At 68.0% G+C, this 54155-nt stretch carries 56 protein-coding genes, 3 tRNA genes and 2 pseudogenes (1 of these 61 running past the window's edge); 38 read left to right on the forward strand and 23 right to left on the reverse strand.

Features of this window, described 5'->3' with window-relative positions:
• Positions 1-39: 39 nt before the first annotated feature.
• Positions 40-261: pseudogene (locus AC25Y0_RS11525) on the reverse strand (tyrosine-type recombinase/integrase); the annotation flags it as partial.
• Between the two features lie 153 nt (positions 262-414).
• A pseudogene (locus AC25Y0_RS11530) lies at positions 415-576 on the reverse strand (IS110-like element IS110 family transposase); the annotation flags it as partial.
• 515 nt (positions 577-1091) lie between these two features.
• Here AC25Y0_RS11530 and AC25Y0_RS11535 point away from each other — a divergent pair.
• Positions 1092-2390: a cation:proton antiporter gene (locus AC25Y0_RS11535; protein ID WP_488123417.1), complete on the forward strand. Its 1299-nt coding sequence runs from the start codon at positions 1092-1094 to the stop codon at positions 2388-2390.
• Positions 2391-2463: 73 nt separating this feature from the next.
• Here the strand turns inward: AC25Y0_RS11535 and AC25Y0_RS11540 are convergent, their stop codons facing one another.
• Positions 2464-3255 (reverse strand): ZIP family metal transporter, encoded by a 792-nt coding sequence (locus AC25Y0_RS11540; protein WP_488134696.1) that lies wholly within the window; start codon positions 3253-3255, stop codon positions 2464-2466.
• Between the two features lie 959 nt (positions 3256-4214).
• A complete protein-coding gene (locus AC25Y0_RS11545; protein WP_488123415.1) occupies positions 4215-4484 on the reverse strand; it encodes a hypothetical protein in 270 nt (89 codons plus the stop codon).
• Between AC25Y0_RS11545 and AC25Y0_RS11550 the strand changes: the two genes are divergently transcribed.
• Positions 4474-4836, forward strand: a complete 363-nt coding sequence (locus tag AC25Y0_RS11550) for a cyclase family protein (RefSeq protein WP_488123414.1) — start codon at positions 4474-4476, stop codon at positions 4834-4836. The genes AC25Y0_RS11545 and AC25Y0_RS11550 overlap by 11 nt on opposite strands.
• A 183-nt stretch (positions 4837-5019) precedes the next feature.
• Here AC25Y0_RS11550 and AC25Y0_RS11555 read toward each other — a convergent pair whose 3' ends face one another.
• Together AC25Y0_RS11555 and AC25Y0_RS11560 are read right to left on the reverse strand one after the other, a co-directional pair.
• Positions 5020-6009, reverse strand: coding sequence for a hypothetical protein (locus AC25Y0_RS11555; protein WP_488123413.1), 990 nt, complete (start codon positions 6007-6009; stop codon positions 5020-5022).
• 383 nt (positions 6010-6392) lie between these two features.
• Positions 6393-7106 carry a hypothetical protein gene (locus tag AC25Y0_RS11560; protein WP_488123412.1) on the reverse strand — a complete coding sequence of 238 codons (714 nt, stop codon included), beginning with the start codon at positions 7104-7106 and terminating at the stop codon, positions 6393-6395.
• 282 nt (positions 7107-7388) lie between these two features.
• Between AC25Y0_RS11560 and AC25Y0_RS11565 the strand changes: the two genes are divergently transcribed.
• From AC25Y0_RS11565 to AC25Y0_RS11575, 3 genes are all read left to right on the forward strand, one after another.
• Entirely contained in the window at positions 7389-7868 is a 480-nt protein-coding gene (locus tag AC25Y0_RS11565) for a hypothetical protein (protein WP_488123411.1), read from the forward strand.
• Positions 7868-8068: a helix-turn-helix transcriptional regulator gene (locus tag AC25Y0_RS11570; RefSeq protein WP_129393106.1), complete on the forward strand. Its 201-nt coding sequence runs from the start codon at positions 7868-7870 to the stop codon at positions 8066-8068. The genes AC25Y0_RS11565 and AC25Y0_RS11570 overlap by 1 nt, the downstream gene beginning before the upstream one ends.
• Before the next feature lie 904 nt (positions 8069-8972).
• Positions 8973-9182 carry a hypothetical protein gene (locus AC25Y0_RS11575; RefSeq protein ID WP_488123410.1) on the forward strand — a complete coding sequence of 70 codons (210 nt, stop codon included), beginning with the start codon at positions 8973-8975 and terminating at the stop codon, positions 9180-9182.
• Positions 9183-9229: 47 nt separating this feature from the next.
• Here AC25Y0_RS11575 and AC25Y0_RS11580 read toward each other — a convergent pair whose 3' ends face one another.
• Both AC25Y0_RS11580 and AC25Y0_RS11585 read right to left on the reverse strand, forming a co-directional pair.
• The gene (locus AC25Y0_RS11580; protein ID WP_488134697.1) at positions 9230-9427 is read right to left on the reverse strand and encodes a helix-hairpin-helix domain-containing protein; all 198 of its coding nucleotides are present in this window, start codon (positions 9425-9427) and stop codon (positions 9230-9232) included.
• Positions 9428-9484: 57 nt separating this feature from the next.
• Complete coding sequence (locus AC25Y0_RS11585) at positions 9485-9940, reverse strand: ASCH domain-containing protein (protein ID WP_488123443.1); 456 nt, start codon at positions 9938-9940, stop codon at positions 9485-9487.
• 138 nt (positions 9941-10078) lie between these two features.
• Here AC25Y0_RS11585 and AC25Y0_RS11590 point away from each other — a divergent pair, with 138 nt between their 5' ends.
• A complete protein-coding gene (locus AC25Y0_RS11590; protein ID WP_488123409.1) occupies positions 10079-10306 on the forward strand; it encodes an RNA-binding S4 domain-containing protein in 228 nt (75 codons plus the stop codon).
• Positions 10307-10397: 91 nt separating this feature from the next.
• Here the strand turns inward: AC25Y0_RS11590 and AC25Y0_RS11595 are convergent, their stop codons facing one another.
• Entirely contained in the window at positions 10398-10916 is a 519-nt protein-coding gene (locus AC25Y0_RS11595) for a hypothetical protein (protein WP_488123408.1), read from the reverse strand.
• Between the two features lie 46 nt (positions 10917-10962).
• A complete protein-coding gene (locus AC25Y0_RS11600) occupies positions 10963-12276 on the reverse strand; it encodes an APC family permease (RefSeq protein WP_488123407.1) in 1314 nt (437 codons plus the stop codon).
• A 184-nt stretch (positions 12277-12460) separates the two neighbouring features.
• Between AC25Y0_RS11600 and AC25Y0_RS11605 the strand changes: the two genes are divergently transcribed.
• The gene (locus AC25Y0_RS11605; protein WP_488134698.1) at positions 12461-14599 is read left to right on the forward strand and encodes a catalase; all 2139 of its coding nucleotides are present in this window, start codon (positions 12461-12463) and stop codon (positions 14597-14599) included.
• 1 nt (position 14600) lies between these two features.
• Here AC25Y0_RS11605 and AC25Y0_RS11610 read toward each other — a convergent pair whose 3' ends face one another.
• Complete coding sequence (locus AC25Y0_RS11610) at positions 14601-14753, reverse strand: hypothetical protein (protein WP_488123405.1); 153 nt, start codon at positions 14751-14753, stop codon at positions 14601-14603.
• Between the two features lie 48 nt (positions 14754-14801).
• On the opposite strand from AC25Y0_RS11610, the gene AC25Y0_RS11615 reads away from it, so the two are divergent.
• Positions 14802-15149 carry a DUF427 domain-containing protein gene (locus AC25Y0_RS11615; RefSeq protein ID WP_488123442.1) on the forward strand — a complete coding sequence of 116 codons (348 nt, stop codon included), beginning with the start codon at positions 14802-14804 and terminating at the stop codon, positions 15147-15149.
• A 71-nt stretch (positions 15150-15220) separates the two neighbouring features.
• On the opposite strand, the gene AC25Y0_RS11620 is transcribed toward AC25Y0_RS11615, so the two are convergent.
• Complete coding sequence (locus tag AC25Y0_RS11620; protein ID WP_488123404.1) at positions 15221-15379, reverse strand: hypothetical protein; 159 nt, start codon at positions 15377-15379, stop codon at positions 15221-15223.
• Between the two features lie 95 nt (positions 15380-15474).
• Here AC25Y0_RS11620 and AC25Y0_RS11625 point away from each other — a divergent pair, with 95 nt between their 5' ends.
• On the forward strand, positions 15475-16923 hold the full coding sequence (locus AC25Y0_RS11625; protein ID WP_488123403.1) for a phytoene desaturase family protein: 1449 nt from the start codon (positions 15475-15477) through the stop codon (positions 16921-16923).
• Here the strand turns inward: AC25Y0_RS11625 and AC25Y0_RS11630 are convergent, their stop codons facing one another.
• The 3 genes from AC25Y0_RS11630 to AC25Y0_RS11640 form a co-directional block, all read right to left on the reverse strand.
• Positions 16924-17163 (reverse strand): hypothetical protein, encoded by a 240-nt coding sequence (locus tag AC25Y0_RS11630; protein WP_488123402.1) that lies wholly within the window; start codon positions 17161-17163, stop codon positions 16924-16926.
• Between the two features lie 82 nt (positions 17164-17245).
• Positions 17246-17827, reverse strand: a complete 582-nt coding sequence (locus AC25Y0_RS11635; protein WP_488123401.1) for a hypothetical protein — start codon at positions 17825-17827, stop codon at positions 17246-17248.
• Between the two features lie 17 nt (positions 17828-17844).
• A complete protein-coding gene (locus AC25Y0_RS11640; RefSeq protein ID WP_488123400.1) occupies positions 17845-18672 on the reverse strand; it encodes an inositol monophosphatase family protein in 828 nt (275 codons plus the stop codon).
• A 95-nt stretch (positions 18673-18767) separates the two neighbouring features.
• On the opposite strand from AC25Y0_RS11640, the gene AC25Y0_RS11645 reads away from it, so the two are divergent.
• Positions 18768-18840 (forward strand) — tRNA-Lys (locus AC25Y0_RS11645).
• A 149-nt stretch (positions 18841-18989) separates the two neighbouring features.
• Here AC25Y0_RS11645 and AC25Y0_RS11650 read toward each other — a convergent pair.
• On the reverse strand, positions 18990-19244 hold the full coding sequence (locus AC25Y0_RS11650) for a hypothetical protein (RefSeq protein WP_488123399.1): 255 nt from the start codon (positions 19242-19244) through the stop codon (positions 18990-18992).
• Between the two features lie 129 nt (positions 19245-19373).
• Here AC25Y0_RS11650 and AC25Y0_RS11655 point away from each other — a divergent pair, with 129 nt between their 5' ends.
• The 9 genes from AC25Y0_RS11655 (at position 19374) to serA (ending at position 29409) form a co-directional block, all read left to right on the forward strand.
• Positions 19374-20789 (forward strand): alpha,alpha-trehalose-phosphate synthase (UDP-forming), encoded by a 1416-nt coding sequence (locus AC25Y0_RS11655; protein ID WP_488123398.1) that lies wholly within the window; start codon positions 19374-19376, stop codon positions 20787-20789.
• The gene (gene otsB, locus AC25Y0_RS11660; RefSeq protein WP_488134699.1) at positions 20786-21586 is read left to right on the forward strand and encodes a trehalose-phosphatase; all 801 of its coding nucleotides are present in this window, start codon (positions 20786-20788) and stop codon (positions 21584-21586) included. Before AC25Y0_RS11655 ends, otsB begins: the two co-directional genes overlap by 4 nt.
• 9 nt (positions 21587-21595) lie before the next feature.
• Positions 21596-23302 carry a dihydroxy-acid dehydratase gene (gene ilvD / locus AC25Y0_RS11665; protein WP_488123396.1) on the forward strand — a complete coding sequence of 569 codons (1707 nt, stop codon included), beginning with the start codon at positions 21596-21598 and terminating at the stop codon, positions 23300-23302.
• 46 nt (positions 23303-23348) lie between these two features.
• Positions 23349-25151: an acetolactate synthase large subunit gene (locus tag AC25Y0_RS11670; RefSeq protein ID WP_488134700.1), complete on the forward strand. Its 1803-nt coding sequence runs from the start codon at positions 23349-23351 to the stop codon at positions 25149-25151.
• 1 nt (position 25152) lies between these two features.
• Positions 25153-25662, forward strand: a complete 510-nt coding sequence (ilvN, locus tag AC25Y0_RS11675; protein WP_488123394.1) for an acetolactate synthase small subunit — start codon at positions 25153-25155, stop codon at positions 25660-25662.
• Positions 25663-25752: 90 nt separating this feature from the next.
• Positions 25753-26778, forward strand: coding sequence for a ketol-acid reductoisomerase (gene ilvC, locus AC25Y0_RS11680; protein WP_488123393.1), 1026 nt, complete (start codon positions 25753-25755; stop codon positions 26776-26778).
• 92 nt (positions 26779-26870) lie between these two features.
• A complete protein-coding gene (locus AC25Y0_RS11685) occupies positions 26871-27350 on the forward strand; it encodes a hypothetical protein (RefSeq protein ID WP_488134701.1) in 480 nt (159 codons plus the stop codon).
• Positions 27347-27682 carry a bacitracin resistance protein gene (locus AC25Y0_RS11690; RefSeq protein WP_488123391.1) on the forward strand — a complete coding sequence of 112 codons (336 nt, stop codon included), beginning with the start codon at positions 27347-27349 and terminating at the stop codon, positions 27680-27682. Before AC25Y0_RS11685 ends, AC25Y0_RS11690 begins: the two co-directional genes overlap by 4 nt.
• A 122-nt stretch (positions 27683-27804) precedes the next feature.
• A complete protein-coding gene (serA, locus tag AC25Y0_RS11695) occupies positions 27805-29409 on the forward strand; it encodes a phosphoglycerate dehydrogenase (protein WP_488123390.1) in 1605 nt (534 codons plus the stop codon).
• An 18-nt stretch (positions 29410-29427) separates the two neighbouring features.
• Here serA and AC25Y0_RS11700 read toward each other — a convergent pair whose 3' ends face one another.
• Positions 29428-29973: a TetR/AcrR family transcriptional regulator gene (locus tag AC25Y0_RS11700; protein ID WP_488123389.1), complete on the reverse strand. Its 546-nt coding sequence runs from the start codon at positions 29971-29973 to the stop codon at positions 29428-29430.
• 66 nt (positions 29974-30039) lie between these two features.
• On the opposite strand from AC25Y0_RS11700, the gene AC25Y0_RS11705 reads away from it, so the two are divergent.
• Genes AC25Y0_RS11705 through AC25Y0_RS11725 form a run of 5 tightly spaced genes read left to right on the forward strand, consistent with a single transcriptional unit; the run spans position 30040 to position 35797 of the window.
• Complete coding sequence (locus tag AC25Y0_RS11705; protein WP_488123388.1) at positions 30040-31572, forward strand: MFS transporter; 1533 nt, start codon at positions 30040-30042, stop codon at positions 31570-31572.
• A 9-nt stretch (positions 31573-31581) separates the two neighbouring features.
• Positions 31582-32634 (forward strand): 3-isopropylmalate dehydrogenase, encoded by a 1053-nt coding sequence (locus tag AC25Y0_RS11710; protein WP_488123387.1) that lies wholly within the window; start codon positions 31582-31584, stop codon positions 32632-32634.
• A 45-nt stretch (positions 32635-32679) separates the two neighbouring features.
• Positions 32680-33786, forward strand: a complete 1107-nt coding sequence (locus tag AC25Y0_RS11715) for a branched-chain amino acid aminotransferase (protein WP_488123386.1) — start codon at positions 32680-32682, stop codon at positions 33784-33786.
• Between the two features lie 3 nt (positions 33787-33789).
• On the forward strand, positions 33790-34563 hold the full coding sequence (locus AC25Y0_RS11720) for a fumarylacetoacetate hydrolase family protein (protein WP_488123385.1): 774 nt from the start codon (positions 33790-33792) through the stop codon (positions 34561-34563).
• Complete coding sequence (locus tag AC25Y0_RS11725) at positions 34556-35797, forward strand: MFS transporter (protein ID WP_488123384.1); 1242 nt, start codon at positions 34556-34558, stop codon at positions 35795-35797. Before AC25Y0_RS11720 ends, AC25Y0_RS11725 begins: the two co-directional genes overlap by 8 nt.
• On the opposite strand, the gene AC25Y0_RS11730 is transcribed toward AC25Y0_RS11725, so the two are convergent.
• Entirely contained in the window at positions 35794-36843 is a 1050-nt protein-coding gene (locus AC25Y0_RS11730; protein ID WP_488134702.1) for an aminotransferase class V-fold PLP-dependent enzyme, read from the reverse strand. The genes AC25Y0_RS11725 and AC25Y0_RS11730 overlap by 4 nt on opposite strands.
• A gap of 73 nt (positions 36844-36916) precedes the next feature.
• Positions 36917-37507, reverse strand: coding sequence for a hypothetical protein (locus AC25Y0_RS11735; protein ID WP_488123382.1), 591 nt, complete (start codon positions 37505-37507; stop codon positions 36917-36919).
• A gap of 100 nt (positions 37508-37607) precedes the next feature.
• Between AC25Y0_RS11735 and AC25Y0_RS11740 the strand changes: the two genes are divergently transcribed.
• From AC25Y0_RS11740 to AC25Y0_RS11750, 3 genes are all read left to right on the forward strand, one after another.
• Complete coding sequence (locus AC25Y0_RS11740; RefSeq protein WP_488123441.1) at positions 37608-38552, forward strand: LysR family transcriptional regulator; 945 nt, start codon at positions 37608-37610, stop codon at positions 38550-38552.
• An 11-nt stretch (positions 38553-38563) separates the two neighbouring features.
• Positions 38564-40078 (forward strand): glutamate--tRNA ligase, encoded by a 1515-nt coding sequence (gene gltX, locus AC25Y0_RS11745; RefSeq protein WP_488123381.1) that lies wholly within the window; start codon positions 38564-38566, stop codon positions 40076-40078.
• A gap of 72 nt (positions 40079-40150) precedes the next feature.
• Positions 40151-40222: transfer RNA gene (locus AC25Y0_RS11750), tRNA-Gln, on the forward strand.
• A gap of 42 nt (positions 40223-40264) precedes the next feature.
• On the opposite strand, the gene AC25Y0_RS11755 is transcribed toward AC25Y0_RS11750, so the two are convergent.
• Complete coding sequence (locus AC25Y0_RS11755; RefSeq protein ID WP_488123380.1) at positions 40265-40693, reverse strand: hypothetical protein; 429 nt, start codon at positions 40691-40693, stop codon at positions 40265-40267.
• A 172-nt stretch (positions 40694-40865) separates the two neighbouring features.
• Between AC25Y0_RS11755 and AC25Y0_RS11760 the strand changes: the two genes are divergently transcribed.
• The 5 genes from AC25Y0_RS11760 to AC25Y0_RS11780 all read left to right on the forward strand — a co-directional run bounded on the left by AC25Y0_RS11760 (position 40866) and on the right by AC25Y0_RS11780 (position 46234).
• Positions 40866-42020, forward strand: coding sequence for a calcium:cation antiporter (locus AC25Y0_RS11760; RefSeq protein WP_488134703.1), 1155 nt, complete (start codon positions 40866-40868; stop codon positions 42018-42020).
• Between the two features lie 79 nt (positions 42021-42099).
• Positions 42100-42879 (forward strand): DeoR/GlpR family DNA-binding transcription regulator, encoded by a 780-nt coding sequence (locus tag AC25Y0_RS11765; protein WP_488123378.1) that lies wholly within the window; start codon positions 42100-42102, stop codon positions 42877-42879.
• Positions 42876-43820 carry a 1-phosphofructokinase gene (gene pfkB / locus AC25Y0_RS11770; RefSeq protein ID WP_488134704.1) on the forward strand — a complete coding sequence of 315 codons (945 nt, stop codon included), beginning with the start codon at positions 42876-42878 and terminating at the stop codon, positions 43818-43820. The genes AC25Y0_RS11765 and pfkB overlap by 4 nt, the downstream gene beginning before the upstream one ends.
• A 24-nt stretch (positions 43821-43844) precedes the next feature.
• Complete coding sequence (locus AC25Y0_RS11775; RefSeq protein ID WP_488123376.1) at positions 43845-45944, forward strand: PTS fructose transporter subunit IIABC; 2100 nt, start codon at positions 43845-43847, stop codon at positions 45942-45944.
• A 20-nt stretch (positions 45945-45964) separates the two neighbouring features.
• The gene (locus AC25Y0_RS11780; protein WP_488123440.1) at positions 45965-46234 is read left to right on the forward strand and encodes an HPr family phosphocarrier protein; all 270 of its coding nucleotides are present in this window, start codon (positions 45965-45967) and stop codon (positions 46232-46234) included.
• 91 nt (positions 46235-46325) lie between these two features.
• On the opposite strand, the gene AC25Y0_RS11785 is transcribed toward AC25Y0_RS11780, so the two are convergent.
• Positions 46326-46964, reverse strand: coding sequence for an MBL fold metallo-hydrolase (locus AC25Y0_RS11785; RefSeq protein ID WP_488123375.1), 639 nt, complete (start codon positions 46962-46964; stop codon positions 46326-46328).
• A gap of 108 nt (positions 46965-47072) precedes the next feature.
• Here AC25Y0_RS11785 and AC25Y0_RS11790 point away from each other — a divergent pair.
• A tRNA-Glu gene (locus AC25Y0_RS11790) sits at positions 47073-47145 on the forward strand.
• An 84-nt stretch (positions 47146-47229) separates the two neighbouring features.
• On the opposite strand, the gene AC25Y0_RS11795 is transcribed toward AC25Y0_RS11790, so the two are convergent.
• Together AC25Y0_RS11795 and AC25Y0_RS11800 are read right to left on the reverse strand one after the other, a co-directional pair.
• The gene (locus AC25Y0_RS11795; RefSeq protein WP_488134705.1) at positions 47230-48342 is read right to left on the reverse strand and encodes a DUF4349 domain-containing protein; all 1113 of its coding nucleotides are present in this window, start codon (positions 48340-48342) and stop codon (positions 47230-47232) included.
• Positions 48339-48935 (reverse strand): RNA polymerase sigma factor, encoded by a 597-nt coding sequence (locus AC25Y0_RS11800; protein WP_488123373.1) that lies wholly within the window; start codon positions 48933-48935, stop codon positions 48339-48341. Before AC25Y0_RS11800 ends, AC25Y0_RS11795 begins: the two co-directional genes overlap by 4 nt.
• A gap of 213 nt (positions 48936-49148) precedes the next feature.
• On the opposite strand from AC25Y0_RS11800, the gene AC25Y0_RS11805 reads away from it, so the two are divergent.
• The 5 genes from AC25Y0_RS11805 to AC25Y0_RS11825 all read left to right on the forward strand — a co-directional run.
• Complete coding sequence (locus AC25Y0_RS11805; protein ID WP_488134706.1) at positions 49149-50234, forward strand: TerC family protein; 1086 nt, start codon at positions 49149-49151, stop codon at positions 50232-50234.
• Between the two features lie 160 nt (positions 50235-50394).
• Positions 50395-51855, forward strand: coding sequence for a 3-isopropylmalate dehydratase large subunit (gene leuC, locus AC25Y0_RS11810; RefSeq protein WP_488134707.1), 1461 nt, complete (start codon positions 50395-50397; stop codon positions 51853-51855).
• Between the two features lies 1 nt (position 51856).
• The gene (gene leuD / locus AC25Y0_RS11815) at positions 51857-52453 is read left to right on the forward strand and encodes a 3-isopropylmalate dehydratase small subunit (RefSeq protein WP_488123370.1); all 597 of its coding nucleotides are present in this window, start codon (positions 51857-51859) and stop codon (positions 52451-52453) included.
• Between the two features lie 78 nt (positions 52454-52531).
• The gene (murA, locus tag AC25Y0_RS11820) at positions 52532-53896 is read left to right on the forward strand and encodes a UDP-N-acetylglucosamine 1-carboxyvinyltransferase (RefSeq protein WP_488123369.1); all 1365 of its coding nucleotides are present in this window, start codon (positions 52532-52534) and stop codon (positions 53894-53896) included.
• Positions 53862-54155 carry the 5' end (the start) of a lysophospholipid acyltransferase family protein gene (locus AC25Y0_RS11825; protein ID WP_488123368.1) on the forward strand. 510 nt of this gene lie beyond the right edge of the window, so 294 of the gene's 804 nt are visible here — the first part of the coding sequence; the start codon lies at positions 53862-53864; the stop codon falls past the right edge of the window. Before murA ends, AC25Y0_RS11825 begins: the two co-directional genes overlap by 35 nt.

The raw sequence follows: 54155 nt of genomic DNA on the forward strand, positions 1-54155 counted from the left end.
CAGACGTCAACCAAACTCGGGGCAGTCCCAAACTCGCAATCAGTTCGCCCAGAGGCGGCCGACATCCGCGTTCAGCCCGCCCTGATTCATCCGTTCGGCGACATCCGCGAGGTCGTCGTCGAACAGATCGGCGTACGTGTCGAGTGTCATCGCGGCAGACTGGTGTCCCAGCATTCGCTGCACTGCCTTGACGTTTGCACCCGACGAGATCGCCAGGCTTGCAGCCGTGTGGCGCAGGTCGTGGGGCGTCAGGCGCTCGATGTCGGCGAGGTCGAGCGCGGTCGTGAACCAGCTGGCGATCGCGTCGAACAGCTTCTGGCCGCTGATTGCGTTCGCAGGCTTGGCTATCCCGATGTTCCCGATCGGAACGCGTCGAGCTTCGGGTTCCGGGTCCGCTCGAGTTTGAGCGCGCCATCAGGCGGCCAGTTCGCCGCCTGCGGTTCCGTGGGACCGCTCGTAGGGAGTGCCGTCGCGGAGCATTGCGATTAGCACGTCAGACCGGCGTCCTGCGAGACCAAGGAGTGCCTGGTTGTGGCGCTTGCCTTGGCTGATCTTGCGGTCGTAGTAGGTGCGGGAGTCGCGGGCTGGTCATCTGCCACTCCGTCGCTGAAGGGGTCTGGCCTTGTTCGAGTGTTGCTCACGGGTCAACCGCTACGGCACGCCTGCACCCGCCGTCGGCCGACTTCATTGAGGGTTCGCTCAGTGTTGCGTCAGAAAGTCAACCGTCAACTCAGCGGACGCTTCTCGACATATGGTCTCCCCATGAAGCACATCGCCTAGACAAGCGGGTCCCTCCTCGCCGGGGACGACGACGCAAACATTCTGCCCACGCGCAGTACTCTCGGACATCGATCATTCCGACACCGTCATGTTGCAGCCGAAGCTGTCGACTGCAACGCGGGCGAGTGGCGGCTTCGACGTCAGGTCCCCGGGTGCATTCTCGTCGGCGTGCGCGGTGATCATCACGCCTCCATCCGACTCGGCTGATCGGCGGGCGTACACCTCAACCTGCACACACGGGAGGCCTGCCAGTTGGACCACACCATGGTCCACCCCGGCGATAGCCCTCCTCACCCCCCGGGGGCACACAAATGACGTTGGATCCTGTCGGGCTGGTATACCTTTCGGCTGGCATTGCGACCTTGTTCGCTGCGTTGCTGCCGCGGCTGCTCGGCAAAGCACCGGTGTCCATGCCCATGGTCTTCGTTGGTGCAGGCATCGTTGCGTTCACCATCGTCCCCGGATTGCCAGATCCCAATCCGACGGAGCATCCCGTCATCGCCGTCCACCTCACCGAGCTCTGCGTCATCGTCTCTCTGATGGGCGCTGGGCTTGCGATCAACAGGGTCTTTAGCTGGCGCACTTGGTCCACCACGTGGCGGCTGCTGGGCATCACGATGCCCTTGTCGATCGTCGCGGTTGCGCTGCTGGGCTGGTGGGGACTCGGGCTTGGTGCCGCCAGCGCGATCCTGCTTGCGGCGGCTCTGGCACCCACCGACCCTGTGCTGGCCAGCGAAGTGCAGGTCACCGAACCGCTCACCGAAGATGACCACGGCGACGACGACGAGGCTCGCTTCGCGATCACCTCCGAAGCCGGCCTCAACGACGGCCTCGCGTTCCCGTTCACATACGCCGCCATCGCGATCAGTACCGTCGGTCTGGCCCCATCGGGGTGGCTCAGTGAGTGGTTGCTGATCGACGTCGGGTGGCGTCTGGCTCTCGGCATGCTCCTCGGCCTCGGTGTGGGGTGGCTGTTACGCCGCCTGTTCTTCTCCGGACTCTCGCAACGGTTGGGATTCACCGACAAAGCCGACGGGTTCATCGCCCTGGCGGCGACTTTCCTCGCCTATGGAGCAGCGGAAGTCGCTGAAGGATACGGATTCCTCGCGGTCTTCGTCTGTGCCTGCACCATCAGAGCGGCAGAACGAGCCCATGGACTCCACTCGGTCCTGCACACCTTCGTCGAGCAAGTGGAACGGCTCCTCACTGTGGCTGTGCTCATTCTCCTCGGCGGGGCTGTTGCCCGTGGACTGCTTCAGTCGCTGACATTGCCGGACATTCTCTTTGCTGCGGCGGTCCTACTGGTCATCCGACCCCTCAGCGGCTGGATTGGTCTTACGCCGGGGAAGACAGGTCCCCGAGAACGAGGGGTGATCGCGTTCTTCGGCGTTCGAGGGGTCGGTTCCCTGTTCTACATCGCCTATGCACTCGAGAACGGCGACTTTCCCGGCGGTGAACGGCTTTGGGCGATCGCGTCCGTCGTGGTTCTCGGCTCCATCCTGATTCATGGGGCGGCAGCAACTCCCACCATGACGCTCCTCGACCGAGCGCGGCGGCGCCGCGCGCAACGACCGGAGAACGACGCGGGAGCGACCAACACACCCGTCTGAAACCCGACGCGAAGCGATGAGCGGGAGAGCTGGGGACCGCCGGCACCGCAAGAAGCACCAGGGGTCTCATCGGCTACGCGAGCGACAGTGCGAAAGACACCGAGAACCCGGCGGCCGTGCTCAACGCGACCGCCGGGCCACCGTGCTCGTACGCCTCCGGCATGAGGGTGTCTGCCAAGGAGGCGATCACGGCTCCGGCCGCGAACGCCAACGGCAAGGAAACCACTGCCGGGTCGCTCTGAGAAAGGAATACCGCTCCAGCCACAACCGCACCGGTGAGGAGGACAGCACACGCCGTCCACAACCACATGATCTGCGAGAGAGGCCGTCCCTGGTCCCGCATCGAGGCAGCGCCGACAAGCGCCTCCGGAAGGTTGGATGCAAAGATCGCCGCGAGCAGCGCGATGCTGCCGGTGCCTTCAGCCAGCGAGATGCCCAGTGCCAGATTCTCTGGGACGCCGTCCAGCGTCACAGCGGCCAGAAGCGCCACCCCGGCAGTTCCTCGGGTTGTCGCCGAGCTGGCGCTCCGGCCCGCTGCGGCGGCGTCTGTGTCCAGCTTGACGCTTCCCTTGACCTCGTCCGCAGGCCTCGAACGCGATCCGGCTTGAGCCCAGCGGTCCAGAAGCGCGCTGAGAATCGTGAACACTACCGCGCCGGCGAACAAGCCGACCACCGCAAGCCAGATCCCACCGCGCTCATAGGAGTCCTCGAACAACTCGAACGAAAGGGCCGTGATCAACGCTCCGGCCGCGAAAGACAAGAGAATCGCGAGCAGACGTTTGGGCAGCTCCAGCCGGGCACCCACCGCAGCGCCGATCACGAGCGCGACGGATGCGACGGCTCCGAACAACAAAATCATCCACATGCGTCCGACTCCCAACGGTGGACCGCGTGTAACGTCCGCCGGGCGATCAACTATGACACCGCTGACCAGCACCTTCAAGGCATCGCACCGACGCGGTGAAGGCGGACGAGTCGTTGCCTGATCTGTGTGCCCCGTCCTGTCTCGCTCAGTGGCACTTCTCGTGCTGACCGGCGAATATCCATCTCGAGACGGAGGCCACGCGGCATCCGCGCGCGTAGCGTCGACCTTGGAGGGAGGAGCAACCATGACTACACGGCACGACAGGACTGAAACACCTCAGATCGCGACCTGGTACTTCGTGGGCGCGACGTTCATCTTCGCCAGCCCGGCGCTCTTCATCCCGGATGCGGAGCTCTGGGTCCGCATCGTCCTCTTCGTAGCGGGATTTGTCGCAGTGGTGGGGGGCGGCGTACAGCTGGGACGAGAGATCAAGCAGAAGCGTTCGAGACGCGTAGAACCATCCACGCCGGACTCCGATACAGCAACGTGACGCGTCATCGAGGGCCGCTCCGCATGGCGAGCGCTTGTCACCGGATCGTTCGGGTGTCCGGGCCGCGAGCGGGCATCCGGGAGGTGTGAAGCCTCCGGCACACCCCGGCGCAAGTACGCCGCGCCCGTCGCAGACCGGTGCTCCTTGGTCATCACGTTGCGGCGTGACGGTCGCCAACTGATCTGTCCATACGTCTGCCCCGACGGGCAGGGGAGGCGCGGGGAACGGAGCCGTGGCGGCGGTCCTCGCCCGGCGCGCCTCACCCGCCGCGGCCGGCGCACTCTCCGCGCGTCACGACCTCGTCCTCTAACGCGCCGGCCTGCCGTTCGACAGCCATACGGAACTGCACTACAACGTCCTTCAGAGACAGGAGTTTCCATATGCCAAGGGGAGGGCATCGGTCGTCGGTAGCGGACGCCTGGTGCGGGCCAGGGGCGTTCGATGATCAGGGTGCCGCGATCGTCGAAGATCATGAGGCTGTCGCGTCGTAGATGACGTAGACGTCCTGTCCGCGGCGGGTGTGGCTGATGTTGAACCAGATCCCACGGGCTTTGATAGTCCCGTTCAGATGGATCGTCGCGACCCGGATACCGGCGGCGGCGCGGCCTTGTGGGGCCGGGATCGCGGCGGGGCTTGAGATGGCTCGCCGCTGTTCGACGGGCAGCGGTCCCGGCGGGTTGGCTTTCGGCGTCGCCTCCCACGCGGCTTGCGGGACGACGTGGGCGACGATGCTCACCATCGGTCCGGCGCTCACACTGGATGCTGACGGCGTGGCGGTGGCGCGGATCGATATTGGCACGCACACCGGCACGCACGTCGATGCGCCGGCTCACACCGTGCGCGGCGGCCGAACGACGGCGGATGTCCGCCTGGATGAGCTGGTAGGCGAAGCGATCGTGGTGCGGGTTCCCGGAGGAGCCGCCGCGGCGCCGTACGGGCGGGCGCACCCTCGATTCCGGTGGGAACGTGAAAGAGCCATCATCGACGGCTACGTGAGCGTGAACGGCGAGGTCGATCGCCGTCGCGGGCGCCAGCTGAAGATCGGCGACATCGTCGGATTCGAAGGACGCCACGTCCGCGTCTGCCCCTGACCGGCCATTTCGGCTCATCGCGCACCGCTGTCCCGTCGACGGCGAGGGTGAGGTCGACGAGGGCGATCAGCGCCGCGGTGGGCCCGCGGTGATGGCGTCGATCGCTGCGCGACTCTCTCGATTCTCAGGCCATCGCCCGTGGACGGGCCGCAGACTGGGTACCTGACGGGATCCGAGGTGGGATCACGTGATGCTGCCCGGCAACCTGAAGTCGTAGCTCGGCAGTACGTCCGTCTTCTCGAGGCGGAACCCGCCCCGCATCATCGGAGTCATCAGGGTGTGCGTTCCGTAGGTGAACCCCACCGGGTACCCGAGCCCTGGCGTCACCACCCGCCACGGCTCCGCGAAATCCGTGGAGTCGTTCGAGGTCTTCTCGAGCACGGCGCCCGTCTCTTCGAGAACGAGGCGATAACCGGGATGCGCGTGGAAGAGCGCCGAAGATGCGGTGCTGGCTCTGTTCGACCCGCCGGACGCGAAGAAGTGCACGGTGTACCAGCCGCGTGCCTGCGGCACCGAGGACTGGGCCGTCAGCTCATGGTATGTCCGGATGAGGGCAGCGGCTTCGCGCGCGCTTTTCTCATCGGGGAAGTGGCAGCTCTTAGGGCCGAATGGGCAGTCGGAGATCTTGAGGCAGCGCTCCGCGAACGCGGTCTTGGGGTCGACGTGGAAGCGGTAGTTCAACGAAGTTCGGAGGAACGGAGAGTTCACTTCCCTCTCGTGCCGCTCGAGCGCTCGCTGGGCCGATTCCTGCAGGCTCGCCGCCATGGTGGCGAGCCTGTCCTCGTCTTTGGCGCTCAGCGCCGGTTGGTCGGGGGAGTGCTCGGCGGGCGCCCGCAGCACCGACAGCAGCCAGGACGCGTCCATCGGGTGGAACACATCGGACTTCGCCGCGCGGATCAGGCGGGCGTCACGTTCGGTGCGCTGGGCGTGACGCTCGGCGTGCTGCAGCCGCTCCCACTCCTCGATCACCTGAGCCTCGGCGGGCTTGAGTGCACGGCGGGACTGCTTGGCGCGGACCCGCTCGACCTTCTTCCGGAGGGCGAGTTCCGCCCTCGACGGTGCGGGGCGCTTGCGCTGATCCCATTCCCGCGCCTCACGCGCGAACCGGATCAGAGTCTCCTGCTTGCGGAGGTCCCGCTCCCGGCTCGGCTCCCGATCCGTACCCAACACCATTCGTTCCCCTCACGGGGCCCATGCGACATCGCAGCGGGGCCAGTCAAGCCTGGGGCCAGGCCTCCACCGAGGCCCAGCCGTGGATCCAGAATAGTGGGCCGCGCGGACAAGGCCGCCCGAGCGCCCCGTTACCTATGCGCCCCGCACCGCGCCGCGCCAACCACGCGGCGGATGGGGTCCCATGACGACATTCACCAGCGGCTTGCCGCAAGCCCAAGCGCAGCAAGCCGTTCCGCGTGCGGCCGGATCTTGGACCACGGTTCTCCGAGGCCCAGTCCCACGCCTTCGCCTCCCACCCTCGCGTATGCGGCGTTGATGTCGACGTGAGCGGGAATGAGAACCCCGCAGATTCATTCGAGTGAATCTCGGCTGGGGCGGACGCTCTAGCTTGCGGGTTCAGTGCCCTGACGTGAGGCTGGCCGCGCCGGCCACGGGCGCCCCAGATCTAGCGCGGACCTCGGGCGGCACTGGTGGAAGAAGCCGGTGTCGATGATGTCCTGATGCGTGTTCTTGCGGGAGAGGAAGTCCTCGATGGCGGCGAGTTCCACCCGTGACACGCCCGCTCGTCGGTCAACGCTGACCCGCAGGCTGGGTGAGTAGAAGCCACGGCGGACGTTCGGGTCCTCGGGGTGGTTGACGTTGTCGATGACGCAATGCTCGAACCGCCCGTTCTCGACGTACGCGATGCGGTAGGCGTCTTGTGACCGTCGCAGGACGCGAAAGAGCTTGTCCGCTTCCGCCTGCTTGGTCCGGTTGCGGTCGTATTTGGCGATCGGGAAGTCCTCGAGGTACTCCCGTTTCCAGCTTGACGCCAGGATCTTCAGGCCGTACTCCTTCGGCGACTCGCGGAGGAGGAACTCGTACCAGTTCGGGTCGGCGAGGATCGCAAGCTCGTTGCGGCGCGACCTGTTCGCGAACCGGGCAAGACGCTTCATCAGCTCGCTCGACCAGTTCAGTCGCAGCCTGGGAGAAACGTCCTTGGACCGGTCCGGCCGGAAGTGCGTCCGGTTGTCAATCTGGGCAGGGTCACCGTTCGGGAACAGCACCCCGAACGCGTCCACCACGAGCTGCCTCTTGTTGCTCTCGGTCAAAGTCATCCCCCATCTGCGGCACCGGCGCCCGAAGCCTGATCCTATGGTTCCTCCGCTTAGCCTCGATCCGCCGATGAGCTCGGGGGCGTGTAGGAGGTACGAAGCGGGAACGGCTTCTTGATCAGGGGCAATTTACTGGAGCGTTCGTCGCGATCCGCTCGCCGAGCGCTGCATCTCGCGGGTGCAGGCGATGTCGCGTCGAGCAGGCATGTCAAGTTTACTTGACTGTAAAGCGGGCTTTACATATGTTGGTGGGCAAGAGCTTCGAGCCGCAGAGAGGCACAACCCATGTCTGAACACACCAACAACGACCGCCCCGCTCGCACCGGCAGTTCGATGCAACGCGTTCTCCTCATCGTCCTTGCGGCGGCTGTCGGGGCGGGAGTGTTCGGAGTGACAGCGTGGCTGATCGGGTTGCGGGATGACGACCCTTCGGCAGTCGGTCCCGCGATCGCGGCGTTCAGCGTGCTGTGGTCCGCACTGATCGGCGGTGCGATGGCGGCCATGCTGGCCTGGGCGATCCTCATCGGCCGGCACTCGCCAAACACGCAGCGGGCCAATTCAAGAGACTCCATCGAGCGGAGCCAATCGGAACGAGCCCGGGCGGGTGCATTCACGGATGTTCTCTTCGTTGCGGCTGGCGGCCTGCTGCTCGTGTCACTGCTTCGGGTTGACGCGTCTGCACTACTGGCGCTCTCTCTGTTGATGGCGGTCGGGCTGCTCGACTTCTCGGTGCGGTACTGGGTGCTGCAGCACCGGGAGTCCTGATGCGCAACGACCTGCGTGAGCGTCGCGCGGCGGCCGGACTCTCCCAGGAGCGCCTAGCAGACCTCGTCGGCGTCTCGCGGCAGACCATCATCTCTATCGAGCGAGACCGGTTCGATCCCAGCCTTGATCTTGCGTTCCGCATTGCTGCAACGTTCGACGTGCGGATCGAGGAGGTCTTCTTTCCCTCGCCCGCCGCGTAGCCGGGGCCTCAGAGGTATCTCGTCGATGCAGTTCAAGCATGCTCCTGCCGCGGTGTCTGCGGTGTTCGATGACCGCCTGCACGGGGAGGAGGCGAAGCTGCTCCGCGAACGAGATCACCTCGTCGCACGTCTGCGCGATTCCGGTCACAGCTGGAACGCGATTAGCTCGCGCACCCGGCTTAGCCGGCAAGCCCTGATGAAGCGAACCCCGCCCTGTCTCCTAATGAGGTGCGCCGCAAGACGCTCCGGGTAGATGCGCTTTTCGAGCGATTGGTCCTATCCCAAACCTCGCCCTTGACGCCGTCGCTCGGCAGCGATGTCCTCGCGGCGCGCGTTCGACTCATAACCTTCCGCGAGTTCGATGAACAACGCCCGGATACGTGGCCAGGGTCGTGCGTCTTCGGCATACTTGCGGAATTTCCGGGCGAGCTCCCATTCGGTCACTCCACCTCCATCTCCGGCGCTCCGGCCGTGGCTGGCCGCCTATCGAGCCGACGTCCCACCCATGACCGATCAGCAACCGCTCGCTTCGGGCACTGCACCCCGCCGACCGCTTGGCGGCTGATTGGCGGCGCGACGGATCTGCGCGGGCGGCATGCTCGTGTCGGCGCTTCATGGTGAACCAACAGAGCCGCGGATTTCTGGCCCTTTTCGTTGCCCCGAAATCGGTATCGATCCGGTTGTCTCGCAGGCGGTGGCAGCTGCATAGCGTTAGCCGCTGCCGTCGCCGAGAGGACGCGGGCGTACCGCTCCGCAGCACCCGGCGTGAACTCGACGATGTCAACCATGACGCCGAACGTACAGGCCCACCGACCTGGCACAGAACCGTTCCCAGAGGACGGGCGCAGAGCAGCCTCGGCGCGGAGCATGCCGTTGCGCTCGAACGTCGTGCATGCTCGGAGCTATGGCAGGTTCACCGAGCGGCTTCGTGTTCACGGTTCGTGGTGATCGCGTGGAGATCCGCCACGACGGTCGGCTGGCGGCCACGTTGCGAAAAACGGCGGCGGCAAAGTTTCTCGACGATGTCGAACGCGCGGATCCACAGCAGGTGATGGCGCGCGTCACAGGCAACTACAAGCGGGGGAACGAGCGGACCGAGACCCGGCGGCCGTGACCGCGCGCGAGCGATACGGGTCACGTCGACCCGGGGCAGCCCCGGAACTACTTGCTGAGGCGAAGACCTCGACGCGCGAGTTCCTCGGTCAGGATTCGCACTGCTTTCGGACCGACACCGTGCACAGCCAGAAGATCTTCGGGTGTGTGAGACACGAGTTGGTCGTACCCGGTGATGCCGTGCGCCGCGAGCGCTTGCCGCGCGACGTTGCCTATCGACGACGGAAACTTGGATTCGAGGGTCACCTCCGTGACGATACCCGCGCCTGCGCCGGCGAGCCGGCGAGCTGACGTAGAACGCCTTCAGTCAGCGTGCTGCGGCGGCCAGACCACCCGGAAGCGCTCGAAGACGATCTCCTCGTCTTCGGACCACACCCGGCCCTGGGCCTGAGCGACGCGCGTCCAGTAGCGACGATGCTCGCGCCGCCAGCTCTCCAAGCTCAGGTCGTCTTCGCCCTCATCCGCGGCGAACGCGGCGTCTGCGCTCGAGAACGTGCCCAACCGCAGCTCGACGCTCCGGATGATGATCTGGGGCACGCCACGCCCGTCGCAAGCGATCCAGTGCGACCCGATGCGGGGAATCTCATCGCCACGGGCGAGGTAGTCCGCGACGAGTTCTGACGTCCCCCTCTTGCGCCCGCTGATCACGTGCGCCACAAGCTCGTCGGCCAACCGCTCCGAGTCGCCGAAGTGCTCGATCGTGTACTCGGGGCACACCGATACCGCGTCGGGGTGCGCCGCCGCATACTCCTGCCACATGCGGCGACCGGCGTCGACGTCGACCGGGGCGACAGGCGATGAGGGCACAGCCTCATTGTGCCAAGACGAGGCAGAGTTCGAGAATCGCTGCCGTGCGGAGAGGGCGGAAAGGGGAGCGTCCCGGACTAGCATTCGAGGATGACGAAAGCAGCTCCGATCGAGGACATGTCGATCGGCGGGGAGATGATCCGCCTCGGCCAGTTTCTGAAGTTCGCGGGGGTCCTCGACTCGGGTGGCGACGTGAAAGAGGCCATCATCGACGGCTTCGTGACCGTGAACGGCGACGTCGATCGGCGGCGCGGACGCCAGTTGCAGCTCGGCGACATCGTGGGCTTCGAGGGGCGAAGGATGCGCGTCGCCCGGTAGATTCCCCGAACGAGGGCGCATCATCACGACCGTGCCATCGAGGGTCGCGGTCGAGCCGTCGGGGGGTCACCTCGCCTGTCTGTATTGAGGCTCAGTCCGGCGTGCCCTCGATCGCGCGAGCCCATCCGGCGAGGTCGACGTCATCCTCCCAGACCTCATTGATATCCGGGGGAGTGTGCTGCGCGAACTGAGCCGATGACACGGTGCCGCGCAGCCACGAGTCGACGCAGTTGCTGAGGAACAGCGCGGTCCGGCCGATCTTGGTGAGATCGCCTGTCTCGATGCCGCGGTTCATCACGATCGCGAGGTACCGCGGCACCGCGAGGTCCTTGCGCCCGAGATGGGCCGTGAAGGCATTGAGCGTCGATGAGAACCGCACGGATGCTTCACGCGCACCGTCGCGGTCGCCCCGCGTCGCGGTGCGTTGCAGATCGGTGAGGGCCCGAACGAGCGCGACGATCTCGACGCGGGTGTGCGCTCGCTCGCTCGCCAGGCGCTCGCGCCGCGCGAGCCAGACCGCGATGCCCGTGCTCACGAGGATCGCCACGACCGGAACGACGACGGCGCCGAGGACATCGAGCGGCACGACCGCCGGCATCGTCTCGATCATGTGCTGAATCTAGAGCGAACCCCTGACGGGCGTCTACGACCGACGCCTACCGCTCAGTGCGCTCCCGACTCCAGCGGGCGAGGAAGTACAGCACGACGCCGATCGCGAGCAGCACCCCCGCGAAGAGCCATACGGCCGGGCGCTGCTGCGTCAGGAGCAGGATGCACGATGCGGTGCCGAGGACGGGCACCCAGGTCCACACGCGGAAGTGCTCGTGTTCGACCGGGTCGCGGCGCAGGACGAGCACCGAGACATTGGCACTGATGAAGACGAGCAGCAGAAGCAGCACGACCGTCTCGGCGAGCGTCGCGAGGTCGCCGACGAGCGTCATCACCATGGCGATGAGAGTCGTCGCGAGGATCGCCACCCAGGGCGTGCGCCGCTTCGGCAGCACACGCGACAGGGTGTGGGGCAGGAGCCCCTGCTCGGCCATGCCATAGGTCTGCCTGCTCGCCATGATCATCGTGAGCAGTGCTCCGTTGGCGACGGCGATGAGCGCGATGAGGCTGAACAGCCACGCCGGAACGCCCACGCCCGTCGCCTCGACGACAGCCAGGAGCGGGCTGCTGGACTGCTCGAGTTCGTCAGCGGGAAGGGCGATGCCGCTCGCGAGGCCGACGAGCACGTACACGACGCCCGCTGTGATGAGGGCCGCGAAGAGGGCCTTCGGGTAGGTCTTGCGAGGCTCCTTGACCTCTTCGATGATGCTCGCGGACGATTCGAACCCGACGAACGAGTAGTACGCGATGATCGCGCCCCCCAGGACGGCGGCGGCGAGATTGGTGCCCTCCGGAGCCTCGGTGACGCGCGACACGTCACCGCCGCCACCGGAGACGAGAACACCGACCGAGACGACGACGATCACGAGGCCGATGACCTCGATGATCGTCATGACGAAGTTCGCTCTCATCGATTCCCGGATGCCCCGGGCGTTGAGCGCGGCGACGACGGCGAGGAGGCCGAGGGCGACGGGTGTGACAGGCAGATCGACGAAGGTCGAGAGATACTCGCCGGCGAAGGCGATCGACAAGCCTGCCGCACTGGTCACTCCGGCGGCGAGCATGCAGAAGCCGACGAGGAACGAGACGAGCTTGACCTTGAACGCGCGCTCGGCGAATACGGCAGCACCGCCGGCGCGCGGGTACTTCGTCACGAGCTCGGCGTACGAGCCGGCGGTGAGGAGGGCGAGCAGCAGAGCCACCACCAGCGGCGCCCACAGCATCCCACCGACCTCTGCCGCGAGCACGCCCATCAGTGCGTAGATCCCCGCACCGAGCACGTCACCGAGGATGAACGCGAAGAGCAGCGGTCCGGTGATCCCTCGGCGCAACCGTGACGGCTGCTCGAAATCACTGGTCACGATCGAAACTCTAGGAGACACCCGCCGCGGGCGGCGCGGGGTTGACAGGCGCGCGCATAGAGGAGCAACCCCGGTGCGTCAACCCGCTGGAGCGATCCACGCTGTCGTACCTAGCCTCGGGGTACTTGTCCGACCCCGGCAGTCTCGCGCGCCGGGCCGATACGACCCAGGGATTATGACGAACATGAGCAACAACGCCCACCCGCCCATCCCCGGCGCCCCCGCATCCGAGCCGGCATCCCTGCCAGAGCCTGAAACGCCGCGCGAACCGCTTCCCCCGAAGCCGGACCAGTCCGCGCCCGAAACCCGGTCGCCCACGGGCGCCGAGACCGGAGCGCCGGCCGAGACGCGGGCGCAGCAGGGGGAGTGGCTGACAACTGCGCTCGGCACTCGCCTGCGCGACACCGATCACTCGCTGCGCGCCGGCCCGCGCGGGCCCGTGCTCCTGCAGGACCACCACCTGCGCGAGAAGATCATGCACTTCGACCACGAGCGGATTCCGGAGCGGGTCGTGCACGCCCGCGGCGCCGCCGCGCACGGCACGTTCACGGCCAACGGCGCCGCCGAATCGGTCACGAGCGCCGCGTTCCTGCGTGCGGGTGAGACGACGCGCGTCTTCGTGCGGTTCTCGACCGTCGTCGGATCGCGCGGTTCGATGGACACGGCCCGCGATACTCGTGGGTTCGCGACGAAGTTCTACACGTCCGAGGGCGTCTACGACCTCGTCGCCAACAACATCCCCGTCTTCTTCATCCAGGACGGGATCAAATTCCCCGACATCGTGCACGCCGTCAAGCCGCATCCCGATCGCGAGATCCCACAAGCGCAGTCCGCCCATGACACCTTCTGGGACTTCGTCTCGCTGCACACCGAGGCGCAGGCTCACACGATGTGGAACATGTCCGACCGCGGCATCCCTCGCTCGTATCGGATGATGGAGGGCTTCGGCGTCAACACCTTCCGCATGGTCAACGACGCGGGAGACACCGTCCTGGTCAAGTTCCACTGGCGGCCCAAGCTCGGGACGCACGCCCTCGTGTGGGAAGAAGCGCAGATCGCCGGCGGCAAAGACCCCGACTTCCACCGACGCGACCTCGCCGACGCGATCGAGGCGGGTGCCCACCCGCAGTGGGACCTCGCGATCCAGGTGCTGCCCGACACCCCGGACGAGACCTTCGCCGGCATTGACCTGCTCGATCCGACGAAGTTCGTGCCGGAGGAGCTCGCGCCGCTGCAGGTCATCGGAACAATGACCCTCGACGCGAATCCCACGAACTACTTCGCCGAGACCGAACAGGTCGCCTTCCACCCGGGCCACCTCGTGCCGGGCATCGACGTGACGAACGATCCGCTTCTGCAGGGGCGCCTTTTCTCGTACCTCGACACGCAGCTCTCGCGGCTCGGTGGTCCCAACTTCACGCAGCTGCCGATCAACCGGCCGCACGCTGACGTCAACGACATGCTTCGAGACGGGATGCACCAGACCGCTGTGCACCGCGGTGTCGCGCCGTACCATCCCAACTCTCTCGACGGTGGGTGCCCGTTCCACGCGGGCATGGCTGAGGGCGCTTTCATCGAGGTGCCGACCGTCGTGCCCGAGGCTGCGATCACTCGCGAGAAGCCCGCGAGCTTCGACGACCACTACTCACAGGCGCGGCTGTTCTACCTCTCGCTGACACCGACCGAGCAGGAGCATGTCGCGGGGGCCTACGCGTTCGAGCTCGGCAAGTGCTACGAACAGGCGATCAAGGAGCGCCAGCTCGCGGCGCTCGCGAACATCGACGCGGACCTGTGCCAGAAGGTCGCCGACGCGCTCGGGCTGCCCGCACCTGCGGCATCCGTGGAGCTCGCCGATGTCGAGCTGAGCCCCGCTGTGCGAATGATTGGCGGGCAGTGGCCAGTCGACGGCCGCGTCGTCGGAATCCTCGCCGACTCCGAAACCGATCTCGCAGAGCTGCAGTCCGTGCGCGAGGCGCTCCACGACCAGGGCGTCACACCGTTGGTCATCGCCGAGCGCGGCGGCATGCTCGGGCACATCCCGATCCAGCGCAGCGCCGACACCGTTGCGAGCATCGAACTCGACGGCCTGATCGCCCTCGCCCCCACGACCGCGCCGCCGATCGTCCGCGCGTTCGAGGAGGCCTTCCGTCACGGCAAGGCCATCGGTGCCGACGATGCGGGAGCCGCCGTGCTCGCAGCGGCTCACATCGACGGCGGTGAGCCCGGAGTCCTCACGGGCCCCGCCTCGACGCTCGTCGAGGGAATGCTCGAGCTGCTCACGCGCCACCGTGTCTGGGATCGCCTCTCAGGACCCGTGATGTGATCTAGATCTCGATCTCGTCGACGGACTGGCCTTCTTCATCGAGGAGGGCCGGTCCGTCTTCGGGGTCGAGCCGCGCATCGGTGTCCTCGGGCTCGGCGGCATCGGTCGTGTCGGGCTCTGGTCCGGGCTCGCGGGGAATCGATCTGTCCTTCATGCTTCGAACCCAACCGATCGTCGGGCAGAGAGCAAGGGGTTGACGACGGTGGCGGCGGGCGGCAAGTCTCGAAGCAGACGAAGGGAGCGACGCATGCGCGCAACGCTGAACGGAACGGTGATCGCCGACGCCGAGCACGATGACCTCGTGCGGATCGAGGGCAACTGGTACTTCCCGCCGGCGAGCATCGGTGACGGAGTGCTCATAGAGAGCCCGACGCCGTACACGTGTCCGTGGAAGGGTGCGGCGCAGTACTACAACGTGGTCGTCGACGGCGAGCAGCACCCCGACCTCGCGTGGGCGTACCCCGATCTTCGCCCGGGCGCCGTCGATCGCGTCGGGCGGGACTTCGCGGGCTATGTCGCGTTCGCCCCGCAGGTCACGGTCGAGGACTGAGCGGTCAGGATCGGGTGGCGTCGTCGCGCATCTCGGCGGTGACTTCTCTGGTCGGGTCTCGGTCTCGGGTATCAGGTCTGGCGCTTGATGAACTGCATGAGCCAGGCGATGACAGCGATCACGAGGATCACGATGCCCACCCAGAGCAGAAACTTCACGGCCTCGACGAAGATGCCGAAGAACAGCAACGCGAGTCCGATGATCAGCAGGATGATGGCGAATCCGGTCATGTGCTCCATGATCGCGGTAGCCCCCGCTCGGCCACCGAGGGTTGACACGGTCCGCCCTTGCATGCCCCGCGCGGCGCGTGTGGGACGGTGGTGAGATGGACTCACTCGACGCAGTGATCGTGGGTGCCGGTCCCAACGGCCTGGCCGCTGCCGTCACCCTCGCTCGCGCGGGTCTCGCCGTGCGCGTCTATGAACGAGCCGACCGGGCCGGCGGGGGAGCGTCTACCCGGGAACTCACGCTTCCCGGGTACCGGCACGACGTCTGCTCCGCGATCCATCCGCTCGCCTTCGAATCCCGGTTCTTCCGCGAGTTCGCGCTCCGGGACCGCGTCGACTTCGTTACCCCCGATGTGTCGTTCGCCCAGCCTCTCGATGGCGGCCGTGCGGGTATCGCCTATCGCGACCTCGCCCGCACGCGCGACGAACTCGGGGTCGACGGTCCCGCCTACGAACGCCTCCTGCGCCCCCTCGTGCGACACGCCGACCGTGTCGCGGAGTTCACCGGCTCAACGCTCGTGCGGGTGCCACGGCATCCCCTGACGGCGTTCGCGTTCGGGCTGCGCTCGCTCGAACAGGGGAGTATCGCCTGGAACGCCCGCTTCCGCGAAGAGGTCGCGCCGGCGTTGCTGACGGGCGTCGCTGCCCACTCGATCCTGCCGCAGCCGAGCATCGCCGGCGCGGGAGCGGGACTCACGCTGGCCACCTATGCGCATGCGCGCGGCTGGCCGATTCCGATCGGAGGATCGCAGTCGATCATCGACGCGATGGTCGACGACTTGCGCGCGCACGGCGGCGAACTGGTGCTCGGCCACGAGGTGACGTCGCTCGACGAGTTGCCGCGCGCACGGGCCACGCTGCTCGATGTCACCCCCCGGGCGCTGCTCAAGATGGCGGGCGATGCTCTTCCCTGGGGCTATCGCCGCGTGCTCGAACGCTTCCGCTACGGCGGCGGAGTGGCGAAGGTCGACTTCGCCTTGAGTGATGCCGTCCCCTGGGTCCACAGCGGCGTGCGTAGCGCGGGCACCGTGCACGTCGGGGGGACGCGGGCCGAGATGGCCCGGGCAGAGAACGAGGTCGATCGCGGGCGGCTGCCCGAGCGTCCGTATGTGCTCGCCGCGCAGCCCTCCGTGTTCGATGACACCCGCGCACCCCGCGGTCACCACACGCTGTGGACGTACACGCATGTTCCCGCCGGAAGCGATGTCGACCGCGAAGAGGCCGTCATCGCTCAGATCGAGCGATTCGCGCCCGGTTTCCGGGACACGATCATCGCGTCGCATTCGCGCTCGGCGGTTGATGTCGAACGGCACAACCCGAACTACATCGGGGGCGACATCGCCGCGGGTGCGCCCACGTTCGACCAGTTGCTGCGCCGACCCACTCTGAGCCCTGATCCGTGGCGCACGCCGATTCCGGGCGTCTACCTCGCAGGAGCATCGGCGAGCCCCGGCCCGGGCGTGCACGGCCTGGCCGGGTGGTGGGCCGCGCTCAGCGCGCTCCGCCACGAGTTCGGCACGCGCGTCCGCCCCGACCTGTCGCCCTGATCAGGGGTGGGTGATCGACGGCCCCTGGGGGAAGCCCTGATCGTCGTCGACGTCTGCCCCGCTGGCGAGGCGATCGGCCGTCGCGCTGTCGACCTGGTCGGGGTCGACATCCGGATCGAGCGTCGCCTCGCCGTCGACGTCGCGGATCGGGTCGTCGGGCAGCAGTCCGCCGTCGTGACCCGACGCGCCCTGCTCGGGACCGGTGGGCGGGATGATGGGGGCGGGCGGAGTGTTGCTCATGGTGTCACCTCTCGTCTGGGGCTTCGACGTTACGAAAGCCCGGCGACGGATGCGACGGGGTTGACGGGCGCGCGGGAGCGTTCTAGCGGCGGGGCCATTCGATGAGGAGCAGACCCTGCTTGGTGTCGGCGAGCTGAACCACACCCTCGGTGAAGAGGTAGGTCATGCCGTACCCCTCGTCATCGCTCTGGATCGCCGTTTCGGCCGGCTCGGTGATGTAGACGCCGGCCTCGGACTCCTCACGCCGCCAGCCCTGACCCACCAGCGACTCCTGCGCCTGCGTGGCGGTCGAGTCCTGGATCGGCGCCCAGCCGAAGAACTGCAGGTGATCGCCCGCCGGCCCTTCGAAGTCCGCCCACACGCAGAGCAGACCGTCGGGCACTTCGATGTCGCCGATGTAGAAGAGGTCGGCCTGCGAGCTCCAGCCGAGGCTCTCGAAATCGGCGACGATGGCATCGGGGATGATCGTCTCGCAGGTGGGCTCATCGGCGCTCGGCGCTTCGGTCGCCGGCGCTGACGGGTCGGGCGCGGAGACGCTCGGCGTCGGAGCCGCGGTCTGCGGCGACACCGGATCGGGATCGGCCTCGGGGGCGCACGCCGTCAGCGCAAAGGCGGCCGCTGCGATGGTGAGAGCGGCGGCGAGACGCAAACGGGGGGAAGTCATCGGTGGCTCCACGGGGTTCAGGGGGAGTGCAGCAGGTCGAGGAACGGCTGGTGGAGCGTGCCGTTCGTCGCGAGCGACGACCGCTCCGTCAAAGAAGCGGCGCCCGAGTAGGCGGTGAAGGAGCCGCCCGCTTCGAGCACGATGGGCACATGCGCGGCGATGTCGTACTCCTGCACACCGAACTCTGCCACGAACTCGAGGCGCCCTTCGGCGAGAAGCATGTAGGGCCAAGCATCGCCGTAGCCGCGGTCGCGCCACACGGCCGACGTCAGCCGATCGAGGGCGTCGAGTTCGCCGGCCTCGCGCCACTGGGCGATGCTCTGGAAGCTCACGCTCGCGCGGTCGATCGCGTCGACGTCTGAGACAGAGATCCGGCGCGTGCCGCCATCCGCCGTGCTCGTCCACGCGCCGAGTCCGGATGCCGCCCACCAGCGGCGCGCGATCGCGGGCTGGCTCACGACACCCACGCGAGGAATGCCGTCGATCGCGAGCGCGATCAGGGTCGACCACATCGGGATGCCCCTGAGGTAGTTGTGGGTCCCGTCGATCGGGTCGATGATCCACTGGCGCGATCCGGAGCCGGTCGTGCCGAACTCTTCGCCGAGGATGCCGTCGCCGGGTCGCTCGCTCGCCAAGAGCGCACGGATCGCCGTCTCGGTCGCGATGTCGGCGTCGGTGACGAAGGTCGCGTCGGGTTTTGCCTGCACATCGAGATCGGGCGAGTCGAAGCGGGGCATGGCTGCCGCATCCGCCGCATCGGCGAGCCTCAGGGCGAGCGCGAGATCGCCCCGCAGATCACCGTCGAACGGCACGTCGAACGAGGACGCAGGGGAGGCAGCGGTCACGAGATCAAGGATAACCGGCGCAGTGCTCGACTCGATTTCCGGGTGACGCAATCGTGATGCTAATGTGGACCCTCGTTCGCCTCGTCGCGAATCTCGCACCTCTAGCTCAATCGGCAGAGCAACTGACTCTTAATCAGTGGGTTCTCGGTTCAAGTCCGAGGGGGTGCACGGATAAGCCTCGGTCACTCTCGCCAGTGACCGAGGCTTTTCTGCTTCTCGTGGGTGATGCTCGTGAGTGCTCGACGGTCATCCCGGTCGCGAAACGGCGACCGGAAGGCGCCACCGCGACGGATCGCGGTGGCCGCGGGGTGACCTGCTCAGCGCTGGATGCGCTTGCGGAGGAGCTTCTCCTCTTTGCCGCGCACGGGGGAGTCGGTCGCGACGAGGTGCCCCGTCGAGGCGCGTCGCGTGTCGACGATGGCGCCCACGGCGAGGGCCAGGGTGATGCCCCAGCTCAGCCAGGCAAGAGCGGTGCGCCACGTGAAGGGAGTATCGCCGCGTGTGGACCGCAAGAGCGTGAACCCGCTCAGGATCGCGCTGACCAGGCCGGTGCTGAAGAGGTATCTGCGCATGTGCCCACGCTAGCGGCACCCGGCGCGACCGCGCCTCCCTTGACAGGGCGACGCCCGGCAGTCAAGGCCGGATTGCGCGCGGGGCCCCGCTGTTAGCCTGATCAGCACACCCCCGCCCCCAGGAGTACCGTGACACAGGCCGAGTTCGTCGTCGTCGCCAATCGACTTCCCGTCGACCGGATCACCGAGGGGGAGTATGCCGGCGGGTGGCGCCCGTCGCCCGGTGGACTCGTGACAGCCCTCGAACCCGTCATGCGCCAGACGAAGGGCGCGTGGGTCGGGTGGCCCGGGCAGCCCGACCTGGCGCTCGAGCCGTTCGACTTCGATGGCATGCACCTCGTTCCCGTCGAACTCTCGGCATCCGACGTCGAGAACTATTACGAGGGCTTCTCGAACGACACGATCTGGCCGCTCTATCACGACGTCATCGCGGCGCCGCGGTACCGCCGCGTGTGGTGGGACGCCTACGTCAAGGTCAACGAGCGCTTCGCCCGCGCCGCCGCCGATGCCGCAGCGCAGGGCGGCACCGTCTGGGTGCAGGACTATCAGCTGCAGCTCGTGCCGCAGATGCTGCGCGAAGCGCGGCCCGACCTGACGATCGGATACTTCCACCACATTCCTTTCCCCGCATACGGCCTTTACTCGCAGCTGCCCTGGCGGCGCCAGGTGCTCGAAGGGCTGTTGGGCGCCGACGTCATCGGCTTCCAGCGCGTCGCCGACGCCAGCAACTTCGCCCGCGCCGTGCGGCGACAGCTGCGCTACGAGACGAAGGCCAGCGGCATCCGCGTGCCCGACGGCGAGGGCACGACGCGCCTCGCCGTCGCCAAGGCGTTCCCCATCTCGATCGATGCCGCGACGTACGTCGAGATGGCGCAGCGCCCCGACATCCAAGCTCGGGCAGCCGAGATCCGCGAGAGCCTCGGCAACCCCAAGAGGATCCTGCTGGGCGTCGATCGCCTTGACTACACGAAGGGCATCCGCCACCGGCTGAAGGCGTACGGCGAGCTGATCGATGACGGTCGCCTCGACGTCGAAGACGTCACCCTCGTGCAGGTCGCGAGCCCCAGTCGCGAACGCGTGCAGGCCTACATCGAGCTGCGCGACGAGATCGAGCTCACGGTGACCCGCATCAACGGTGACCACGACACGATCGGCTATTCGGCGATCCGGTACCTGCACCAGGGGTTCCCGCGCGAGGAGATGGTCGCGCTGTACCTGGCCGCGGACGTCATGCTGGTCACGGCGCTCCGCGACGGTATGAACCTCGTCGCGAAGGAGTACGTCGCGTCGCGCGTCGACAACCGCGGCGTGCTCGTGCTGAGCGAGTTCGCCGGAGCCAGCGACGAACTGGGGTCCGCACTGCGGGTCAATCCGCACGACATCGGCGCGCTCAAGGACACGATCATGCGCGCGATCGAGATGCCGGCAGCCGAGCAGGGGCGGCGCATGCGGGCGCTGCGTCGCAAGGTGCTCGACTTCGACGTCGCCCGATGGTCCAAGACCTTCCTCCAAGCCCTCGCGGCATCGAAGGACCGAGCGGGATGACCGGCTACGAAGCCCTGCGTCGCGTCGCGGCATCCGATCGCCTGCTCGTCGCACTCGACTTCGACGGCACGCTGTCGCCGCTGGTCGACGAGCCCATGTCCGCCCGCATGCTGCCCTCGGCGCGCGCCGCGATCGAACGCCTCGCGGCGCTGCCCGACACGACCGTCGCCCTCGTGTCGGGGCGCAGCCTCGTCGACCTGCGAGAGATCGCCGAGCACGCCGATGACTCCGTCTACCTGCTCGCCGGAAGCCACGGCGCGGAGTTCTGGACGCCCGGCGAAGGTGCCCTCGAACCCGAGCCCGACATCGTCGACGCCGAACTGCGCGACCGCCTTCTCGCCGACGCGCGGCGTGCGACAGAGGGACTCGCCGGCGTGTGGATCGAGCCCAAGACCTTCGGTCTCGGCGTGCACACGCGCCTCGCCGAGCCCGCCGACGCCGAGCGTGCCCGCGCGGCGGTCGATGCCATGGTCATCGCCGAAGCGCCGCACTGGCGCCGACGCACGGGCAAGCACATCGTCGAGTACGCCTTCCGGCACGAGGGCAAGGACTCGGCGATCCACGAGCTGCGCAAACGGCTCGGTGCCACGGCGGTCCTCTTCGCCGGCGATGACGTGACGGATGAAGACGCTCTGCGCAGCCTCGGCGTCGACGACCTCGGTGTGCGCGTGGGGGCGGGGGAGACCGCCGCCGCCCTGCGAGTGGCCGACATCGACGAACTCGCCGCTCTGCTGGACGATCTCGCCACGCAGCGTCGGGCGGTCACCGGTGAGAACACGGCCCCTGCCCGGGAATAGACTCAGGGGATGCCCGAGTCTCGCACCGACATCGACATCAAGCCCCGCAGCCGCGTCGTCACCGACGGGATCGAAGCCACGACATCGCGCGGGATGCTCCGCGGTGTCGGCATGGGCGACGACGACTGGGAGAAGCCCCAGATCGGCATCGCATCGAGCTGGAACGAGATCACGCCCTGCAACCTGAGCCTGGACCGGCTCGCCCAGGGCGCCAAGGAGGGTGTGCACGCCGGTGGCGGCTACCCGCTGCAGTTCGGCACGATCTCGGTGTCGGACGGCATCTCGATGGGCCACGAGGGCATGCACTTCTCGCTCGTCTCACGTGAAGTCATCGCCGATTCCGTCGAGACCGTCATGATGGCCGAGCGCCTCGACGGGTCTGTGCTGCTGGCCGGATGCGACAAGTCCATCCCCGGCATGCTGATGGCCTCGGCACGCCTCGACCTGTCGAGCGTCTTCCTCTACGCGGGTTCCATCGCCCCCGGTTGGGTCAAGCTCTCGGACGGCACCGAGAAGGAGATCACGATCATCGACTCCTTCGAGGGAGTCGGCGCGTGCCTTGCCGGCCGCATGAGCGAAGCAGACCTCAAGCGCATCGAGTGTTCGTTCGCGCCCGGCGAGGGAGCGTGCGGCGGTATGTACACCGCGAACACGATGGCCTCGGTCGGTGAGGCCCTCGGGCTTTCCCTGCCCGGCTCGGCCGCCCCGCCGTCGGCTGACCGTCGCCGTGACGTCTTCGCGCACCGCTCGGGCGAGGCCGTCGTGAACCTGCTGCGCCTGGGGATCACGACCCGGGACATCCTCACGAAAGAGGCCTTCGAGAACGCCGTCGCCCTCGCGATGGCGCTCGGCGGCTCGACCAACGTCGTCCTGCACCTGCTTGCGATCGCCCGTGAAGCCGACGTCGAACTCAACCTGCACGATTTCAACCGCATCGGCGACAAGGTGCCGCACATCGGCGACCTCAAGCCGTTCGGCCAGTACGTCATGAACGACGTCGACCGTCAGGGCGGCATCCCCGTCGTCATGAAGGCGATGCTCGACGAAGGGCTGCTGCACGGCGACGCGCTCACGGTGACCGGAAAGACGCTCGCCGAGAACCTGCGCGACCTCGACCCGGACCCCGTCGACGGCACCGTCATCCACTCCTTCGACAACCCCATCCACGCCACGGGCGGCATCACGATCCTGCACGGCTCGTTGGCGCCCGAGGGTGCTGTCGTCAAGACCGCCGGGTTCGACGCCGCGGTCTTCGAGGGCCCCGCGCGGGTGTTCGAACGTGAGCGCGCCGCCATGGATGCGCTCGAGGCCGGCGAGATCGACAAGGGCGACGTCGTCGTCATCCGCTACGAGGGCCCCAAGGGCGGCCCCGGCATGCGCGAGATGCTCGCGATCACGGCCGCCATCAAGGGCGCAGGCCTCGGAAAAGATGTACTACTCTTGACGGACGGCAGATTCTCAGGCGGCACAACCGGCCTGTGCATCGGCCACATAGCACCCGAAGCGGTCGACGCAGGTCCGATCGCCTTCGTGCGCGATGGTGATCTGATACGGGTCGATATCGCGGCTCGCACTCTCGACCTACTCGTCGACGATGCAGAGCTCGCCTCCCGCCGCTCCGGCTGGGAGCCCCTTCCTCCGCGCTATACCCGTGGCGTCCTTGCCAAGTACTCCCGACTCGTGCGCTCCGCCGCTGAAGGCGCCACGACCGGCTGAGCCCCAGGCATCCGCATCCCGATCCGTCTCTGCGAGGACCATGACCATGCCCGCCGAATCCGCACCGGCCGTTCCCCGGCCTCCTGCCCGCACCGCTTCGCCGCCCGTGCTCACTGGCGCGCAGGCCGTCGTCCGATCGCTTGAGAAGCTCGGTGTCACCGACGTCTTCGGGCTGCCCGGTGGAGCGATCCTTCCGGTCTACGACCCGCTCATGGACACGTCCGAGATCCGCCACATCCTCGTTCGTCACGAGCAGGGCGCCGGGCACGCCGCCGAGGGCTATGCCTCGGCATCCGGACGCGTCGGCGTCGCGATCGCGACGTCGGGCCCCGGCGCGACCAACCTCGTGACGGCGATCGCCGACGCCTACATGGACTCGGTGCCGATCGTCTGCATCACGGGCCAGGTGTTCTCGAACCTCATGGGCACCGACGCCTTCCAAGAGGCCGACATCGTGGGCATCACGATGCCGATCACGAAGCACTCCTTCCTCGTGAAGGATGCGGCGGAGATCCCCGGCGCGATCGCGGCGGCCTTCGAGATCGCCTCGACCGGTCGCCCCGGCCCCGTGCTCGTGGACATCACGAAGGACGCCCAGCAGGCCGAGGCGCCCTTCGTGTGGCCCCCGCGCATCGATCTGCCCGGCTACCGCCCCGTCACCAAGGCGCACGGCAAGCAGGTCCAGGCGGCGGCGCAGCTGCTCGCCGAGTCGAAGAAGCCCGTCTTCTACGTCGGCGGTGGCGTCATCCGCTCCGGTGCGGCGGCCGAGCTGCTCGCTCTCGCCGAGACGACCGGCGTCCCGGTCGTGACGACCCTCATGGCGCGCGGCGCGTTCCCGGACTCCCACCCGCAGCACCTCGGCATGCCCGGGATGCACGGCACGGTGCCCGCCGTGCTGGCGCTGCAGGAATCCGATCTGCTCATCTCGCTCGGCGCGCGCTTCGATGACCGCGTGACGGGCAAGGCGGCACTGTTCGCTCCGAACGCGAAGGTCGTGCACGTCGACATCGACCCCGCCGAGATCTCGAAGATCCGCACGGCGGACGTGCCGATCGTCGGCGACGTCCGCGACGTGCTCGCCGACTTCGACGAGGCCTTCCGCAGCCTCACCGCGGGCACCAAACCCGATTTCGATGACTGGTGGTCGTATCTCGACGGTCTGCGGGATGAGTTCCCGCTGGGCTATGCGCAGCCGACCGATGGTCTGATGTCGCCGCAGCATGTCATCCAGCGCATCGGCGAGCTGACCGGCCCCGAGGGCATCTACGCCGCCGGCGTCGGCCAGCACCAGATGTGGGCGGCGCAGTTCATCAAGTACGAGCGTCCGAACTCGTGGCTGAACTCCGGCGGTGCCGGAACGATGGGCTACTCCGTTCCCGCCGCGATGGGCGCCAAGGTCGCCGAGCCCGACCGGGTCGTGTGGGCGATCGACGGCGACGGATGCTTCCAGATGACAAATCAGGAACTCGCGACCTGCATGATCAACAACATCCCGATCAAGGTCGCCATCATCAACAACTCGTCGCTCGGCATGGTGCGCCAGTGGCAGACGCTCTTCTATGAGGGCCGCTACTCGAACACCGACCTCAACACCGGCCACGACACCATCCGCATCCCCGATTTCGTCAAGCTCGCCGAGGCCTACGGCTGTCTCGCACTGCGTGTCGAGAAGGAAGAAGACGTGGATGCCGCGATCCGGACCGCGCTCAAGACGAACGACCGCCCCGTGGTCATCGACTTCGTCGTGAGCGCCGACGCGATGGTGTGGCCCATGGTGCCGCAGGGGGTCAGCAACAGCTACGTCCAGTACGCGCGGGATCACTCGCCGTCGTTCGATGAGGAGGCCTGAGATGCCCACGCACGTTCTGAGCCTTCTCGTCGAGAACAAGCCGGGTCTGCTGACCCGCGTCGCGGGCCTGTTCGCCCGTCGCGGCTTCAACATCGAGTCCCTCGCCGTGGGCGTCACCGAAGTGCCGGGACTGTCCCGCATCACGGTCGTCGTCGATGTCGATCAGCTGCCCCTCGAGCAGGTGACGAAGCAGCTCAACAAGCTCGTCAACGTCATCAAGATCGTCGAGCTCGAGTTCGCATCATCGGTGCAGCGCGAGCACATGCTGATCAAGGTCCGCGCCGACAACCAGACGCGGTCCAACGTGCTCGAGGTCGTCAATCTCTTCCGGGCACAGGTCGTGGACTACGCGCCTGACGCACTCGTCGTCGAGGTCACGGGCGACAAGGGCAAAGTCGACGCGTTCCTGCGCGCCCTCGAGCCCTTCGGCGTCAAAGAGCTCGCCCAGTCCGGCCTGCTCGCGATCGGACGCGGCGGCAAGAGCATCACCGAGCGCGTCCTGCGCGGCTGACCACACGAACACACTCCGGCTCCTGAACTCGTCGACGGACCGGTCACGACACCTCGACAAGCTCGGGGACCGAAGCAAAAGGAGAAAACCATGGCTGAGATCTTCTACGACGCCGATGCCGACCTCTCGATCATCCAGAACAAGAAGGTCGCGATCGTCGGCTACGGCTCGCAGGGTCACGCTCACGCGCTGAACCTGCGCGACTCGGGCGTCGAGGTCGTCATCGCGCTCAAGGAGGGCTCGAAGTCGATCGAGAAGGCCTCCGACGAGGGCTTCCAGGTCATGAACGTCGCGGATGCGACCGCCTGGGCCGATCTGATCATGATCCTCGCGCCCGACCAGCACCAGCGCGGGATCTACAACGACTACATCAAGCCGAACCTGGCTCCCGGCAAGACGCTCGCCTTCGCGCACGGCTTCAACATCCGCTTCGGCTACATCGACGCGCCCGAGGGCGTCGACGTCATCCTCGTCGCCCCCAAGGCCCCCGGCCACACGGTGCGTCGCGAGTACGTCGCCGGTCGCGGCATCCCGGACATCATCGCCGTCGAGCGCGACGCGTCGGGCACGGCGTGGGCGACGGCACTGTCGTACGCGATGGCGATCGGCGGCACCCGCGCCGGCGTCATCAAGACGACGTTCACGGAAGAGACCGAGACCGATCTCTTCGGCGAGCAGACCGTGCTCTGCGGCGGTGTGTCGCAGCTCGTCCAGTACGGCTTCGAGACGCTCTCCGAAGCGGGCTACCAGCCCGAGATCGCGTACTTCGAGGTGCTGCACGAGCTCAAGCTGATCGTTGACCTCATGTGGGAGGGCGGAATCGCCAAGCAGCGCTGGTCGATCTCGGACACCGCCGAGTACGGCGACTACGTCTCGGGTCCGCGTGTCATCGACCCGAGCGTCAAGGAGAACATGAAGGCTGTGCTCGCGGACATCCAGTCGGGTGCCTTCGCGAAGCGCTTCATCGACGACCAGGACAACGGCGCGATCGAGTTCGCCGAACTGCGCGACAAGGCCGCGTCGCACCCGATCGAGTCGGTCGGCCGCGAACTGCGCTCGCTCTTCGCGTGGAAGCAGCAGGACGAGGGCTACACCGAGGGCAGCGCCGCGCGCTGATCTGGTCTGGCTTCACCGACGGGCGTCCCTTCGCGGGGCGCCCGTCGGCGTTTCCCGACGTCATCGGTGCGCGCCCGACTACGCTGGGACGCGTGGATCGCGATGCGGATCAGGATGCCCTCGCCTGGGACGGCGATGATGACCCGACCCTCGACGCACCCCAGCGTCTGCCCGACTCCGACCTGCCCCCCGGGTACTCCGTCGTCGGCAAGGGGAGCGCGGAGTTCGAGACCGCGGCCCAGGAGCGACGCGACGCGGCGGCACCCGCGCCCGCCGCGATGAGCAACACGGCGCTGCTGTTCCTCGGCGTCTTCGGCGGGATCTACCTGCTTTACACGATCGGCTGGCTCCTCGGCGGGATGCGACTGCAGCTCTACGCTCTGGGTGCGGTGCCGGCCCCGTTCTACTTCGCCTCGTTCGTCCTCGCCGCCGCGGCGCCGGTCGTCTGGTTCGCCACGACCTACCTGCTCACCCGTGGGATGAAGGCGTGGCAGCGCTTCGCATGGTTGTCCGCGGGGGCTGTGCTGCTCGTTCCGTGGCCGTTCCTGATGGTGGGGGCGGGGCCGCTATGAGCACGGCAACACGTCGCGCCGCCATGCCCACGTGGCTCATCGCCACGATCGCGGGCGCCTTCGGCCTGTTCTACGCGTACGCCGTCTGGGGCGCCCTCGACTTCCTCCTGCTGCAGGCCGGGGGCAACCTCGGGCTCAACGCCTTCGGCTGGTTCGTGCTGCTGTTGGCCGTGGCCTTTCCGATCATCATCTTCGCGGCGGCGTTCGCGCTCGGCTGGCGGCGCCCGGCCTGGCAGTTCGCTCTGCTGCTCCTGGCAGGGCTCGGGCTCTCGGCGGTGTTCTGGCTCGACATCCTCGCGTACGCCGCGACGAGCTTCGCGCTGTACGGCTGAGCGGCGTCGCACGGTCAGAGAGACGTGTTCGGGCGCGCTAGGCTGGGCGCCAGCCTCGTCCCAATGGCGTGCGGCGTGGCATCAGTCTGATCTGCCGTCGCACAGCACCCGAAGGATTCACCGTGACGAAGCCTGTCGTTCTCATCGCCGAACAACTCTCACCCGCCACGATCGACGCGCTCGGTCCCGATTTCGACGTGCGTCACGTCGACGGGACGGACCGCCCCGCGCTGCTGGCCGCGCTGGCTGACGCCAACGCCGTCCTCGTGCGCTCCGCGACCAAGATCGACGCCGAGGCCCTCGAGGCCGCACCGGTGCTCAAGGTCGTCGCCCGTGCCGGCGTCGGGCTCGACAACGTCGACATCAAGGCGTCGACCACGGCGGGCGTCATGGTGGTCAACGCCCCGACGTCCAACATCATCTCGGCCGCCGAGCTGACGATCGGCCACATCCTGTCGCTCGCGCGCCGCATCCCCGCCGCGCACGCCTCGCTGGCACAGGGGGAGTGGAAGCGCAGCGCCTACACGGGCACCGAGCTGTTCGAGAAGACCGTCGGCATCGTCGGCCTTGGCCGCATCGGCGCGCTCATCGCTGCCCGCCTGCAGGCATTCGACATGCGCGTCATCGCGTACGACCCGTACGTCACGAGCGCGCGCGCACAGCAGCTCGGTGTGCAGCTCGTCACGCTCGACGAACTGCTCGAGCAGAGCGACTTCCTCACGATCCACATGCCGAAGACCCCTGAGACGACGGGCATGATCGGCCTCGATCAGATGCGCCGTATGAAGCCGACGGCGTACGTCATCAACGTCGCCCGCGGTGGCCTCATCGACGAGGAAGCGCTGTTCGAAGCCCTCACGACGGGTGAGATCGCCGGTGCGGGCCTCGATGTCTTCACGACCGAGCCCCCCGTCGAGGGCGGTCCCGCCCGCAAGCTCCTCGATCTGCCCAACGTCGTGGTCACCCCGCACCTCGGTGCCTCGACGGACGAAGCGCAAGAGAAGGCCGGAGTCTCGGTCGCCCGTTCGGTGCGCCTCGCACTCGGCGGCGAACTCGTGCCCGACGCCGTCAACGTCGCGGGCGGAGTCATCGACCCCTACGTGCGACCCGGCATCCCGCTCGTCGAGAAGCTCGGCCAGATCTTCGCCGCGCTCGCGCACTCCCCGCTCACGTCGGTCGACGTCGAGGTTCACGGCGAGCTCAGCGCCTACGACGTCAGCGTGCTGAAGCTCGCCGCGCTCAAGGGCCTCTTCACGAACATCGTCAGCGAGACGGTCTCGTACGTCAACGCGCCGTTGCTCGCCGAGCAGCGCGGTATCGAGGTGCGCCTGCTCGTCGACGACGACAGTCCCGAGTACCGCAACATCATCACACTGCGCGGTGCGCTCTCGGACGGATCCCAGCTGTCGGTGTCGGGCACGTTGACCGGCACGAAGCAGATCGAGAAGATCGTCGACATCAACGGCTACGCGATCGAGCTGCCGATCGAGCGCAACCACGTCGTCATGGTCTACCAGGACCGCCCCGGCATCGTCGCGATCTACGGTCAGAAGTTCGGCGAGGCCGGCATCAACATCGCCGGCATGCAGATCGCGCGCCGCGAGGCCGGCGGTCAGGCCCTCTCGGTGCTCACGATCGATTCCCCGGCGCCCGAGGGCCTGCTCGAGGATGTGAGCGCGGCCATCCAGGCCGACCTCTTCCGTCAGATCGAGATCACCGAGTCCTGACGGCCGGGCCGTGCCCGGTCAGAGGCTGATCGCGCGCTCGACGAGTGCGATCAGCGCGTCGAGCTCGGCGCCCTCGGGCGTCGGGCCCGGGATCGCGCCGCCTGCGAGCGCGGTGTTGAAGTAGAGACCGTCGCTCACGAGCATCACCAGGTCAAGCGCCGCGCCGTCGGGCGCGTACGGCCGCAGCGCGTCCGCCCATTGTTCGCGCAGGTCGCGCAGCGCGTCGCCCGCGGCGGCGTTGCCGCCCTGTGCGAGACGGGCGGATGCCACGATCGCGCGGTCCAGCGGCGTGCCGCCGAGCACCGATGAGCGCAGAAAATGCGCAACGGGGCCCTCGGGTGCGTCGAGGATCGCGGCGACGTCTTCGTCGGCGAGCACGCGCAGGCGGTGGAGCACGCCCTGCTCGAGGGCGTCCTTCGATGCGAAGTGATAGAGCAGGCCGCCCTTGGAGACACCGGCGGTGCGAGCCGTGGCATCCATCGTCGCGGCACGTGCGCCGTCGTCGATCAGGAGCGATTCGAAGGCGTCGAGCACCTTCTCGCGAGCGAGGGGAGGGCGGCTCATGCGCGACCCCCGGACACTGTCGACATCCTGTTACTATACCGGCTGGACGGTTTAGAAAGGCATTCCATGACGACGGGTCCCATCACGGCTGCGATTCGCGCAGAGCACCAGCAGCGGGTCGGCTGGCGCGGCTGGGCGGCGCTGGTCGTGCTCATGCTTCCCGTGCTGCTGGTTTCGGTCGACAACACGGTGCTGAGCTTCGCGCTGCCCGCCATCGCGCTCGATCTCGAGCCGACGAGTGCGCAGCAGCTGTGGATCATCGACGCCTACCCGCTCGTACTCGCGGGCCTGCTCGTCACGATGGGCACGCTCGGCGACCGGTTCGGCAGGCGGCGGATGCTGCTGCTCGGCGCCACCGGATTCGCCGCGGTCTCGGTGCTCGCCGCGTTCGCGCCGACGGCCGCTCTCCTCATCGCCGCGCGTGCCGGCATGGGCGTCTTCGGCGCGATGCTGATGCCGTCGACGCTGTCGCTGCTGCGCACGATCTTCACCGACCGCGATCAGCGGCGCTTCGCCATCGCGGTGTGGGCGTCGATGTTCTCGGCGGGGGCCGCTCTCGGGCCGATCGTCGGGGGCATCCTGCTCGAGCACTTCGCGTGGGGTTCGGTGTTCCTCATGTCCGTCCCCGTGCTGGTGCCGTTGCTCGTTCTCGCGCCGCTCCTCGTGCCCGAGAGCCGTGACCCGAAGCCGGGCCGGATCGACGTCGTGAGCATCATGCTGTCGATGGCGACCTTGGTTCCGATCGTCTACGGCATCAAGGAGCTCGCCGTGTACGGGCCGTTGAGCCTCGCGCCCGTGCTGTTCGCAGCCGGGATCGCCTTCGGCTGGCTGTTCGTCCGCCGACAGCTGCGCGCCGAGACGCCCATGCTCGACATGCGGCTCTTCCGCAATCCGACGTTCAGCGGAGCGCTGCTCGTCAACCTGCTGAGCGTCATCGGGCTCGTCGGATTCCTCTTCTTCGTCGCGCAGCACCTGCAGCTCATCATGGGATTGAGCCCCATGATGGCGGGCTTCGCACTCGTTCCCGGTCTCACGGCGATGATCGCGGCGGGTCTGCTCGTCGTGCCGATCGCCAAGCGGTATCCCGCGCACATCATCGTGCCGTCGGCGCTGGCATTCTCGGTCCTCGGTTACGTGATGGTCGTGTTCTCGACGGGGCCTGACACGCTGGGGCTGCTGATCGCCGCGTTCGTCGCTCTCGGCATCGGGATCGGTGCCGCCGAGACGGTCTCGAACGAACTCGTGCTCGCGAGCGCTCCGCCGGCGAAGGCCGGCGCCGCGAGCGCGGTGTCAGAAACGGCCTACGAGCTCGGGGCGGTGCTCGGCACGGCCGTGCTCGGCGGCATCCTGACCGCGCTGTATCGCACGAGCCTCGTTCTGCCCGAGGGGCTTTCCGCCGCGGCCGAGAGCGCGGCGCGCGAAACGCTCGCGGGAGCCGTGCACGTCGCGGAAGGCCTCGACAGCGCGACCGGCGACGCGCTCCGCGAAGCGGCGGCCCACGCCTTCGATTCCGGCGTCGTCGTGACGGCGCTGATCGGCGCGGGCCTCGTCGTCCTGGCCGCTGTCATCGCCGCAGGGATGCTCGGTCGCCGCCGCTAGGCTGAAGCAATGTCGCGAGTTGTGAAGCTGGCCGTCATTCCCGGCGACGGCATCGGTCCCGAAGTGATCACCGAGGCCGAAAAGGTCCTGGATGCCGCGACGGCGGGCACCGGCATCCGCTTCGACAAGACCCGGTTCGATCTCGGAGCGGCGCGCTTCCTCGCCACCGGCGACACCCTGAGTGACGGGGATCTCGAGGCGATCAAAGCGCAGGATGCGATCCTGCTCGGCGCCGTCGGGGGAGTGCCCGGCGATCCCCGTCTGAAGGACGCCAACATCGAGCGCGGGCTGCTGCTGAAGCTGCGCTTCGAACTCGACCACTACGTCAACCTGCGCCCGTCAAAGCTGTACCCGGGAGTGCCGGGACCGCTCGCCGACCCCGGCGACATCGATTTCGTCGTCGTGCGCGAGGGCACGGAAGGACCGTACGTCGGCAACGGCGGGTCCATCCGCCAGGGCACACCGCACGAAGTCGCCAACGAGACATCGGTCAACACGGCCTTCGGCGTCGAACGCGTCGTGCGCTATGCGTTCGATCTCGCTGAACGGCGTCGCCGAAAGCTCACGCTCGTGCACAAGACCAACGTGCTCGTGCACGCCGGCGGGATCTGGAAGCGCATCGTGGATGCCGTGGCCGCGGAGCATCCGGGCGTCGAGGTGGACTACCTGCACGTCGATGCCGCGACCATCTTCCTGGTCACCGACCCTGAGCGTTTCGATGTGATCGTCACAGACAACCTGTTCGGCGACATCCTCACCGACCTGGCCGGCGCCGTCACCGGTGGCATCGGCCTCGCGGCCTCGGGAAACATCAATCCCGACGGCACGTTCCCTTCGATGTTCGAGCCCGTCCACGGCTCGGCACCCGATATCGCGGGAGCGCAGAAGGCCGATCCCACTGCCGCTATCCTGTCGATCGCACTGCTGCTTGATCATCTCGGGTTGCAGGACGAATCCGCCCGCGTCACCCGTGCCGTCGAAGCAGACATCGCGGATCGGGGCGAACAGACCCGCACGACTTCCCAGATCGGCGACGCGATCGCGGCACGCCTGCAGGCGTAATCTGTAACCGCGCACCGCGTCGACACTCACCAGCCAGGACGTGACATGACCCTCATCGATTCAGAAACCGACGCCGGCCTCGAGACGCTCGAGTTCGCCGTCACCCGCAACCTCGCAGCCAAGACGCCGCAGCAGCGCGCCGAGATCCTCGCGAACCCGGGCTTCGGCACGAACTTCACCGACCACATGGTCGACATCTGCTGGTCCACCGGCGGCGGGTGGCACCGCCCGCGCGTGCAGCCGTACGGTCCGATCGCCCTGGATCCCGCCGCAGCCGTGCTGCACTACGGGCAGGAGATCTTCGAGGGCATCAAGGCCTACCGGCACGCCGACGGGTCGGTGCACACATTCCGTCCCGAGCAGAACGCCCTCCGGCTGCAGCGCTCCGCCCGACGGCTCGCCCTGCCCGAACTGCCCGTCGCGTACTTCCTGCAGTCGATCCGCGAGCTCGTCGCCGTCGACGGCGACTGGGTGCCTTCCGGCGAAGACCAGAGCCTCTACCTGCGACCCTTCATGTTCGCCAAAGAGGCGTTCCTCGGTGTTCGCCCCGCACAGAAGGTCGCGTACTACCTCATCGCATCGCCCGCCGGTGCGTACTTCAAGGGCGGCGTGCAGCCGGTCTCGATCTGGCTCAGCGAAGAGTACGCGCGCGCCGGCCGTGGCGGCACGGGTGCTGCCAAGACCGGCGGCAACTACGCCGCCTCGCTGCTGCCGCAGGCCGAGGCCCACGAGCAGGGCTGCGACCAGGTCGTGTTCCTCGACCACGACCGCAACATCGAAGAGCTCGGCGGCATGAACGTGATCTTCGTCTATAAGGACGGGCGCATCGTCACTCCGCAGTCCGACTCGATCCTCGAGGGGATCACGCGCGACTCGATCCTGCAGCTGGCGGCCGACCGCGGCCACACGGTCGAACGGCGCACGATGCCGTTCACGGAATGGCGTGAGGGCGTCGCATCCGGTGACATCGTCGAGGTGTTCGCCTGCGGAACGGCGGCCGTCGTCACCCCCATCGGGGTACTCAAGGGGAGCGACTTCGAAGACGTGCAGCCGCGCGGCGAGCTCGCGATGTCGCTGCGCGAAGAGCTCACCGACATCCAGTACGGGCGCCGCGAAGACCGGCACGGCTGGCTCACGCGACTGGACGGCTGACACGTGCGCATCGCCCGGTTCCGCCACAACGAGACGATCCGATTCGGCATCGTCGATGAGAGCGACCTCGTCGTACTCGCCGGCGACCCCATGTTCGCCGGGTTCGACACGACGGGTGAGCGTGTGCCGCTCGCCGATGTCGCCCTGCTCGCCCCCGTCATCCCCCGCTCGAAGATCGTGTGCGTCGGCCGCAACTACCGCGACCACGCCGCCGAGATGGGCAACGACGTGCCCACGGCGCCGCTGCTTTTCTTCAAGCCGAACACGGCCGTCATCGGACCCGGTGACTCGATCGTCATGCCGCCGCAGTCGGAGCGCGTCGACTTCGAGGGCGAGCTGGCAGCCGTCATCGGCCGCGTCGCCAAGAACGTGCCGGCCGAGCGTGCGCTCGAGTACGTCTTCGGGTACACGATCGCCAACGATGTCACGGCACGCGACCTGCAGAAGAGCGACGGACAGTGGGCGCGCGCAAAGGGCTTCGACACCTTCTGCCCGCTCGGCCCCGCGATCGAGACGGATTTCGATCTGACGGGCGACGCCGTGCTCTCGACGCGCGTGAACGGCGAGGTGAAGCAGCAGGCGCCGCTCACCGACATGATCTTCCCGCTGGCGGATGTCATCGCCTACGCCTCTGCGGCGTTCACGCTGCTGCCGGGCGATGTCATCCTCACCGGCACGCCCGCCGGGGTCGGTCCGCTTGCCTCCGGCGACATCGTCGAAGTCGACATCACGGGGCTGGGCGTCCTGCGAAACGCCGTGCGCGCCGCGGATGCCTGAGGGATCCTCGCTCCTCGATCACGATGTAGCCCGCGTCCAGCGGCGCTCGGTCTGGGTGCTCTCCCTCGGGCAGATCCTCGGCGGAATCGCGTTCGGAGCGACGATCTCGCTCGGCGCGGTGCTGGCGGCCGAAGTGTCCGGCGATGAGACGCTCTCGGGGCTCGCAGCAGCGGCGGTCACCTTCGGCACGGCGGTCGTCGCCGTGCCGCTGGCCGCCTTCGCCCGCCGGTTCGGCCGCCGCATCTCTCTCGCGATCGGCATGCTGGTCGCTCTGATCGGCGTCGCGATCGTCATCGCCGCCGTCGGTGCCGGCTCGTTCGGTTTCCTGCTGACCGGGTTCCTGCTCATCGGCGGCGGTCAGGCCGCCAATCTGCAGTCGCGGTTCGCCGCCGTCGACCTCGCGACCGACCGCACGCGGGGCCGTGACCTGTCGATCGTCGTGTGGGCGACGACGATCGGGGCGGTCCTCGGGCCCAACCTGACCGGGCCCGGTGAGGCTCTCGGGTCGCTCATCGGCATGCCCGCGCTGACGGGTCCGTACATCTTCACGATCGTGGGGCAGGCGCTCGGCGTCGCGTTGTACCTGTTCGCTCTGCGTCCCGATCCGCTGCTGCTCGCCCAGCGCGTCGTCGCCCATCGCGCGGGGGGCGCGGGTGCCCCCATCGCCAAGCCGGACCGCCCGCGCGTCGCGCGCTACGCGATCTTCGCCGTCGCGGCCACACACGGCGTCATGGTGTCGGTCATGGCGATGACACCGGTGCACCTGCTGCACCACGGAGCCGACCTCGTCGTGATCGGGATGACGATCAGCCTGCACATCGCCGGCATGTACGCCCTCGCACCCGTCTTCGGCATCCTGGCGGATCGGATCGGCCGAGTGCGCACGATCCTGGTCGGCCAGGCGCTGCTCGTCGCGGCGCTTCTCACGGCGTCGTTCGGTCAGGAATCGACGATCGCCGTGACGGTCGGCCTCGTGCTGCTCGGGCTCGGCTGGAGCGCTTCGACCGTCGCCGGCTCGACCCTGCTCACCGAGGCGAGCTCGGAAGAGCGGCGCACGCGACGGCAAGGGCTCAGCGACTTCGCGATGAGTATCGTCGGAGCCGCCGGCGCGATCCTCGCCGGGATCGTCCTCGGGTGGATCGGCTACGGCGGACTCGCTCTCGTCGCGGGAGTCGCCGTCATCGCCGTCGTTGCGCTGTCCCCGGCCGGCCGCTTCGTGACCGCGCGGGATTAGCGCCCGAGTGCGAGCAGCGCCCCGTCGACGTCGTCATCGTCGTTGAAGATGTGAAAGGCGACACGGGCGCGGCCCGCCCGCCCCGACGCCGTGATCCCCGCCGCCGCGAGGGCCGCGAGGTCGTCGCCCGCGGCATCCGCCCATGTCACGATCGCGCTCGCGCGTGCGGGATGCGCCAGACCCATCCCGTCGCGGAAGCGGGCGGCCAGCCGGGTGGTCTCGTCGTGGGCAGCGTCGCGATCGAGGCCGGCGAACAGAGCGAGCGCCGGCTCGGCTCCGATGAAGGCCTGCCACGCCGGCGACACGTCGAACCGCCGCGCGTCGGCGGCGAGGTCGAACTCGTGTCCGTAGCACGACACCCACGGGTCGGCACCGGAGTACCACCCGGCGAAGATGGGCGTCATCTCGCGCGCGAAGCGGGGCGACACCGCGAGAAAGGCGACTCCGCGCGGTGCGCAGAGCCATTTGTAGGCGTGGCACACGACGGCGTCGTAGCGCTCGGCGTCGACCGGCAGCCAGCCGACCGCCTGCGTCGCGTCGGCGAACGTGCGCGCCCCGACCTCGCCGGCCGCCGCGAGGATCGCGTCGACATCGGCGACGTCTCCCGTCGCCGACTGCACGATCGAGAACGCGACGAGCGAGGTCGACGCGGTGATGGCCCCGGCGAGTTCGTCGAGCGGCGCGGTGCGCAGGCGGATTCCGCGCCCCGCGTGCGCGAAGGGCCGCACGACCGACGAGAAATCTCCCTCGGGCACGAGCACCTCGCCGCCGTCGGGGACGGCGGTCGCAACGAGGCCCGTGAATACCGACGCCTGCGCGCCGATCGCCACACGGTCTGCGCCGACACCGACGAGCCGGGCGAAGTGGGCGCGCGACCGCTCGACGATGTCGCAGTATCCCGCGATGTCGATGTCACCGCGGGCGGCCGCAGTGGTGTCGGCAATGACGGCGTCGCGGGCGGCGCGGGGCGGCAGACCCGCGGTGCAGGCTGCAAGGTAGCCGCTGCCCCCGTCGAAAGCGGCGCGTGCCGAGAGCAGAATGTCCATGCCTCCAGCGTCCGCCGTCGGAACCTATTCGTCTAGGACCGTCAATGGATGATGAGCATCACGCGATGTGATGTCATGAGTTCCAGATAGATGCCTGCAGATCAGTCAGGAGCGCGGCACCGTCGAGGTTCGTCGCCGATTGATAGATCCAGAGGTCGCCGCGCGTGAACACCGTCTCGACCGTGTCGACGGGATACTGCGCGTTCGGCGCCGTGATGCTGCACATGTCACCGCCGTCCGTCCCTTGCCCGCACTCCCAGCCGTCACTCGCGAGTGACGCGATGTATGCGTCGGATGCCGTGGGATCGACCTCGCTGATGAGCACGAGATAGCCCGTGGCATCGCCGCCGAACCAGTCGCATCCGAGCACGAGGGTGCCGCCCGGCGGCACCGGACGGACGAATCCCTCGCCGTCGCCCTGCAGCACGAGCGGGTCGACCGTCTCGGCGCGCGTCTGAGCGCTGCCGACGTCGTCGCACGAGGCCGGCAGGGTGGAGGACGAGGGCACAGACGGGGCCGGTGCCGGTGTCTGCGGAGCGGGGGACAGCGAACCGACGGATGTCGGCAGGGGCGTCGGCTCCGACGGGCCGGAGGCGCACGCCGTGAGGCTCAGAACGAAGGCGGCGGCAAGAGCCGCGATGCCCGCTGTGCGGTGCCGAATCATGGGTCCTCCTGGTCTGGGGAGAGCTTACGTGCGGCCGTCGGGATGCGGCAGAGGGTGTGCGGACATAGGCGCGCCATATGCTTCTCGCGTGACCGATTCGATGAGCGCCGATACCGACTTCGACGTCCACGCGCTGCGCGTCGTCAAGGCGATCGCCGATGAGGGGTCGATCACCGCGGCCGCCGCTCACCTCGGCTACAGCCAGCCCGCCGTCAGCCAGCTGCTCAAACGGCTCGAAGCGCGGCTCAGCGTCGCTCTCGTCGAGCGCGTCGGGCGCGGCGTCCGGCTCACCGAAGCAGGCCGGATCCTCGCGCGTCATGCTCCCGCCGTCACGACGGCGCTGGATGCCGCCGCAGAGGAGCTCGCCGAACTGCGCGGCCTCCGCTCCGGACGCGTGCGCCTCGTCGGATTCCCGTCGGCCTCGCCGACGATCGTGCCGCGACTCATCGCCGACCTGGGGGCCCGGCACCCCGGGGTGACGCTGACGTATGTCGAAGCCGAGCCGCCCGAAGCCGTCGAGGCGGTGCGTGAGAATCGCGCCGACATCGCGCTCACCTTCAGCTACCCGGGCGATCGCGACGACCCCCATGGCGTCAGCGCACGCGGGCTCTCGGTGCGCACCGTCGGCACGGACGAGCTCGTCGCGGTGCTGCCGAGCGGGCACGCCGCCGCGGCGGGGGAGACGCTCGATGTGGCCTCGCTCGCCGACGAGCCGTGGATCGCGGGATGCCCGCGGTGCCGTGGGCACCTGCTCGAGCTCTGCGGCCGCGCCGGCTTCGCCCCGCGCATCGCGATCGAGACCGACAACGTCGTCGCCGTGGAGGGCCTCGTGGCGCAGGGCATCGGTGTCGCGACGCTGCCTCGTCTCGCCGTCGATGCCTTTCCGCTGCTGGCGGGCCTCACCGTGCTGCCGCTTGCCGGAGAGAGTCGCACGCTGCACGTCGTCACGGCTCACGGGGCCCCGCGAGTGCCGTCCGTCCGTGCAGCGCTCGAGGCGCTCGACCGCGCGCTCGCCGGCCCGATCGCGAGGACCGCGCGCAACTAGACTGGGCGGCGATGTCTTCTACACCCGATCCCCGCACCACGACCGCCGGCGGCCCTGACGTGCGCGTGCGCTTCTGCCCGTCGCCCACCGGTCTTCCGCACGTCGGAATGATCCGCACGGCCCTCTACAACTGGGCATACGCCCGGCACACCGGGGGCAAGCTCGTGTTCCGCGTCGAGGACACCGACGCGGCGCGCGACAGCGAAGAGAGCTACCGGCAGCTCGTCGACGCCCTCACGTGGCTGAAGATCGACTGGGACGAAGGCGTCGAGATCGGCGGCCCGCACGCGCCGTACCGTCAGTCCGAGCGCGGCGAGATCTACGCCGGGGTGCTGCAGCGACTCGTGGCATCCGGTGCCGTGTACGAGAGCTACTCGACGGCCGAAGAGATCGATGCACGCAACGCCGCGGCGGGCCGGGCCAAGCAGCTCGGCTACGACAACTACGACCGCGATCTGACCGACGAGCAGAAGGCGGCCTTCCGCGCCGAGGGGCGCGAGCCCGCCTGGCGCCTGCGGGTGCCCGACACGGACACCACCTACGTCGATCTGATTCGTGGCGAGGTGACCTTCCCCGCGGGATCCTTCCCTGACTTCGTCATCGTCCGTGCGGGCGGTCAGCCCCTTTACACGTTCACCAACCCCGTCGACGATGCACTCATGGGCATCACGCATGTCATCCGCGGCGAAGACCTCATGCCCTCCACGGCCCGTCAGCTCGCGCTGTACAGCGCGCTCATCGACGCCGGTGTCACGACCTTCGTGCCGCGCTTCGGGCACATGCCGCTCGTGCTCGGCGAGACGGGCACGAAGAAGCTCTCCAAGCGCGATCCCCAGGCAGACCTCTTCCTGCAGCGCGAGAAGGGCTTCATCCACGAGGGCCTGCTGAACTACCTGGCCCTCCTCGGCTGGTCGATCGGCCCGGACCGCGACATCTTCTCGCTCGACGAGTTCATCGCCGCCTTCGACATCGCCGATGTCAATCCGAACCCGGCACGTTTCGACCAGAAGAAGGCCGAGTCGATCAACGGCGACCACATCCGGATGCTGCAGCCGGCCGATTTCGCCGAGCGCATCGTGCCGTATCTGGTGGACGCCGGGGTGCTCACCAACCCGCCGACACCGAGCGAGCTCGCACTGCTCGCCGAAGCCGCCCCTCTCGTGCAGGAGCGCGTGCAGCTGCTCGGCGAGGTGCCGGGCCTGCTCGGCTTCCTCTTCACGAACGAGATCGAGTACGCCGAGGATGCGCTGAAGGGTCTTCCTGCGAACGCGGGCGAGGTGCTGGTGGCATCCGTCGGTGCTCTCGAGCTGGTCCCCGAGACCGATTTCACAGCCGCAGCCGTGCAAGAGGCGCTGTCGTCCGCGCTCATCGAGGGCCTCGGCCTCAAGCCCCGCGTCGCCTATGGGCCGCCTCGGGTCGCCATCAGCGGACGCCGCATCTCACCGCCGCTCTTCGAGTCGATGGAGCTGCTGGGCAAGGCGGAATCGATCCGTCGCCTGGGCGCTCTCGTCGACAAGATCGGGTGAGACACGCCGGTTTGGTTTAGGCGCGATTGCGGGCTAAACTCGATCCTTGTGCGCGGCTCTGCCGCGTGACGGTGGGGTATGGTGTAATTGGCAACACGGCGGTTTCTGGTACCGTTGTTCTTGGTTCGAGTCCAGGTACCCCAGCAGTTACGAAAACCCTCGGTCATCCCGAGGGTTTCGTGCTTTCTACGCGCTGACCGCCTTCTTCACGAGGGCGCGGATCTTCTTCTCTGCAGCCGCGGTCATCTCGAGCACCGCGAATGAGGTCGCCCACATCTCGCCGTCGTCGAGGTGCGCCGCCTCATCGAACGAGATCGTGCCGTAGCGGGTGTCGAACTTCGACGCGGGCTGGAAGAACACGACGATCTTCCCGTCGCGCGCATACGACGGAAAGCCGTACATCGTCTTCGGGTTGAGGTCGGGCGCCTCCTCCATCACGATCGCGTTCAGGGCGACGGCGATCTGCTTGTCCGTGCCCTCGAGTGCGTCGATCGCGTCGACACAGGCTTCGAGCTCCCTCGCGAGTTTGGCTGCCCCTTTGAGTCCCTTCGTCGTTCGCAGCTCTTCGGCGCGCTGCGTCATCGCGGCGCGCTCGTCGTCGCTGAACCCCGTCATAGCGGCTCTCCCTCCGGATCCGGTGCACCTCAGGTGTGCGCATGTTCCGATCTTGGTCGATCGGGGCCGCGGCGAGAAGGGGGACAGCGATAGGATTCCTCGCAGAGACCGGACGGGACGACCCGTTCGTCAGGACTTTCGTCGGGACGGCCCGCAGACGAGGCAGTGGACCATGCAGGTCATCTCCCTATTCCGCGCGATCCTCACCCCGCCCGCGGTCATCCCGCTCCTGCTCGGCTGGGCGGCATTCGCGACACTGTGCGCCCTACGCCCGATGCTGCAGGGGCACCTCTCGACGCCCGCCCTGTTCGCGCTCCTCGCGGCGATCATCGCGGTCATCGTCGTGTGCGCGTTCGGGGTCGTCGCGCAGGCGGAGCACCTCGCGCGCAGGCTCGGTGACCCGTACGGCACGCTCGTGCTGACGCTGTCGATCGTCGTCATCGAGGTCATCCTGATCTCGGCGGTCATGCTCGGGCCGGGGGAGCACCGCACGATCGCCCGCGACTCGGTGATGGCGGTGTCGATGATCATCCTCAACCTCGTCGTCGGCGCCGCGCTTCTGGTGGGCGGTATCCGTCATGGCGGGTTGCGTCCGAACAGGACAGGGGTCTCGGCGTATCTCGCGCTGCTCGTCGTGCTGCTCGCGACGGCCTTCGCGCTGCCGGCTCTCATCGGCGTCGATGGCGCGTATACGCCTGGCCAGGCAGTCTTGATCCTGTTGCTCACCGTCGTGCTGTACGTGTTCTTCCTGTGGCGACAGATGGGGGCGCAGCGCGATGACTTCCGCGAAGTGCTCGTGGCCCGTGACCCGGCGGAGCCCCTGGCCGCGCCGGACCTGCCGCGCGCCGATATCCGCGCGATCCTGGCAGCGCACCGCGCCGAGGTTCTCGCGCGAATGCTCGTTCTCGTTCTCACCGTCGCGCCCATCGTGCTGCTGTCGCATGACATGGCCTCGCTGCTTGACGAAGGACTGCATCGCCTGGGGGCGCCCGTCGCGCTTTCGGGCATCCTGATCGCGCTGATCGTCTTCCTTCCCGAGACCATCACGACGATCCGGGCGGCATTCATCGGCGAGATCCAGCGCGTGAGCAACCTCTGTCACGGTGCTCTCGTCTCCACCGTGGGCCTCACGATCCCCGCGGTGCTCACGATCGGGCTCCTGACGGGACAGACCGTCGTCCTCGGGGAGAGCCCCGTCAACCTGGCGCTCCTCGCGATCACGATGCTGCTGTCGGTCACGTCGTTCCTCGGCAGGAGGACGACGGCGCTCCACGGCGGTGCGCACCTCATGGTGTTCGTGCTCTACGCTCTCGCCGTCTTCTCCTAGCCGCAAACCCGATCGCCTTCGGATCTTGTTCTCTGTGGGATTGCGTTGTACCGTGTGGGAACCCCGTCGAGGAGGCCCCGTGTACGCGACCGAACGCCATGCGCTGATCGAGCGGCTCATCGCGCAGGAGGGCCGCGTCCGCGTCGTCGAGCTGGCGCGTCGATTCGACGTCACGACCGAGACGGTAAGACGCGACCTCGGAGTGCTCGAGGACGCCGGGGCGCTGCGGCGCGTGCACGGGGGCGCCGTGCACACCGACCGCGCGAGCACGGCCGAGCCGTCCCTCAGTGACCGGCTGCGGCGCCGTGCGGCCGACAAAGCCGCGATCGCGGAGCGCGCGCTCGGGGCCATTGCGCCCGGCTTCCGAGGCTCGCTCTTCATCGACGCCGGCACCACCACAGCGGCTGTCGCGACGCAGCTCGCCCCGCGTCTGTCCGGTGCCCCGATCGATGTCGTGACGCACGCCCTGCCCATCGCCCACGCGATCGCGGGTGTGCAGAACGTCTCGCTCACTCTGATCGGCGGACGCGTGCGCGGTCCGACGGCGGCTGCCGTGGGGGCCGCGACCGTGCGCACGATCGACAGCCTGCGGCCCGATGTCGCCTTCGTCGGCACGAACGGGGTCTCGCCGACGTTCGGTCTGAGCACGCCGGACTCCGAAGAAGCAGCCGTGAAGGCCGCGATCATCCGCGCCGCGCGCCGGGTCGTCGTCGTCGCGGATTCCGAGAAGTTCGACCGCGACCTGCTCGTGTCGTTCGCGGGCCTGTCCGAGATCGATGTGCTCGTGACCGACGTCGCGCCGCAGGAACCGCTTGCGACCGCTCTCGCAGGCGCCGACGTAGAGGTGTGGTGCGCATGATCGTGACCCTGACGCTCAACCCCGCGCTCGATCGCACGATCACCCTGGGTGCCCCCCTGCAGCCGGGCGAGGTGCAGCAGGCGCTGGGCGAGCGAGAGGATGCCGGAGGCAAGGGCATCAACGTCGCTCGAGTGCTCAAAGGTGCCGGCCTAGCGACACTCGCCGTACTCCCGCTCGCCGACGGCGACCCGTTCGGCGCCGTGCTGCGCTCGGCGGGCGTTCCGGTGCGGACGGTGCCGATCGAGGGCGCCGCGCGCGCCAATCTGACGATCACCGATCCTTCGGGGCGCACGACCAAGCTCAATCTCGCCGGCGCCGCTCTGAGCGAAGCCGAGGCGCGGGCGATCATCGACGCGACCGTCGAGGCGACTGCGGACGCGCGCTGGCTCGTCCTCGCGGGATCGCTGCCGCCCGGTGTCGGCGATGACTTCTACGTCGACGTCATCCGAGCCGTCCGTGACGCGCTGGGCGAACGAGCACCGCGCATCGCGGTCGATACGTCGGGGGCCGCCCTGCACGCCGCCGTCGCGTCAGGGCATCCTGATCTGATCAAGCCCAACGATGACGAACTCGCCGAGCTGGCATCGGCGCCCCTGTCAGACCGTGACCTCGTTGCGAGCGTCGTCGACGTCGCCCGGGCGATCGTGCCGAGGCGCGCGCGGGCAGCCCTCGTCACCCTCGGCGGGGCCGGGGCCGTGTACATCGACGCCCACGGAGCCTGGGCTGCGGCGGCGCCGCGGATCCATGTGCAGAGCACGGTCGGCGCCGGGGACAGCTCGCTCGCCGGTTTCCTTCTCGCCGAGAGCGCCGAGGCGGTCCCTGCGGACGCTCTGGCGAACGCCGTTCGCTATGGCTCGGCAGCCGCCCGCCTGCCAGGAACCCAGGTGCCGACGCCCGGCGACCTGGGCGACGACGACATCCCCATCACACGCATCGCATAAGCAGCATCCATCCAGGAGGTCACCGTGTCCGACACCATCACTGCTGACCTGGTCAGTCTCGATATCGACCTGGGACCAGACAAGGCCGCCGTCATCCGTGCACTGGCGGCCCGTGTGGCCCGCGAGGGCAGAGCCACCGATGCCGACGCGCTCTTCGCCGCCGCGTGGGCTCGCGAAGAGAAGGACGAGACGGGCCTTCCCGGCGGCATCGCGATCCCGCACGCCAAGAGTGCCGCCGTGACGACCCCGTCGCTCGCCTTCGCCCGGTTGAACCCCGGCGTCGACTTCGGTGCGCCGGACGGACCCGCCGACCTCGTCTTCCTCATCGCCGCTCCCGACGGGGCAGCCGAAGCGCACCTCGCGATGCTGTCGAAGCTCGCCCGCAGTCTCATGCAGGAGGACTTCACGGGGAGCCTGCGCGCCGCCACGTCGAACGAGGAGATCGTTCAGATCGTGCGCGCCGCGATCGGCGAGTCGGATTCCGCCTCAGCGCCCGCCGCGAGGCCTCCTGCCGCCGACGCAGGCGCCGCCACCGCCACCGCCACCGGGGCCGGGGCAGGTGCGGCTCCCGTCGATGACGCACTCCTCATCGACGGACACCCCGCGCGCATCGTCGCCGTCACATCGTGCGCCACGGGTATCGCGCACACCTTCATGGCAGCCGACGCGCTCACCGCCGCGGGCAAGAAGGCGGGGGTGGATCTCGTCGTCGAGCCGCAGGGCTCGAGCGGCTACAAAGCGCTCGACCCGAAGATCATCGACAACGCCGACGCCGTCATCTTCGCGAACGACGTCGATGTCCGCGAGGTGCAGCGCTTCGCCGGAAAGCCTGTCGTCCGCTCCGGTGTGAAGCGCGGCATCGAGCAGCCCGCGGAGATGATCGCCGAGGCGGTCGCCGCGGCCAAGGATCCCTCCAGTCCCCGGGTTCCCGCCGCGGCATCCACGTCGACGACGAGCACGTCGAACTCGAATCTGTCGTGGGGGGCGAATCTGCAGCGTGTCCTGCTCACGGGCGTGAGCTACATGATCCCGTTCGTCGCGGGCGGCGGCCTGTTGATCGCGCTCGGCTTCGCGATCGGGGGATTCGAGGTGACGGCGAACGCCGCGACCGTCATCACCGAGAACGCGCTGTGGAACCTTCCGACCGACGACATCACCTCGCCCTTCGGACCACTCGGGCAGTATCTCGGTTCGGTCGCGTTCATGATAGGCAACGTATCGATGGGCTTCCTGGTGTCCGCCCTCGCGGGTTACATCGCCTTCGCGATCGCTGACCGCCCCGGCATCGCGCCCGGCTTCGTCGCGGGTGCGGTCGCGGTTCTCATGAGCGCGGGCTTCATCGGCGGCATCATCGGCGGACTGCTCGCCGGTGCGGTCGCCTGGTGGCTGGGGCGCCTCGACGCGCCTCGCTGGCTGCGCGGGCTGATGCCCGTCGTCATCATTCCGCTGCTGGCATCCATCGTGGCATCCGGTCTCATGATCCTGTTGCTGGGCCGTCCGATCGCCTCGCTCATGGAGCTCATGAACGACGGCCTCACCAATCTCGCCGGCGGCGCGGGCATCATCGTCGTCGGCGTGATCCTCGGGCTCATGATGTGCTTCGACCTGGGCGGGCCGGTGAACAAGGTGGCGTACGCCTTCGCCGTCGCGGGCCTGGGAGCGGGCTCGCAGGACAACCCGACGCCGTACCTCATCATGGCGGCCGTCATGACGGCCGGCATGGTGCCGCCGCTCGCGATGGCCCTCGCCTCGACGGTGCTCGCACGGTCGTCCTTCACTCCGGTCGAGCGCGAGAACGGCGTCGCCGCCTGGCTGCTGGGCGCCTCGTTCATCAGCGAAGGGGCGATCCCGTTCGCCGCTGCCGACCCGTTGCGCGTCATTCCCGCCTCGATGGTGGGCGGCGCCGTGACGGGAGCCCTGTCGATGGCGTTCGGGGTTCAATCGCTCGCGCCGCACGGCGGGGTGTGGGTTCTCTTCGCGATCAGCCCCGTCTGGGGATTCCTGGTCGCGCTTGTTGCGGGTACCGTCGTGAGTGCGCTCCTGGTGGTCGCCCTCAAGAAGTGGGTCGGCCGAAGGAGCCTCGAACAGGCCGAGACCTCGGCTGCCGCGGCTGTGGCCGCGTGAGTTCCGACGAGAGGGAGACCATGGCAGAACGTCAGGCGACCATCGCGAGCAGCTCCGGCCTGCACGCTCGTCCCGCAAAGCTCTTCGTGCAGGCGGTGCAGGAGAAGAAGATCCCCGTCACCATCGCTGTCGAAGGCGGCGCGGATCTTAACGCCGGCAGCATCCTCTCCCTCATGGGTCTTGGCGCCTCGCACGGCACGGTTGTGACGCTGAAGGCCCAGGGCGACGGTGCCGAGCAGGCGCTGGAGGAACTCGTCGCACTGCTCGAAACAGATCTCGACGCGGAGTAGGAGACGCGGAGTAGTCTCTACGACAGTGAACGACGGATGCCGCGGGTCGAAGCCGCCGCGGCATCCGTCGTTGTCGTTCGGGGAGAGCGCTTCACACGTCGGTTGACTCGCCGGGGTTGAGGGTGAGGAAGGTTCCGCCGTTCTGCTCGGTCGCCCACGCGAGTCGCGCGCGGTGCATGTCGCGGCCGACAACCGACAGCGTCATGTCGTGCGTGCCGAACGCGCGGCGGGGTGCGACGGAGAGCACGAAGTCCATCGCGTCGCCGATCTTCAGCCAGGGTGCGCCGAGGGGCGCCGCCAGAAGCTCGACATCGACGCCCTTCGGCACGGCGTACGAGTCACCGGGGTAATAGAAGACGTCATCGACCAGCACGCCGACATTGTCGACGACGGGGATCGACTTGTGGATGACACTGTGCGTACCACCGAAGAACCTCAGGACGAACGGATCGACCGTCACGGTGTCACCCGGTGCGACGACGGTGATCCCGTAACCGGGTGCCGCGTGCGCGACGCCCTCAGGTCCGTAGATCGGCACATCGGGGACGGCGGACCGCACCCGGTCGAGATGGTCGCTCGTCCAGTGGTCGGGGTGCTCATGGGTCAGCACGACGGCCACGACTTTCGACAGGTTGTCGAGGGGGAGCGTGAACGACCCCGGGTCGATGAGGAGCGTGCCCTCGGCCTTGTCGATCCGCAGCGCGGCGTGCTCGAATTTGGTCACTCGCATGCGTCGAGTCAATCGCGCGGGGCCCCGCGCGGCAAGGCCCGAGCCCCCTCCCGCCTCGATTTGGAACAGAGCCGACGCCGTGGCACAATTGAACGGTTGTCGCGAAACGGCCCCATCGTATAGCGGCCTAGTACGCCGCCCTCTCACGGCGGTAACGCGGGTTCGAATCCCGCTGGGGTCACAACATGAAGAAGGGCTCGTCCGAAGGGACGGGCCCTTCTTCATTGACGGCGGCGGGACACCCCCGGCGAGGTGCCGCCCTCGCTCAGTCCGCGGGCGTCTTCGCGCCGGCCCGGCTGCGCCGCACGCGCGTGACCCACCGGACGACGGCCCACACGATCCACCCCGCGACGCCGAGCACGGCGAGCCAGGGGAGGAGGAAGCCAAGCGCGATGACGATGGCGTTGAGCGTCGCAACGAGCCCGTTCCAGCCGGCGGCGAACCCGTCACCGAATCCAGTGGGATCAGCCTCGACAACGGGGGTCACCGGAGACAGCGACACCGTGAGCGTCGACAGCGCGACCTGGTCCTGCAGCAGCTCGAGCTGCTGCTCGATGGATTCCACCTCGGCCTGACGCTCAGCCAGAGCCGACTCGGCGGTGATGAGGTCGGACAGATCGCCGGCTTGCGCCATGAGTTCGGTGAGTCGCTCGACCGAGGCGCGCGCGGCGTCCCGCCGGGCTTCCAGGTCGACCGACTGCTCGGTGACGTCCTGTCTCTGCACGGAGGACGACGTCACGTCGCCGATCTCCGCCAGCTCGTCGAGGAGCCCTGTCAGCTGGTCTGCGGGCACGCGCACCGTCACCCAGGCGCCTTCGACCGGCATCGAGGGGTAGGGCTGCTGCGCGAAACCCGTGGCCGGATCGACGATCAGCGCCCGAGCGGTCGCGCCCACGTTCATGGACTCGACATGGCCGCCGCGGCCGACGGCGGCGTCGCCGATCGACCGCGCGGCGTCGCCGACGTCAGCGGCTATGACCGAGGCCGACGCCGTCGTGATGACGTCGCGGGTGTCCACGGCGTCGCCTCGCAGGTTGGTCTCGGGTGCCAGCTCGATACCGGCGAGCTGCTCACGCGAGAAGCTCGACTCGCCCTCGGCCCACCCTCCGCCATCGGTCGCCGGGGCGATGACCGGCCCGGCGACGTCGGGCCGGCTGGATGCGGTGAACATGTTGCCGACGGCGGGGGAGATCAGGGCGGCGACCACGACGACGGCAGCCGCGGCGGCACCGGCGCCCCCGAGACGACTCCGGCGCCCACGGCGCGCCTGTGCAGCGGCGCGGTCGCGCGCGATGTCGGCGAAGACGGCATCCTCGATCTCGTCGATGCGGGCCTCGCTGAGTTCGGGCAGCGCGGCGTCGATGCGTGACGTGTTCATGTGCTCTCCTTGACGACGGTCCGAAGGCGCGTCCGGATGCGGGAGAGACGATTGCGGACGACCCCGTGCGCGACGCCGAGCTCATCGGCGGCCGCCTGATAGGCGTAGCCCTCGGTGGCGCAGAGCCGGAAGATGTCCTGATCGAGCGGCGCGAGGCCTTCGACCTCGCGCAGGATCCGATCCGCGAGCTCGGTGGCGATCACCTGCTGCTCGACATCGACGGTGGACGGCAGCGTGTCCTCGACCGCGGCCGACGTGCGTTCGCGGTCCCGGCGCTGAATCCGCATGCGATTCGCCGACTGGAACCGGCAGATCGTCGCCAGCCAGGGCAACAGCGAATCGCTCGCGAGCTGCATGTCCGGCAGCTTCCGCCAGGCGACGAGGAAGGTCTCCTGCGTCACGTCCTCGGCATCGGCCGGGTTGCCCAGCAGACCGTGCGCCAGCCAGTAGACCGGGCGGACGTACGTCCGGTACAGCGTGCGGAAGGCGCGCTCGCTCCCGTTCGCGGCCTGCGCCACGAGCGTCGCGTCACTGCGGGATGGGTCGATCGTCGTGCCCGTCGTTAATCCGCACGCCTGAAGCGCGCGAAGCATCCGTCATCTCTCAGCATGTCAGTGTCACCCGCGGGCAGTTCGTCTCACGTTGCCGTGTGTGGCGGTATCGTTGTCCCCGCGAGAGGGAGTATCCCGTCAATGCGCACCCGTCATCACGGGCCCCTATGAGAGTGGCCCCGGGTGTGCACGCGAGCATCAGCTCGCGGGGAGAGACTTTCGGTCCTCCGCCGCACCCTCCCTCGAAAGGCCCGCATGGACCTCGTCCTCCCGCTCTGGTTCGAAATCGGCTCGCTCGTCGTGCTGACTCTCATCCTCATCGGCGATCTGCTGCTGATCATCAAGCGTCCGCACATCCCCTCGACGAAGGAGTCGAGCCTGTGGGTCGTCTTCTATGTCACCCTCGCGCTCATCTTCGCGCTGTTGATGTGGGTCTTCGCCGGCGGTGAGTACGCAGGGCAGTTCATCGCGGGATGGCTGACCGAGTACAGCCTCTCGATCGACAACCTCTTCGTCTTCGTGCTGATCATGACGCAGTTCTCGGTCCCTCGCCGGTATCAGCAGAAGGTGCTCATGGTGGGCATCATCATCGCGCTCATCCTGCGCGGACTGTTCATCCTCGTCGGCGCCGCCGTCATCGAGAACTTCAGCCCGATCTTCTATGTCTTCGGCGCGTTCCTGATCTGGACGGCGTGGCGGCAGGCCTTCCCCGGCGGCGACCACGACGACGAGGCGAAGCGCGAGAACTTCATCGTGCGCATCCTGCGCCGCACGATCGACATCTCCGACGAATACGACGGCGACAAGGTGCGCACCGTCATCGACGGCAAGAAGGTCTGGACCCCCATGATCATCGTCTTCGCCGCGATCGGCGTGACGGACCTGCTCTTCGCCGTCGATTCGATTCCCGCGATCTTCGGGATCACCCAGAGCGCTTTCATCGTCTTCACGGCGAACATCTTCGCCCTCATGGGCCTTCGCCAGCTGTACTTCCTGCTCGGCGACCTGCTCGATCGCCTGCGGTACCTGCACTACGGCATCGCGTTCATCCTCGCCTTCATCGGCATCAAGCTCATCCTGCACGCGATGCACGTCAACGAGCTTCCCTTCATCAACGGCGGCGAGCACATCGAATGGGCGCCCGAGATCTCGACGTGGGTGTCGCTGGGCGTCATCATCGCGGCGATGGCCGTCGCGACGATCGCGAGCCTGTTCGCATCGGCGCGCGACCGTCACGCACCGACCCCGGGTGCCGCAGCCGCGGCCGTCGCCGACGAGAAGGGCACTCCGCCTACCGTCGAGCAGCCCGACGCCGACGGCCGCCGTACCGACGACCGCTGAGGCCGCACCGGCGCCTTCCGGCGCAGGCGCCGGTGCTAAGCTTCAGCGATGCGGATCGCTCGACTTCTCCTTAGCGGCCGCGACGAGTCCTAGTCTCCAGGCCTCCCTCGTCGCGGAGTTCCTCACGGGCTTGATCCCCATCTCAAGGAGCACGACCAGCATGACCACCACTGTTCCGGGTATTCCCGATCGCCCGCGCACCCTGGCCGAGAAGGTCTGGGACGATCACCTCGTCGTCAAAGGCGAGAACGGCGAGCCCGACCTCATCTACATCGACCTGCACCTCGTCCATGAGGTCACCAGCCCCCAGGCCTTCGACGGCCTGCGCGCCGAGAACCGGCCCGTCCGGCGCCTCGACCTGACGATCGCGACCGAAGACCACAACACTCCGACGCTCAACATCGACAAGCCCATCGCCGACCCGACGAGCCGCACGCAGATCGAGACGCTGCGTCGAAACGCCGCCGAGTTCGGCGTGCGTCTGCACTCACTCGGTGATGCGGAGCAGGGCATCGTCCACGTCGTCGGTCCCCAGCTCGGGCTGACGATGCCCGGCGTCACGGTCGTCTGCGGTGACTCGCACACCTCGACCCACGGCGCGTTCGGGGCGATGGCCTTCGGCATCGGCACGAGCGAGGTCGAGCATGTGCTCGCCACCCAGACGCTGTCGCTCAAGCCTTTCAAGACGATGGCGATCACGGTCGAGGGCGAGCTCAAGCCCGGCGTCACGGCGAAGGACATCATCCTCGCGGTCATCGCGAAGATCGGCACCAACGGTGGTCAGGGCTACGTGCTCGAGTTCCGCGGCAGCGCCGTGCGCTCCCTCTCGATGGAGGGGCGCATGACGATGTGCAACATGTCGATCGAGGCCGGCGCCCGAGCGGGCATGGTTGCTCCCGACGAGACGACGTTCGCATACGTCAAAGACAAGCCGCACGCGCCCCAGGGCCAGGATTGGGAGGACGCCGTCGAGTACTGGCGCACCCTGCCCTCGGATGAAGGCGCCGTCTACGACGCCGAGGTGTACCTCGACGCCGGCGAGCTCGAACCCTTCGTGACGTGGGGGACGAACCCCGGTCAGGGCGTGTCCCTCAGCGACGTCGTCCCCTCGCCCGAGGACTTCGCCGACCCCAACGAGCGCGCCGCCGCAGAGCGCGCCCTGGAGTACATGGACCTCACGGCGGGCACGCCTCTCAAAGAGGTGCCGGTCGACGCCGTGTTCATGGGGTCGTGCACGAACAGCCGCATCGAAGACCTGCGGCAGTTCGCCTCGGTCGTCGAGGGGCGCAAGAAGGCTGACGGCGTGCGGGTCATGGTCGTGCCGGGCTCGGCGCGGGTGCGCCTCCAAGCCGAGGCAGAAGGCCTCGACAAGATCTTCACCGACTTCGGTGCCGAATGGCGGTTCGCCGGCTGCTCGATGTGCCTCGGCATGAACCCCGACCAGCTTTCCCCGGGCGAGCGATGCGCGTCGACGAGCAACCGCAACTTCGAGGGCCGTCAGGGCAAGGGCGGTCGCACGCACCTCGTCTCGCCGCTCGTCGCGGCGGCGACTGCCGTGCGCGGCACGCTGTCCAGCCCCGCCGACCTCGACGCGCCGGCGCTCATCGGAACGGAGGTCTGACGTGGAGAAGTTCAGCACGCACACCGGCATCGCGGTGCCGTTCAAGCGCTCGTCCGTCGACACCGACCAGATCATTCCGGCCGTGTACCTCAAGCGCGTCACGAAGACCGGCTTTGAGGACGCCCTCTTCGCCAACTGGCGCCGTGACCCCGAGTTCATCCTCAACCAGTCCGTGTACCAGGGTGCGTCGATCCTCGTCGCCGGTCAGGACTTCGGCACGGGATCGAGCCGCGAGCATGCCGTGTGGGCGCTGCGCGACTTCGGGTTCGGCGTCGTGCTCTCTACGCGCTTCGGCGACATCTTCCGCGGCAACGCGGGCAAGCAGGGACTCGTCACGGGCGTCGTCTCCGAAGACGACCTCGAAGCGATCTGGGCGGCGCTCGAGGCGCAGCCCGGCATCCGGATGACGGTCGACCTCAACACCCGTACAGCGTCCGTGGGTGAGATGTCGGTCGCTTTCGACATCGATGATTACACTAGGTGGCGGCTTCTCGAAGGGCTCGATGACATCGGGCTCACGCTGCGCAACGAAGACAAGATCGCGCAGTTCGAGGCCCGCCGCGAGGCATGGCGGCCGCGGACGCTCCCCGTCCCGTAAGCCAGGAGATGCACCCCACAAGGGTGCAGATCCGCACCACATTGCCGTTCCTCGTCAAACACAAGTGAGGTCCCCTGGATGAAGATCCTTCTCAACGACTCCGCCCCGGCGGGCGACAAGGAAGCATCCGGAGAGGTCCTCGCGATCCGAGGCGGGCGACCGCTTTCGGGTCGGGTCGAAGTCAAGGGTGCGAAGAACCTCGTCACGAAGGCGATGGTCGCCGCCCTTCTGGGCGAGACCACGAGCACGCTGCGCGACGTGCCGGACATCAGCGATGTCCAGGTCGTCCGCTCGCTGCTCGAGGTGCACGGAGTCCGCGTCGAGGACGGTGACGAAGAGGGCACGATCCGCCTCGACCCCTCGGGTGCCGTCACGGCGCACTTCGAAGAGATCGACGCCCACGCCGGGGCCTCGCGCATCCCGATCCTGTTCTGCGGGCCGCTGCTGCACCTGCTCGGTGAGGCGCTCATCCCGGACTTGGGCGGATGCCGCATCGGTGACCGGCCGATCAACTTCCACATGGACGCCCTGCGGGCCTTCGGTGCCGTCGTCGACAAGAGCTACGAGGGCATCCGGATCACCGCTCCGGACGGCCTGCACGGAGCGAACATCGTGCTGCCGTACCCGAGCGTCGGTGCGACCGAGCAGGTGCTCCTTACGGCCGTCCGCGCGAAGGGCACCACGGAGCTCCGCAACGCCGCGATCGAGCCCGAGATCATGGACCTGATCGCCGTGCTGCAGAAGATGGGCGCGATCATCTCGTACGAGCCCAACCGCGTCATCTTCATCGAAGGCGTGGACCGTCTCGACGGCTACGACCACCGAGCGATCTTCGATCGCAACGAAGCCGCATCCTGGGCGTGTGCCGCTCTCGCGACCGACGGCGACATCTTCGTCGGCGGAGCGAAGCAGCAGGAGATGCTGACGTTCCTCAACGTCTTCCGCAAGGTGGGCGGCTGGTTCGACGTCCGCGAGGACGGGATCCGCTTCCGCCGCGGCGGTGACCTCAAGCCCGTCGTGGTCGAAACCGACGTGCACCCGGGGTTCATGACGGACTGGCAGCAGCCGCTCGTCGTCGCCCTGACCCAGGCGCACGGCACCTCGACCGTGCACGAGACGGTCTATGAGAACCGGCTCGGCTTCACGGATGCGCTCAACAAGATGGGCGCCGACATCGTGGTGCACCCGAACGGCATCGAGAGTTCTGAACGGCGCGTGCCGCGACGCGCGCTCGAGCAGGCCGCCGTCATCCAGGGGCCCTCAGCCCTGCACGGGGCCGACGTCGAGGTGCCCGACCTGCGTGGCGGGTACAGCTACGTCATCGCTGCTCTCGCGGCCGAAGGCGAGTCGATCGTGCGCAACGTCGGCATCATCCGGCGAGGCTACGAGAAGTTCTTCGCCAAGCTCGATGCACTGGGCGCCGACTTCGACGTCGTGGGATAAGACGGTGGCATCGACACGACTCCGTGCGTCGGCTGAGAAGCGCCGCCCGAGTGTTTTCTGGCCGCTCGCGGGGGTCGTCGTGCCGCTGGCGGGGCTGCTCATGAAGATCGAGATCCGCAACCCCGAGAAGCTCCCGCGCGAGGGCGCGTACGTGCTCGCCCCCAACCACTACTCCGAGCTGGATCCCGTGGCGGTCGCGGTCGCGGTCTGGAAGATGGGCCGCGCGCCGCGTTTCATGGCGAAGGAGAGCCTGTTCCGC

It is taken from the genome of Microbacterium sp. Y547 (genome assembly GCF_057669785.1).

What these genes read in the sequence shown, in the direction of transcription:
- AC25Y0_RS11535 (WP_488123417.1), top strand. Translation starts at nt 1,092, where the DNA reads ATGACGTTGGATCCTGTCGGGCTGGTATACCTTTCGGCTGGCATTGCG.
- AC25Y0_RS11540 (WP_488134696.1), bottom strand. Translation starts at nt 3,255, where the DNA reads ATGTGGATGATTTTGTTGTTCGGAGCCGTCGCATCCGTCGCGCTCGTG.
- AC25Y0_RS11550 (WP_488123414.1), top strand. Translation starts at nt 4,474, where the DNA reads ATGCTCACCATCGGTCCGGCGCTCACACTGGATGCTGACGGCGTGGCG.
- AC25Y0_RS11545 (WP_488123415.1), bottom strand. Translation starts at nt 4,484, where the DNA reads ATGGTGAGCATCGTCGCCCACGTCGTCCCGCAAGCCGCGTGGGAGGCG.
- AC25Y0_RS11555 (WP_488123413.1), bottom strand. Translation starts at nt 6,009, where the DNA reads ATGGTGTTGGGTACGGATCGGGAGCCGAGCCGGGAGCGGGACCTCCGC.
- AC25Y0_RS11560 (WP_488123412.1), bottom strand. Translation starts at nt 7,106, where the DNA reads ATGACTTTGACCGAGAGCAACAAGAGGCAGCTCGTGGTGGACGCGTTC.
- AC25Y0_RS11565 (WP_488123411.1), top strand. Translation starts at nt 7,389, where the DNA reads ATGTCTGAACACACCAACAACGACCGCCCCGCTCGCACCGGCAGTTCG.
- AC25Y0_RS11570 (WP_129393106.1), top strand. Translation starts at nt 7,868, where the DNA reads ATGCGCAACGACCTGCGTGAGCGTCGCGCGGCGGCCGGACTCTCCCAG.
- AC25Y0_RS11575 (WP_488123410.1), top strand. Translation starts at nt 8,973, where the DNA reads ATGGCAGGTTCACCGAGCGGCTTCGTGTTCACGGTTCGTGGTGATCGC.
- AC25Y0_RS11585 (WP_488123443.1), bottom strand. Translation starts at nt 9,940, where the DNA reads ATGTGGCAGGAGTATGCGGCGGCGCACCCCGACGCGGTATCGGTGTGC.
- AC25Y0_RS11590 (WP_488123409.1), top strand. Translation starts at nt 10,079, where the DNA reads ATGACGAAAGCAGCTCCGATCGAGGACATGTCGATCGGCGGGGAGATG.
- AC25Y0_RS11595 (WP_488123408.1), bottom strand. Translation starts at nt 10,916, where the DNA reads ATGATCGAGACGATGCCGGCGGTCGTGCCGCTCGATGTCCTCGGCGCC.
- AC25Y0_RS11605 (WP_488134698.1), top strand. Translation starts at nt 12,461, where the DNA reads ATGAGCAACAACGCCCACCCGCCCATCCCCGGCGCCCCCGCATCCGAG.
- AC25Y0_RS11610 (WP_488123405.1), bottom strand. Translation starts at nt 14,753, where the DNA reads ATGAAGGACAGATCGATTCCCCGCGAGCCCGGACCAGAGCCCGACACG.
- AC25Y0_RS11620 (WP_488123404.1), bottom strand. Translation starts at nt 15,379, where the DNA reads ATGACCGGATTCGCCATCATCCTGCTGATCATCGGACTCGCGTTGCTG.
- AC25Y0_RS11625 (WP_488123403.1), top strand. Translation starts at nt 15,475, where the DNA reads ATGGACTCACTCGACGCAGTGATCGTGGGTGCCGGTCCCAACGGCCTG.
- AC25Y0_RS11630 (WP_488123402.1), bottom strand. Translation starts at nt 17,163, where the DNA reads ATGAGCAACACTCCGCCCGCCCCCATCATCCCGCCCACCGGTCCCGAG.
- AC25Y0_RS11635 (WP_488123401.1), bottom strand. Translation starts at nt 17,827, where the DNA reads ATGACTTCCCCCCGTTTGCGTCTCGCCGCCGCTCTCACCATCGCAGCG.
- AC25Y0_RS11650 (WP_488123399.1), bottom strand. Translation starts at nt 19,244, where the DNA reads ATGCGCAGATACCTCTTCAGCACCGGCCTGGTCAGCGCGATCCTGAGC.
- otsB (WP_488134699.1), top strand. Translation starts at nt 20,786, where the DNA reads ATGACCGGCTACGAAGCCCTGCGTCGCGTCGCGGCATCCGATCGCCTG.
- ilvD (WP_488123396.1), top strand. Translation starts at nt 21,596, where the DNA reads ATGCCCGAGTCTCGCACCGACATCGACATCAAGCCCCGCAGCCGCGTC.
- AC25Y0_RS11670 (WP_488134700.1), top strand. Translation starts at nt 23,349, where the DNA reads ATGCCCGCCGAATCCGCACCGGCCGTTCCCCGGCCTCCTGCCCGCACC.
- ilvN (WP_488123394.1), top strand. Translation starts at nt 25,153, where the DNA reads ATGCCCACGCACGTTCTGAGCCTTCTCGTCGAGAACAAGCCGGGTCTG.
- ilvC (WP_488123393.1), top strand. Translation starts at nt 25,753, where the DNA reads ATGGCTGAGATCTTCTACGACGCCGATGCCGACCTCTCGATCATCCAG.
- AC25Y0_RS11690 (WP_488123391.1), top strand. Translation starts at nt 27,347, where the DNA reads ATGAGCACGGCAACACGTCGCGCCGCCATGCCCACGTGGCTCATCGCC.
- AC25Y0_RS11700 (WP_488123389.1), bottom strand. Translation starts at nt 29,973, where the DNA reads ATGAGCCGCCCTCCCCTCGCTCGCGAGAAGGTGCTCGACGCCTTCGAA.
- AC25Y0_RS11705 (WP_488123388.1), top strand. Translation starts at nt 30,040, where the DNA reads ATGACGACGGGTCCCATCACGGCTGCGATTCGCGCAGAGCACCAGCAG.
- AC25Y0_RS11710 (WP_488123387.1), top strand. Translation starts at nt 31,582, where the DNA reads ATGTCGCGAGTTGTGAAGCTGGCCGTCATTCCCGGCGACGGCATCGGT.
- AC25Y0_RS11715 (WP_488123386.1), top strand. Translation starts at nt 32,680, where the DNA reads ATGACCCTCATCGATTCAGAAACCGACGCCGGCCTCGAGACGCTCGAG.
- AC25Y0_RS11725 (WP_488123384.1), top strand. Translation starts at nt 34,556, where the DNA reads ATGCCTGAGGGATCCTCGCTCCTCGATCACGATGTAGCCCGCGTCCAG.
- AC25Y0_RS11730 (WP_488134702.1), bottom strand. Translation starts at nt 36,843, where the DNA reads ATGGACATTCTGCTCTCGGCACGCGCCGCTTTCGACGGGGGCAGCGGC.
- AC25Y0_RS11735 (WP_488123382.1), bottom strand. Translation starts at nt 37,507, where the DNA reads ATGATTCGGCACCGCACAGCGGGCATCGCGGCTCTTGCCGCCGCCTTC.
- AC25Y0_RS11740 (WP_488123441.1), top strand. Translation starts at nt 37,608, where the DNA reads ATGAGCGCCGATACCGACTTCGACGTCCACGCGCTGCGCGTCGTCAAG.
- gltX (WP_488123381.1), top strand. Translation starts at nt 38,564, where the DNA reads ATGTCTTCTACACCCGATCCCCGCACCACGACCGCCGGCGGCCCTGAC.
- AC25Y0_RS11755 (WP_488123380.1), bottom strand. Translation starts at nt 40,693, where the DNA reads ATGACGGGGTTCAGCGACGACGAGCGCGCCGCGATGACGCAGCGCGCC.
- AC25Y0_RS11760 (WP_488134703.1), top strand. Translation starts at nt 40,866, where the DNA reads ATGCAGGTCATCTCCCTATTCCGCGCGATCCTCACCCCGCCCGCGGTC.
- pfkB (WP_488134704.1), top strand. Translation starts at nt 42,876, where the DNA reads ATGATCGTGACCCTGACGCTCAACCCCGCGCTCGATCGCACGATCACC.
- AC25Y0_RS11780 (WP_488123440.1), top strand. Translation starts at nt 45,965, where the DNA reads ATGGCAGAACGTCAGGCGACCATCGCGAGCAGCTCCGGCCTGCACGCT.
- AC25Y0_RS11785 (WP_488123375.1), bottom strand. Translation starts at nt 46,964, where the DNA reads ATGCGAGTGACCAAATTCGAGCACGCCGCGCTGCGGATCGACAAGGCC.
- AC25Y0_RS11795 (WP_488134705.1), bottom strand. Translation starts at nt 48,342, where the DNA reads ATGAACACGTCACGCATCGACGCCGCGCTGCCCGAACTCAGCGAGGCC.
- AC25Y0_RS11800 (WP_488123373.1), bottom strand. Translation starts at nt 48,935, where the DNA reads ATGCTTCGCGCGCTTCAGGCGTGCGGATTAACGACGGGCACGACGATC.
- AC25Y0_RS11805 (WP_488134706.1), top strand. Translation starts at nt 49,149, where the DNA reads ATGGACCTCGTCCTCCCGCTCTGGTTCGAAATCGGCTCGCTCGTCGTG.
- leuC (WP_488134707.1), top strand. Translation starts at nt 50,395, where the DNA reads ATGACCACCACTGTTCCGGGTATTCCCGATCGCCCGCGCACCCTGGCC.
- murA (WP_488123369.1), top strand. Translation starts at nt 52,532, where the DNA reads ATGAAGATCCTTCTCAACGACTCCGCCCCGGCGGGCGACAAGGAAGCA.